Source organism: Stenotrophomonas sp. 86156_Sma, from assembly GCF_056481625.1.
Genome location: NZ_CM151157.1, coordinates 3,167,866 through 3,223,062, shown reverse-complemented (window position 1 = coordinate 3,223,062; position 55,197 = coordinate 3,167,866). Strand labels below are relative to the sequence as shown.

At 65.7% G+C, this 55,197-nt stretch carries 55 protein-coding genes and 1 tRNA gene (1 of these 56 only partly in view); 27 read left to right on the top strand and 29 right to left on the bottom strand.

Going from position 1 to position 55,197, the window contains the following annotated elements:
• Nucleotides 1-370, bottom strand: the 5' portion of a protein-coding gene (locus ACZK33_RS14995) for a hypothetical protein (protein WP_164161269.1). 281 nt of this gene lie to the left of the window's left edge; the window shows 370 of its 651 coding nt (coding positions 1-370); its start codon is at nucleotides 368-370; its stop codon lies off the left edge, out of view.
• 342 nt (nucleotides 371-712) lie between these two features.
• Between ACZK33_RS14995 and ACZK33_RS14990 the strand changes: the two genes are divergently transcribed.
• The 3 genes from ACZK33_RS14990 (at nucleotide 713) to ACZK33_RS14980 (ending at nucleotide 4,183) form a co-directional block, all read left to right on the top strand.
• The gene (locus ACZK33_RS14990) at nucleotides 713-1,042 is read left to right on the top strand and encodes a hypothetical protein (protein ID WP_164161270.1); all 330 of its coding nucleotides are present in this window, start codon (nucleotides 713-715) and stop codon (nucleotides 1,040-1,042) included.
• A 167-nt stretch (nucleotides 1,043-1,209) separates the two neighbouring features.
• Nucleotides 1,210-3,672 (top strand): S9 family peptidase, encoded by a 2,463-nt coding sequence (locus ACZK33_RS14985; protein ID WP_049463181.1) that lies wholly within the window; start codon nucleotides 1,210-1,212, stop codon nucleotides 3,670-3,672.
• Between the two features lie 190 nt (nucleotides 3,673-3,862).
• Complete coding sequence (locus ACZK33_RS14980) at nucleotides 3,863-4,183, top strand: hypothetical protein (RefSeq protein WP_005410210.1); 321 nt, start codon at nucleotides 3,863-3,865, stop codon at nucleotides 4,181-4,183.
• A 10-nt stretch (nucleotides 4,184-4,193) separates the two neighbouring features.
• Here the strand turns inward: ACZK33_RS14980 and ACZK33_RS14975 are convergent, their stop codons facing one another.
• A complete protein-coding gene (locus ACZK33_RS14975) occupies nucleotides 4,194-5,177 on the bottom strand; it encodes a hypothetical protein (protein ID WP_423174819.1) in 984 nt (327 codons plus the stop codon).
• A gap of 138 nt (nucleotides 5,178-5,315) precedes the next feature.
• Between ACZK33_RS14975 and ACZK33_RS14970 the strand changes: the two genes are divergently transcribed.
• Both ACZK33_RS14970 and ACZK33_RS14965 read left to right on the top strand, forming a co-directional pair.
• Nucleotides 5,316-6,281, top strand: coding sequence for a DUF2268 domain-containing putative Zn-dependent protease (locus tag ACZK33_RS14970; protein ID WP_423174820.1), 966 nt, complete (start codon nucleotides 5,316-5,318; stop codon nucleotides 6,279-6,281).
• Between the two features lie 49 nt (nucleotides 6,282-6,330).
• On the top strand, nucleotides 6,331-7,113 hold the full coding sequence (locus ACZK33_RS14965; RefSeq protein WP_423174821.1) for an SGNH/GDSL hydrolase family protein: 783 nt from the start codon (nucleotides 6,331-6,333) through the stop codon (nucleotides 7,111-7,113).
• Here ACZK33_RS14965 and ACZK33_RS14960 read toward each other — a convergent pair.
• Entirely contained in the window at nucleotides 7,088-7,972 is an 885-nt protein-coding gene (locus tag ACZK33_RS14960; RefSeq protein ID WP_423174822.1) for a LysR family transcriptional regulator, read from the bottom strand. The two genes, ACZK33_RS14965 and ACZK33_RS14960, sit on opposite strands and share 26 nt — an antisense overlap.
• A gap of 105 nt (nucleotides 7,973-8,077) precedes the next feature.
• On the opposite strand from ACZK33_RS14960, the gene ACZK33_RS14955 reads away from it, so the two are divergent.
• The gene (locus tag ACZK33_RS14955; protein WP_423174823.1) at nucleotides 8,078-9,208 is read left to right on the top strand and encodes an agmatine deiminase family protein; all 1,131 of its coding nucleotides are present in this window, start codon (nucleotides 8,078-8,080) and stop codon (nucleotides 9,206-9,208) included.
• Nucleotides 9,209-9,528: 320 nt separating this feature from the next.
• On the top strand, nucleotides 9,529-9,708 hold the full coding sequence (locus ACZK33_RS14950) for a hypothetical protein (protein ID WP_147427894.1): 180 nt from the start codon (nucleotides 9,529-9,531) through the stop codon (nucleotides 9,706-9,708).
• A 37-nt stretch (nucleotides 9,709-9,745) separates the two neighbouring features.
• On the opposite strand, the gene ACZK33_RS14945 is transcribed toward ACZK33_RS14950, so the two are convergent.
• A complete protein-coding gene (locus ACZK33_RS14945) occupies nucleotides 9,746-10,291 on the bottom strand; it encodes a thioesterase family protein (protein ID WP_049397600.1) in 546 nt (181 codons plus the stop codon).
• Nucleotides 10,292-10,360: 69 nt separating this feature from the next.
• On the opposite strand from ACZK33_RS14945, the gene ACZK33_RS14940 reads away from it, so the two are divergent.
• From ACZK33_RS14940 to ACZK33_RS14915, 6 genes are all read left to right on the top strand, one after another.
• Complete coding sequence (locus ACZK33_RS14940) at nucleotides 10,361-10,936, top strand: TetR/AcrR family transcriptional regulator (protein WP_049422101.1); 576 nt, start codon at nucleotides 10,361-10,363, stop codon at nucleotides 10,934-10,936.
• Nucleotides 10,937-10,988: 52 nt separating this feature from the next.
• A complete protein-coding gene (locus tag ACZK33_RS14935; protein WP_423174824.1) occupies nucleotides 10,989-11,372 on the top strand; it encodes a nuclear transport factor 2 family protein in 384 nt (127 codons plus the stop codon).
• Nucleotides 11,373-11,525: 153 nt separating this feature from the next.
• A complete protein-coding gene (locus ACZK33_RS14930) occupies nucleotides 11,526-12,305 on the top strand; it encodes a hypothetical protein (protein WP_423174825.1) in 780 nt (259 codons plus the stop codon).
• A gap of 52 nt (nucleotides 12,306-12,357) precedes the next feature.
• Nucleotides 12,358-13,203, top strand: a complete 846-nt coding sequence (locus tag ACZK33_RS14925; RefSeq protein ID WP_121505165.1) for an energy transducer TonB — start codon at nucleotides 12,358-12,360, stop codon at nucleotides 13,201-13,203.
• On the top strand, nucleotides 13,203-14,075 hold the full coding sequence (locus ACZK33_RS14920; RefSeq protein WP_329893679.1) for a hypothetical protein: 873 nt from the start codon (nucleotides 13,203-13,205) through the stop codon (nucleotides 14,073-14,075). Before ACZK33_RS14925 ends, ACZK33_RS14920 begins: the two co-directional genes overlap by 1 nt.
• Nucleotides 14,076-14,088: 13 nt before the next feature.
• A complete protein-coding gene (locus tag ACZK33_RS14915) occupies nucleotides 14,089-14,607 on the top strand; it encodes a hypothetical protein (protein WP_423174826.1) in 519 nt (172 codons plus the stop codon).
• Nucleotides 14,608-14,653: 46 nt separating this feature from the next.
• Here ACZK33_RS14915 and ACZK33_RS14910 read toward each other — a convergent pair whose 3' ends face one another.
• The 6 genes from ACZK33_RS14910 to hutI form a co-directional block, all read right to left on the bottom strand.
• Nucleotides 14,654-16,765: a TonB-dependent receptor family protein gene (locus ACZK33_RS14910; RefSeq protein WP_423174827.1), complete on the bottom strand. Its 2,112-nt coding sequence runs from the start codon at nucleotides 16,763-16,765 to the stop codon at nucleotides 14,654-14,656.
• Between the two features lie 187 nt (nucleotides 16,766-16,952).
• Nucleotides 16,953-18,389: a serine hydrolase domain-containing protein gene (locus ACZK33_RS14905; RefSeq protein ID WP_423174828.1), complete on the bottom strand. Its 1,437-nt coding sequence runs from the start codon at nucleotides 18,387-18,389 to the stop codon at nucleotides 16,953-16,955.
• 149 nt (nucleotides 18,390-18,538) lie between these two features.
• Nucleotides 18,539-20,206: a urocanate hydratase gene (hutU, locus tag ACZK33_RS14900; protein WP_049399643.1), complete on the bottom strand. Its 1,668-nt coding sequence runs from the start codon at nucleotides 20,204-20,206 to the stop codon at nucleotides 18,539-18,541.
• On the bottom strand, nucleotides 20,203-21,057 hold the full coding sequence (hutG, locus tag ACZK33_RS14895; RefSeq protein WP_423175095.1) for an N-formylglutamate deformylase: 855 nt from the start codon (nucleotides 21,055-21,057) through the stop codon (nucleotides 20,203-20,205). Before hutG ends, hutU begins: the two co-directional genes overlap by 4 nt.
• Nucleotides 21,054-22,595 (bottom strand): histidine ammonia-lyase, encoded by a 1,542-nt coding sequence (gene hutH, locus ACZK33_RS14890; protein WP_423175096.1) that lies wholly within the window; start codon nucleotides 22,593-22,595, stop codon nucleotides 21,054-21,056. The genes hutG and hutH overlap by 4 nt, the downstream gene beginning before the upstream one ends.
• Complete coding sequence (hutI, locus tag ACZK33_RS14885) at nucleotides 22,592-23,815, bottom strand: imidazolonepropionase (RefSeq protein WP_423175097.1); 1,224 nt, start codon at nucleotides 23,813-23,815, stop codon at nucleotides 22,592-22,594. The genes hutH and hutI overlap by 4 nt, the downstream gene beginning before the upstream one ends.
• 67 nt (nucleotides 23,816-23,882) lie before the next feature.
• On the opposite strand from hutI, the gene ACZK33_RS14880 reads away from it, so the two are divergent.
• From ACZK33_RS14880 to ACZK33_RS14865, 4 genes are all read left to right on the top strand, one after another.
• Entirely contained in the window at nucleotides 23,883-25,253 is a 1,371-nt protein-coding gene (locus ACZK33_RS14880) for a formimidoylglutamate deiminase (protein WP_423175098.1), read from the top strand.
• 28 nt (nucleotides 25,254-25,281) lie between these two features.
• Entirely contained in the window at nucleotides 25,282-26,010 is a 729-nt protein-coding gene (gene hutC / locus ACZK33_RS14875; protein WP_110712773.1) for a histidine utilization repressor, read from the top strand.
• 73 nt (nucleotides 26,011-26,083) lie between these two features.
• Complete coding sequence (locus tag ACZK33_RS14870; protein WP_107433137.1) at nucleotides 26,084-26,266, top strand: type II toxin-antitoxin system HicA family toxin; 183 nt, start codon at nucleotides 26,084-26,086, stop codon at nucleotides 26,264-26,266.
• Between the two features lie 8 nt (nucleotides 26,267-26,274).
• The gene (locus ACZK33_RS14865) at nucleotides 26,275-26,667 is read left to right on the top strand and encodes a type II toxin-antitoxin system HicB family antitoxin (RefSeq protein WP_049422111.1); all 393 of its coding nucleotides are present in this window, start codon (nucleotides 26,275-26,277) and stop codon (nucleotides 26,665-26,667) included.
• Between the two features lie 119 nt (nucleotides 26,668-26,786).
• On the opposite strand, the gene ACZK33_RS14860 is transcribed toward ACZK33_RS14865, so the two are convergent.
• The 3 genes from ACZK33_RS14860 to ACZK33_RS14850 form a co-directional block, all read right to left on the bottom strand.
• A complete protein-coding gene (locus ACZK33_RS14860; protein WP_423175099.1) occupies nucleotides 26,787-27,797 on the bottom strand; it encodes a restriction endonuclease in 1,011 nt (336 codons plus the stop codon).
• Between the two features lie 236 nt (nucleotides 27,798-28,033).
• Nucleotides 28,034-28,525, bottom strand: coding sequence for a phasin family protein (locus ACZK33_RS14855; RefSeq protein WP_032127716.1), 492 nt, complete (start codon nucleotides 28,523-28,525; stop codon nucleotides 28,034-28,036).
• 80 nt (nucleotides 28,526-28,605) lie between these two features.
• The gene (locus ACZK33_RS14850) at nucleotides 28,606-28,881 is read right to left on the bottom strand and encodes a polyhydroxyalkanoic acid system family protein (protein ID WP_005417302.1); all 276 of its coding nucleotides are present in this window, start codon (nucleotides 28,879-28,881) and stop codon (nucleotides 28,606-28,608) included.
• Between the two features lie 125 nt (nucleotides 28,882-29,006).
• On the opposite strand from ACZK33_RS14850, the gene ACZK33_RS14845 reads away from it, so the two are divergent.
• From ACZK33_RS14845 to aroA, 4 genes are all read left to right on the top strand, one after another.
• Complete coding sequence (locus ACZK33_RS14845; RefSeq protein ID WP_032127717.1) at nucleotides 29,007-29,813, top strand: FHA domain-containing protein; 807 nt, start codon at nucleotides 29,007-29,009, stop codon at nucleotides 29,811-29,813.
• A gap of 338 nt (nucleotides 29,814-30,151) precedes the next feature.
• Nucleotides 30,152-31,237, top strand: a complete 1,086-nt coding sequence (serC, locus tag ACZK33_RS14840; RefSeq protein ID WP_423175100.1) for a 3-phosphoserine/phosphohydroxythreonine transaminase — start codon at nucleotides 30,152-30,154, stop codon at nucleotides 31,235-31,237.
• Nucleotides 31,238-31,288: 51 nt separating this feature from the next.
• Nucleotides 31,289-32,488: a prephenate dehydratase gene (gene pheA, locus ACZK33_RS14835; protein WP_014037689.1), complete on the top strand. Its 1,200-nt coding sequence runs from the start codon at nucleotides 31,289-31,291 to the stop codon at nucleotides 32,486-32,488.
• A gap of 76 nt (nucleotides 32,489-32,564) precedes the next feature.
• Complete coding sequence (gene aroA / locus ACZK33_RS14830) at nucleotides 32,565-33,872, top strand: 3-phosphoshikimate 1-carboxyvinyltransferase (protein ID WP_317217443.1); 1,308 nt, start codon at nucleotides 32,565-32,567, stop codon at nucleotides 33,870-33,872.
• A 196-nt stretch (nucleotides 33,873-34,068) separates the two neighbouring features.
• On the opposite strand, the gene ACZK33_RS14825 is transcribed toward aroA, so the two are convergent.
• Complete coding sequence (locus ACZK33_RS14825; RefSeq protein WP_423175101.1) at nucleotides 34,069-34,641, bottom strand: energy transducer TonB; 573 nt, start codon at nucleotides 34,639-34,641, stop codon at nucleotides 34,069-34,071.
• 119 nt (nucleotides 34,642-34,760) lie between these two features.
• Nucleotides 34,761-35,399, bottom strand: coding sequence for an energy transducer TonB (locus ACZK33_RS14820; RefSeq protein WP_423175102.1), 639 nt, complete (start codon nucleotides 35,397-35,399; stop codon nucleotides 34,761-34,763).
• A 113-nt stretch (nucleotides 35,400-35,512) separates the two neighbouring features.
• Here ACZK33_RS14820 and serS point away from each other — a divergent pair, with 113 nt between their 5' ends.
• Complete coding sequence (gene serS, locus ACZK33_RS14815) at nucleotides 35,513-36,793, top strand: serine--tRNA ligase (RefSeq protein WP_423175103.1); 1,281 nt, start codon at nucleotides 35,513-35,515, stop codon at nucleotides 36,791-36,793.
• 179 nt (nucleotides 36,794-36,972) lie between these two features.
• On the opposite strand, the gene ACZK33_RS14810 is transcribed toward serS, so the two are convergent.
• Together ACZK33_RS14810 and ACZK33_RS14805 are read right to left on the bottom strand one after the other, a co-directional pair.
• Nucleotides 36,973-37,323 (bottom strand): SH3 domain-containing protein, encoded by a 351-nt coding sequence (locus ACZK33_RS14810; RefSeq protein ID WP_423175104.1) that lies wholly within the window; start codon nucleotides 37,321-37,323, stop codon nucleotides 36,973-36,975.
• Nucleotides 37,324-37,546: 223 nt separating this feature from the next.
• Nucleotides 37,547-38,134 (bottom strand): FMN-dependent NADH-azoreductase, encoded by a 588-nt coding sequence (locus ACZK33_RS14805; protein WP_423175105.1) that lies wholly within the window; start codon nucleotides 38,132-38,134, stop codon nucleotides 37,547-37,549.
• Nucleotides 38,135-38,256: 122 nt separating this feature from the next.
• Between ACZK33_RS14805 and ACZK33_RS14800 the strand changes: the two genes are divergently transcribed.
• Nucleotides 38,257-39,249 (top strand): LysR family transcriptional regulator, encoded by a 993-nt coding sequence (locus tag ACZK33_RS14800; RefSeq protein ID WP_005410175.1) that lies wholly within the window; start codon nucleotides 38,257-38,259, stop codon nucleotides 39,247-39,249.
• 81 nt (nucleotides 39,250-39,330) lie between these two features.
• Here ACZK33_RS14800 and ACZK33_RS14795 read toward each other — a convergent pair whose 3' ends face one another.
• Entirely contained in the window at nucleotides 39,331-40,401 is a 1,071-nt protein-coding gene (locus ACZK33_RS14795) for a DUF4241 domain-containing protein (protein ID WP_423175106.1), read from the bottom strand.
• A 124-nt stretch (nucleotides 40,402-40,525) separates the two neighbouring features.
• Here ACZK33_RS14795 and ACZK33_RS14790 point away from each other — a divergent pair.
• Both ACZK33_RS14790 and ACZK33_RS14785 read left to right on the top strand, forming a co-directional pair.
• Nucleotides 40,526-40,615 (top strand) — tRNA-Ser (locus tag ACZK33_RS14790).
• A 355-nt stretch (nucleotides 40,616-40,970) separates the two neighbouring features.
• Nucleotides 40,971-42,224, top strand: a complete 1,254-nt coding sequence (locus ACZK33_RS14785; protein WP_423174510.1) for a chymotrypsin family serine protease — start codon at nucleotides 40,971-40,973, stop codon at nucleotides 42,222-42,224.
• A gap of 249 nt (nucleotides 42,225-42,473) precedes the next feature.
• Here ACZK33_RS14785 and ACZK33_RS14780 read toward each other — a convergent pair whose 3' ends face one another.
• Nucleotides 42,474-45,227, bottom strand: coding sequence for a UvrD-helicase domain-containing protein (locus tag ACZK33_RS14780; RefSeq protein WP_423174539.1), 2,754 nt, complete (start codon nucleotides 45,225-45,227; stop codon nucleotides 42,474-42,476).
• A gap of 163 nt (nucleotides 45,228-45,390) precedes the next feature.
• Between ACZK33_RS14780 and ACZK33_RS14775 the strand changes: the two genes are divergently transcribed.
• Nucleotides 45,391-45,615 (top strand): hypothetical protein, encoded by a 225-nt coding sequence (locus ACZK33_RS14775; RefSeq protein ID WP_049463017.1) that lies wholly within the window; start codon nucleotides 45,391-45,393, stop codon nucleotides 45,613-45,615.
• A gap of 69 nt (nucleotides 45,616-45,684) precedes the next feature.
• Here ACZK33_RS14775 and ACZK33_RS14770 read toward each other — a convergent pair whose 3' ends face one another.
• The gene (locus ACZK33_RS14770; RefSeq protein ID WP_423174511.1) at nucleotides 45,685-46,017 is read right to left on the bottom strand and encodes a hypothetical protein; all 333 of its coding nucleotides are present in this window, start codon (nucleotides 46,015-46,017) and stop codon (nucleotides 45,685-45,687) included.
• A 116-nt stretch (nucleotides 46,018-46,133) separates the two neighbouring features.
• Nucleotides 46,134-47,123: an acrylyl-CoA reductase (NADPH) gene (gene acuI / locus ACZK33_RS14765; RefSeq protein WP_423174512.1), complete on the bottom strand. Its 990-nt coding sequence runs from the start codon at nucleotides 47,121-47,123 to the stop codon at nucleotides 46,134-46,136.
• A 101-nt stretch (nucleotides 47,124-47,224) separates the two neighbouring features.
• Between acuI and ACZK33_RS14760 the strand changes: the two genes are divergently transcribed.
• Nucleotides 47,225-47,572: a winged helix-turn-helix transcriptional regulator gene (locus ACZK33_RS14760; RefSeq protein ID WP_107431662.1), complete on the top strand. Its 348-nt coding sequence runs from the start codon at nucleotides 47,225-47,227 to the stop codon at nucleotides 47,570-47,572.
• A gap of 293 nt (nucleotides 47,573-47,865) precedes the next feature.
• Here ACZK33_RS14760 and ACZK33_RS14755 read toward each other — a convergent pair whose 3' ends face one another.
• The 8 genes from ACZK33_RS14755 to ACZK33_RS14720 form a co-directional block, all read right to left on the bottom strand.
• Complete coding sequence (locus tag ACZK33_RS14755; RefSeq protein ID WP_032128612.1) at nucleotides 47,866-48,063, bottom strand: hypothetical protein; 198 nt, start codon at nucleotides 48,061-48,063, stop codon at nucleotides 47,866-47,868.
• A 115-nt stretch (nucleotides 48,064-48,178) separates the two neighbouring features.
• Nucleotides 48,179-48,556, bottom strand: a complete 378-nt coding sequence (locus ACZK33_RS14750) for an EF-hand domain-containing protein (protein ID WP_423174513.1) — start codon at nucleotides 48,554-48,556, stop codon at nucleotides 48,179-48,181.
• 27 nt (nucleotides 48,557-48,583) lie between these two features.
• Nucleotides 48,584-48,979 carry a BA14K family protein gene (locus ACZK33_RS14745; RefSeq protein WP_423174514.1) on the bottom strand — a complete coding sequence of 132 codons (396 nt, stop codon included), beginning with the start codon at nucleotides 48,977-48,979 and terminating at the stop codon, nucleotides 48,584-48,586.
• A 90-nt stretch (nucleotides 48,980-49,069) separates the two neighbouring features.
• A complete protein-coding gene (locus ACZK33_RS14740; protein ID WP_423174515.1) occupies nucleotides 49,070-51,034 on the bottom strand; it encodes a MacB family efflux pump subunit in 1,965 nt (654 codons plus the stop codon).
• Nucleotides 51,031-52,221 (bottom strand): efflux RND transporter periplasmic adaptor subunit, encoded by a 1,191-nt coding sequence (locus ACZK33_RS14735; protein WP_423174516.1) that lies wholly within the window; start codon nucleotides 52,219-52,221, stop codon nucleotides 51,031-51,033. The genes ACZK33_RS14740 and ACZK33_RS14735 overlap by 4 nt, the downstream gene beginning before the upstream one ends.
• A gap of 135 nt (nucleotides 52,222-52,356) precedes the next feature.
• A complete protein-coding gene (locus ACZK33_RS14730) occupies nucleotides 52,357-52,755 on the bottom strand; it encodes a hypothetical protein (protein ID WP_423174517.1) in 399 nt (132 codons plus the stop codon).
• Nucleotides 52,756-53,096: 341 nt separating this feature from the next.
• Complete coding sequence (locus tag ACZK33_RS14725) at nucleotides 53,097-54,446, bottom strand: sensor histidine kinase (protein ID WP_423174518.1); 1,350 nt, start codon at nucleotides 54,444-54,446, stop codon at nucleotides 53,097-53,099.
• Complete coding sequence (locus ACZK33_RS14720) at nucleotides 54,446-55,120, bottom strand: response regulator transcription factor (RefSeq protein WP_423174519.1); 675 nt, start codon at nucleotides 55,118-55,120, stop codon at nucleotides 54,446-54,448. The genes ACZK33_RS14725 and ACZK33_RS14720 overlap by 1 nt, the downstream gene beginning before the upstream one ends.
• Between the last annotated feature and the right edge of the window lie 77 nt (nucleotides 55,121-55,197).

Genomic DNA, 55,197 nt, shown 5'->3' with positions numbered 1-55,197 from the left:
CCGATACCATATGTCTAATTCTTAGAGAAGTTGCTCCTACGCTATCGAATGTCTTGCCGACCTCGGTTTCAAGAAGGGTATGAATTCGCGCATCCATGTCTCGGATGACCAGAAGAATCTCCGCACTCTTTTTCTCAATCGATGCGTCTCTCAGCTGCTGATTCTGCATTCCGATCGACCAAAGGACGCCTAGAAAGGCGAGGAACGCGAATAGCGGATTGAGGATGCCCCCAAAGTAATCTCCGAAGGAGCCCCAGATAGAAGGGTCAGGGGATACAGAACCGGGAAAATGTAACCTGTAGGTCAGCGCGACCAAGGCGATTGAGGCAAGGGCCACAATTCCGATGGCGCCTAGATAAGTCCATTTCATGGATTAGCTCTCGTCAGATCAGGTTCTAGCCTACGGTGCGATTTGCTGTTGATGGAAGTCCAGCGACAAGCGGGCGACGCCTGTCTTTGAATTCCGATCCTTCACTCCGTCGTGCTATGGGTGATGGCAGCATCCAACTGCAATTCTGCTGGTTCTTGGCTACGGCCACTGGGTTCAGGCCTTGGTTGCCCATTCACCGCAGTCAGTCGCGCTTCCGCTCCGCGTTACGTTAGCCATCGATCACATTCATGCATTTGAGAGGCACAAGCGTTTGCCGTCTCGCATTGTTGAGCCGGGGCCCGTCTGGCCTTCGATGCCCTTGCAGGCTTTCGAGGTGAACCTATGAGCGACGAATTCAATCCCATGCTCCCTCCCCTAGACGATGCCAAGGTCGAGGAAATGATCGGAAAACTGGTGCTGGTCGGGGTGACCCGCTACGGCGGCGACGGCCAGGTGCAGGGACTGGAACAGTACGCGGGAACGGTGCTGCGCATCAGTGCCGATGAAGGCGTGGTGCTGGCCGACGAGAATGATGGCCACGAGCGTTACCTGCCGCCGATGCTCGACCAGTACCTGCCGGCCCAGCCGGGAGAGTACCGGATGAGCAACAGCGGCATGATCGTGGTCGACCCGGACTATCTCACCGCCTGGGACCTGCACGCCCAGCAGTAGTGCCAGGCCATGCCTGGCAGGTGCCGGCAGCTCCCCGGCACCTGCCGGAGCTGCACTTTGCCCCATCCGGCCACTAGCCCTTCCGGCCCATTCACGACAACTCCTGCGGTGCTAGATTCGGGGCCATGCCCGATTCCGGGTACCCATTCACACCCCAGGGGATAAGGATGCTGATCCGTCGAACCTCTCTGGCAGCGGCCGTTGCCGTTGCCACCGTCGGCCTGCTGGCCGCTGGCCCGGCGCTTGCCGATTACGCGAAGCCGCCGGAACACCTGCTCAAGGTGCTGAAGGCACCGCCGCCGCCGGCGCCGAACGTGGCCCCGGGCGGCCAGCGCCTGCTGCTGACCACCGCGCAGACCTATCCGTCGATCAGCCGCGTCGCCCAGCCGTACCTGAAGCTGGCCGGCGTGCGCCTGGAGCCGAAGAACCGCAGTCGGCATGACACCCCCGGCGGCTACGGTATTCCGGCCTGCGTGGCCGACTTCACCCTGGTCGATATCGGCAGCGGCAAGGAGACCAAGGTCAACCTGCCGCAGGGCTGCGCCACTGGCGCGCTGTGGTCGGCCGATGGCAGCCACTTCGCCTTCCAGAATGCGGTCGATACCAGCGTGCAGCTGTGGGTGGGCGATGCGGCCACCGGCCAGGTGAAGCAGGTGCCGAACGTGCAGCTGAACCCGATCTTCGGCTACACCGTGCAGTGGCTGGGCGGCAGCCAGAACCTGCTGGTGAAACTGGTGCCGGCCAATCAGGGTCCGGCGCCGTCCAACGGTGGCGTGCCGACCGGTCCGGATGCGCAGGAATCGCTGGGCAGCAGTGGCGAGAGCAGCACCTACGAAGCCCGCGACACGCTGACCAGCGTGCATGACGAAAAGCTGTTCGCCTACTACGGCGCTTCGCAGCTGGCCGTGGTCGATACCGCCGCGGGCAGCGTGCGCCCGGTGGGGCAGCCTGCGCTGTTCAACGAGGTCAGCGCCGCGCCCGACGGCGTGCACGTGCTGACCGAATCGATCAAGGCGCCGTACTCACATGCGGTGACCTACCAGCGCTTCGCCAACGACGTGGCCGTACTGGACGTGAGCAATGGCCGCAGCACGCCGATCGCCAGCCTGCCGCTGGCGGATCGCGTGCCGGTGCACGGCGTACCGGAAGGCCCGCGCGGTTTCGACTGGCGAGCCACCGATCCGGCGACCCTGGTCTATGCCGAAGCGCTGGACAAGGGCGACTGGAAGGTCAGCGTGCCGCACCGTGACCGCGTGCTGATGCTGAAGGCCCCGTTCAACGGCAAGCCGACCGAAATCACCCGTACCGCGCAGCGTTTTGAAGGGTTTGCGTGGACCGCCGATCCGGCCGTAGCCTTCCAGTACGAGAACGACGAGAACCGCCACTGGATGCAGACCCGCATCGTCGATGTGGACCAGCCGAAGAAGGAAGGCCGCCTGCTGTGGGACATGTCCAGCGATGAGCTGTACGGCAATCCCGGCAACCTGGTGTTCACCCGTCTGCCGAATGGTGCGCAGGTCGTGCGCCGTGAGGGCAACCACGTGTTCCTCAGCGGCCGTGGCGCCTCGCCGCAGGGCGATCGTCCGTTCCTGGACCGCCTGGACCTGGGCACGCTGAAGAGCGAGCGCCTGTTCCGTAGCAGTGCCGACGCCTACGAACAGTTCCTCGGCTTCAGCAACACGCCGGGGCGCTACCTGACCTGGCACCAGTCGGTGATCGATCCGCCGAACGCCTTCATCCGCCAGCAGGGGGAGGCAGTGGCCGATGCGAAGGCCGGCGAGGCGCAGTTCGCGTCCACCGCGACCGCGCTGACCAAACTGGTCGACCCGACCCCGGAAGTGCGCCAGATCAAGAAGCAGTTGGTGACCTACAAGCGTGCCGATGGCGTGGACCTGTCGTTCACTCTGTACACGCCGCCGGGCTACAAGGAGGGCCAGCGCGTGCCGGCGATCCTGTACGCCTACCCGGCCGACTTCGCCAATGCCGCGCAGGCCGGCCAGGTGTCCGGTTCGCAGCAGACCTTCACCCGCCTGCAGCCGTACCGCCTGATGCTGCTGGCCGGCTACGCGATCATCGACAATGCCTCGTTCCCGATCGTGGGTGACCCGAAGAACGCCTACGACACCTACCTGGAGCAGCTGGAAGCCGACGCCAAGGCAGCGGTGGACAAGGCCGTGGACATGGGCGTGGTCGACCGCAACCGCATCGGCGTGACCGGTCACAGCCATGGCGGCCTGATGACCGCCAACCTGATCGCGCACACCAACCTGTTCAAGGCCGGTGTGGCGACCAGCGGTTCTTACAACAAGACCTTTACCCCGTTCGGCTTCCAGAACGAGCGTCGCTCGGTATGGCAGGCGCAGGACGTGTACCTGAAGGCCTCGCCGTTCTTCTATGCCGACAAGATCAAGCTGCCGCTGCTGCTGGTGCACGGTGAGGACGATGCCAACCCGGGCACCGAACCGTTCCAGTCGCGCAAGCTGTACCAGGCCATTCGTGGCAATGGCGGTACCACCCGCCTGGTGATGCTGCCGAACGAACCGCACTGGTACACCGCGCTGGAGTCCAACGAGCAGCTGGTGTCGGAGATGCTGAACTGGTTCGACACCTACGTGAAGAACGCCAAGTGAAGGAACAGGAAGGCCACCTCTGGGTGGCCTTCCTGCATCCTGCTGTAGCGCCGAGCCCACGCTCGGCTGTAACCAGCCGCACGTGCTCTGCAATCAACTGTGGAGACTCGGTAACGACGTGTTACCGGCACATTCGCGTGCCACGCAGATGGGCTAGGCTGGCCCTGTGAGTTCGTCCCGAGTCGGTGCAATGAAAGCCATCGTTCTTGCTGCAACGTTGTCGTTGGTCCTGGTTTCAAACGCCCATGCCCAGTCGCTGCCCACCGAGCTGGCGCAGCTGGGGATCATCGCCGGCATGCCCTACGCCAAGGCCAAGCGCCTGCTGGATGCTGCGGGATGGCAGGTGAAGCCGGCGCAGGGCGCGCCGGAATCGCTGGAGGGCTTTCCGGAAGTGGGGTGCCAGAAGGGCGGGAAGCAGTGCGCGACGACCTTCGAGAAGGGTGAACAGCAGATTGCGGTGCGGCTGGGCACTACCCTGGCAGGGCAGCCGTTCGTGCAGAGCGCTGATTGAGCACCCGCCCTCACGCCAGCGGTAGGCGGTCCTGCGCGTGGGATAACCCGTCATGCAGGTCGCGCACGTGCTCGGCCTTGGCATGCACCCGGGTGGTATCGCCGAAACTGCGTAGATAAGCGCAGGCTGCGAAGCCGGCGCTCTTCTTTTCGTACTCGGCAATCCAGGCCAATCGATCCGGATTGTTGGCCTGTTCGGATGACCACGCGGCCACTGGCGGGCGGATGCGGTACTTCAGGCCGACGCGCCACGGCTTCGGTGTCAGTCGCGCACGGAAGCAATGCTGCAGCCGGCACATGCGCGCGTACAGGGTATCGGTGCCCAGTGCCTTGAAGAATGCCTGCAGCTGCTCGTCCTCCGGGGAGAACGTGGCATGCATCGCCAGTACACGCAGTCCCGCAGGCGTCCGGTAGGCGCGCAGATGCCAGTGGGGGTGTTGTTCGCTGAAGGCTTCCACGCGTCGCAGCGCCAACCCCTCGGCGCCCCCGGCGGCGGCCAGCCGCTGCCTGCGGCGCATCAGCAATGCCGCATTGACCAGAACCACCGCCGCCACGCCCAGCACCAGTCCCACCAGCCAATGCCACAGCAGCGTGCCGGTGACGGCGCCGGCAAGCAGCACGACCGCCGCAACGATGGCCGGCATCACGCAGCCGGCTGGCGGCTGCGCATGGTCGATGTCGGCGAACAGTACGTCCGGGCTGTTGAGGCACAGTGCGCCATAGCTGTTGCGGGTTATGACGACGTCGCCGTCGCGCTGCACGATCTGCTCGCGGATCGGCACGCCTTCCACGCCGTAGTTGCTGCGCACTTCGCGACGCGGCAGCACCTGTCCGGCGAGGATGGCATTGAGGGCTTCATTGGCGCGGCGGTCGGCGTGCACCTGCGCCTCGGCAGGGCCTTCGTCGGACCAGCCGAAGCGGCGCACCACCACCGGCCGGCCACGGAAACGGGCCGGCAGGCGGGCTTCGGCCCAGTAGGCGGGAACGATCATCATCGCGGGGTGCTCTATCTTCCGTGGCAGGTGCCAACGCGAGTCTGGCACAGCGCCGGGGTGCCCGCATCTGCTTGCTGCGGCGGCCGGGTCGGAGTGATAGATTGCGCGCTTCGCATGCACTCCACCAAGGACGGAGCGATGTCCATGATCCTGCGCGGCCTGTTGGCCCTGGCCTGTGCCGGGGTGGTTGGCATGGCCACGGCGGCGGCACCGGCCGGGCCGCAGATTGTCACTGACGATGTCAGCCGTTTCTACGCGCTGTACGACAACGCAGGTGGCAAACCCAGCGTTGCGCAGTTGCGTGGCTACATGGCCGAGGGTTCGGCGGGCCTGGCCGAGCTGGCCAAGGCGCGCCGGGTCACCCCCGAGCGCATTGCCGAGTCCATCGCCAGCCAGCCGGAGCTGTATGTGCAGGGGCGAAGCTGCCTGGCCGAACTGCCGGCGGTGAAACAACGTCTGACGCAGGTGTTTTCCAACCTGCAGGCCATCTATCCGCAGGCTGCGTTTCCGCCGGTGACCATCGCCGTCGGCCGTGGTCGTCCGGTAGGGTTGACCTCGAAAAGCGGCGTGATCATCGGCCTGGAAGCGCTGTGCGCAGCCGATTTCATGAATCCCAATGTGCAGGACCGCTTCGTGCATGTGATCGCGCACGAGTACGTGCACATCCAGCAGACCGGCCTGACCGACTTCGAGCCGGGCGACCCGCATGCGACGGTGCTGCGTGTTTCGTTGGGCGAGGGCATTGCTGAGTTCATCGCCGAACTGATTTCCGGCAACGTCGGCAACGGGCGACATGCGGCGTGGACGCGCGGCAGGGAAGTGCATATCGAGAGCGCATTCGCACTGGATCTGGACAGCACCGATCTGTCGCCGTGGCTGTACAACTACAAACCCGGTTCGCAGGAACCCTATGATCTGGGCTACTGGGTGGGCTACCGCATCGCCAAGGCCTATTACCTGCAGGCCAAGGACAAGCGTGACGCAGTGCGCGCGCTGATCCAGCAGGACAACCCGAAGACGATCCTGGCCGCCAGCGGCTGGACGCCGGGTATGTGGATGCCGGCCAAGGTGACCGGTGTGGCGGCGCGGTCGGCGGCACGCTGAGCGCGGGGCCGCGCGCTAGACTGGCCCGGACATTCAAGGGAGAGACCCGATGCGTTCCGTGTCCGGCGGCCTGGCCGCGGTTGTCCTCGGTATCGCGCTGAGCGCCCATGGGGTGGCGGCCGATGCGCCCGCCATCAATCCGTTGTTGGTGGAACCTGTCGATCGCCTGCGCCCGGATGAGGTGCGCTTCATGCAGCAGCGCCTGGCCGATTGGCCGGAACTGCAGCGTTACCGCGACGCCAACGCACGACTGCCTGCCGCCGTACCGGGGCAACCACGCGTGGTGCTTTTCGGTGACTCGATCACCGAAGGCTGGGGCAGGGAAGGCAGCGAAGCGTTTTTCCCCGGCAAGGGCTGGCTCAACCGCGGCATCAGCGGCCAGACCACGGCGCAGATGCTGGTGCGTTTCCCGCAGGACGTACTGGCACTGAAGCCACAGGTGGTGGTGATCCTGGCCGGCACCAACGACATTGCAGGCAACACTGGCCCATTCACGCAGGCGATGATCGAAGACAACCTGCACGCGATGGTGGACCTTGCCCGTGCACATGGCATCGCCGTAGTGCTGGCATCAGTGCTGCCGGTCAGCGATTACCCGTGGCTGCCGGGCACAGCACCTGCGCCCAAGGTGCGTGCATTGAACACGGCATTGAAGCGCTATGCCGATGCACAGCAGCTGGTCTATCTGGACTACTACACGCCGATGGCCAATGCGATCGGCGGACTGGACCCGCAGTTGGCGGAGGACGGCGTGCATCCTACGGCGAAGGGCTATGCGGTGATGGCGCCGTTGGCCGAGGCGGCGGTCAAGCGCGCGCTGCAGCAGAAGTAGCTCCGCCGGGCAGGCTTGCCAGCAGCCACTCGCAGAAACTGATCACCAGCGGATCGGTTGCACTCTCCTCATGTACCAGCCAACTCCAGCGGGGGCCGCGCACGCGTGCATCATCCAATGGTTGCAGCAGGCCTTGTTCGCAGGCTTGGGCTGCCAGCAGCTCGCTGACCAAGGCGATACCCAGCCCTTGGCAGGCTGCATCCAGCAACTGCCCGGGCTCGGAGAAATTCATTCCCTCGCGACGCTGGCCGACATCGGCGCCACCCTGTACCTGCCATTGGCTCCAGTCCATCTCGCGCTCGCCATGCAGGGTGAGGCGTTCGTGCGCCGGTGTGGCGAGCAGGGCCGGATGGCAGGCTGGATAGAGACGATCCTGCAGCAGCACGCGATGCTGGCACTGCGCCTGTGAGTCGAGGTCATCACGTACCGCTACGTCCAGCGTCTGCGTGGTCATGTCCGGCGCTTCCTCGCTGGTCAGCAGCCATAGGTCGGCGTCGGGATGCAGCCGGTGAAAGCTGGCCAGGCGTGGCACCAGCCAATGCCGAGCAAAGGCCGGGCTGGCGTTGACGATCAGTTGATTGGGCTTGCGGTACTGATCGAGCCGGCGGATGCCGCTGGCCAGCTGCCGCAGCAGCGCCTGCGTTGTTTCCAGCAGGTCGATGCCGGCATCGGTGAGGGTGACGCTGCGGCCCTGCCGGAAGAACAACGGCTGCTGCAGCGACGCTTCCAGACCCCGGATCTGCTGGCTGATGGCCGACTGGGTCAGGTGCAGTTCCTCCGCCGCACGGTGGAAACTGCCCAGCCGGGCCGCAGCCTCGAAACCCCGTAGCGCGTTCAGTGGTGGCCAGTGCTTGAGCATTTCAGATAAGTAAAACTGTTCAATTGATGGCTGAATCTATCGTTTGTTCTTATGTGTCGGCAAGCGCAGCATAGCGCCCATCCCGCACCGGCCATGGAGCCTGTCATGAGCAACCGTCGTCACTTCCTCACCCAGCTGGCGGGCGCCGCCGGTCTTGGCGGCCTGGCTGCTCTGGGCCTGGCCGGGCTGCCGGGTCGCGTGGCTGCAGCAGGGCCAGGTGCGGGGACTTGGCGCATGCCGGACGAGCACGGCCCACAGGAACGCGTGTTCCTTGCCTTCGCCGCGCAGCCGCGGGTGTGGGGCGCGCAGGCCGATGCGGTGAACTCCGCCGTGGCGCGGTTGGCCCGTACCATCGCCCGCCACCAGCCGATCAGCGTGCTGTGCCGTCCGGCGCAGTTGAAGCAGGCGCAGGATCGCTGTGGCCGTGACAACATCGAGTTCCTGGACGTGCCCTTGGATGACATCTGGGTGCGCGATTACGGTGGTTGCTTCGTCACCAATGACAAGGGCGGCCTGGGCCTGGTCGACTTCAACTTCAACGGCTGGGGTGGCAAGCAGAGCGCGCGCAACGATGGCGCGCTGGCGCCGTGGCTGGCGCAGGTGACCGGTGCGACGCTGCTGGAAAGCGATCTGGTGGGCGAGGGCGGTGGCATCGAAGTCGATGGCCATGGCACGGCCATCCTCACCGAAAGCTGCTGGGTCAACCGCAACCGCAATCCGGACTGGTCGCGCGCGGATATCGAGGCCGAGCTGAAGCTTCACCTGGGCCTGCGCAAGGTGATCTGGCTGCCCGGCATCGCCGGCAAGGACATCACCGATGCGCACGTGGACTTCTATGCGCGCTTCGTACGCCCGGGCGTGGTGATCGCCAATCTGGACAACGATCCGGAGTCCTACGATTACGACCTGACCCGCGAGCATCTGCGGATCCTGCGCGGGGCCACCGATGCCGATGGCCGTCGCCTGCAGGTGCATACGCTGCCGCCGCCGCAGGACGGGCGCGACAACGTGCATACGCGCGACAACGACGATCTGGCGATGGGCTACATCAACTACCTGCCGATCAACGGCGCAGTGGTCGCGCCGCAGTTCGGAGACGACGAAGCCGATGGATTCTGCCGCGAACTACTGGAAGACATGTATCCCGGCCGCGTGATCGAGCAGGTGGATATCGATGCCATCGCCGGTGGCGGTGGCGGCATCCATTGCGTGACCAAGAACATGCCGAAGGTGTAGTCCACTGTTGCGTTGACGCGCCGGAGGTCATGTCATGATGCTCCAGGTACACATGCTCGGGGGAGCAGATGGATCTGGATACGGGCATATGGAGTGGATTGGTGGGCGGCAGTATCGCCACGATGATTGCACGGCGAGCTGCCGGTCGACTTCCCAGTCACTACCGCGGCCGTAGTCTGGTCTACCTGCGACGCCGCCATCGCGCTTCCATCTGGAGTGCAAACGCGCTTTTCCTGCTCGGGTTGATCAGCGGCCTGTTGATCTGGCCGTTGGGTCACTACGCCAGTACAGATTCACTTCCATTGCTGCTGGCAGCCGGCATGAGTTGCGGTCTGCCGCTGTTGGCGCTGCTGCTGATTCCCTGGATGACCCGCCGTCCGATCCGTGAGGCATGGGTGATCTTCGGCTATTCGCAGGGTGGGCCGGTGTGGTTGATCTACTCGATCCTGCTGGCAGGCGTCGCCTGTGGTGTGGTCGGAGTTTTGCGGCTGCCGGACTGAGGCGGCAGCACCTGCATGGCGCGCACATCCAGCGCGCTCAGGCGTCGTCCTGTTTCAACGCCGCATCGGCAGCCAGCAGCGCCTCGGCGGCTGCACTGAGCGGCGGCGACGGCGGGGCGACCACGCCGATCGCTTCCATCATCTTCGGCATGCCCAGGAACTGCCGCGCGCGGCGGTCGTAGATGCCGGTGACCAGCAGCGCACGGGTGGCGATCTTCTGCTCGGGCCCGATCAGTACGCGTTGCTCCATGATCCCGCGCGAGCCGACCCAGCCGACCAGCCGCGTTTCCAGGGTGAAGCGCTGGAACGGCTTCAGCTCGCGGCGGAACTGGATGGTGCCGGCGCCGACGATCGGTGCCCACTTCTCGCGCAGCGCCACCCGTCCCAGGCCCATGCGCAGGATCAGGTCCAGCCGGCCCAGGTCGAAGATGTTCCAGTAGCGGCCGTTGGTCATGTGCAGGTTGCTGTCCAGGTCATTCGGCAGTACCCGGAACTGCAGCCGCGAGACCCCGAACGGGGCCTCCAGCTTGGGCCGGAACAGGCTGCACAGGAGCAGGTGGAGCAGGCGGAACCAGAGATTCATGGTTATGACGACTGTTATAGAATCGCCGGTACGCTAATCTATGACGACTGTCCTGGCAAGGAGCCTGCCGTGAGCCCGCGTCCCTCTGATGCGCCACAACGCGTGATTGATGCTGCGGCACAGATGCTGGCGCGCGTGGGTCTCAATGCCACCAGCATCCGTGAGGTCACCAAGCTGGCCGAGGCACCGCTGGGCTCCACCTATCACCACTTTCCCGGCGGCAAGCAGGAGCTGTTGGCGCGTGCCACCCATATGGCCGGCGACAAGGTCGAAGCGTTGTTGGTGGAGCTGCTGAAGGGCGGGGCGGTGCAGGGCCTGCAGCAGTTCCTGACGATGTGGCGCGAGCGCCTGCTGCGCACCGATTTCCGCGCCGGCTGCCCGGTGCTGGCCGCTGCGGTGGAGGAGCCGGTTGACGCGGTGCACAGCCAGCCGCGCGCGGCAGCTGCAGAGGTATTCGCGCGCTGGCAGGGCCATCTGGCCGCAGCGTTCGTCGCCGACGGACACGATCCGGCCGCCGCAGGTGGGCTGGCCAGTCTGGTGATTGCCAGCGTGGAAGGTGCGGTGGCGATGTGCCGCGCTCTGCAGGACATCGCCCCGTTCGACCAGGTGGCCGCGCAGTTGTTGAAAGCCGCCGCGCGGCCTTGATCCGGCGGCACGGTCGCGGGAGACTCGGCGCAGGCCCTGACTGGACGCCGCCATGGACGAATCGCACTGCCGCCACCTGATTGAGCACTACCTGCAGGCCTACAACCGCTTCGACATCGACGCCATGCTGGCGGTGCTGGCGCATAACGTGCGATTCGAGAACCACAGCGGCAGCCAGCTGACGATGGTCACCGAAGGCATCGATGCCTTCGGCGAACTGGCGCGGCAATCGGCCCAGATGTTCCACGAGCGCGAGCAGCGGTTGCTTGAGCTGACGTTCGAGGATGATGTGGCGCTGGCCAGCATCGGCTGGCGTGGCGTGTTCGCGCAGGACATTCCAGATGGTCCCGGCGCGGGCACGGAACTGGCCCTGCAGGGACGCAGCGAGTTCGCTTTTGAGGACGGTCGCATCGTGCGGATCATCGACCGCAGCTGAAGATCGATGGCACAGGTCCGCCGTCTGGACAGCGGACCTGCCCGCGGTAGAATCCGCCCACCACCGCTTACGCGTGCCCGGCAAGGATGTCCGCATGCAGTATCAGGTTTTCGAGCTTCCACGCTGCACGATCTGCGGCATCCAGCGGCGCCGATGAAACGCACCCGTTTCTTTACACGCAGCCCATTGAAGCTGCCGGCTAATCGCGGCAGTGAAGTCGTGCGCGCGCGGCAGCATCTGCAGCAGCTCGGCTGGCCGCGCCTGCAGATGGCGCTGATCGTGGCCCTGACCGGTGCGGCCGGTTTCCTCGCCTCGCACCTGCTGCGTCTGGCCGGTATCGACGCGATGCTGCTGCGCTACCCGATGGCCGTGCTGCTGGCCTATGGCGTATTCCTGCTGCTGATGTGGATCTGGATCCGCTGGCGCTGGGACAACGTGCTGGATGGCCTGTCGCCGGATGTGGGCAGTGGTAGCCCATCGCCTCGTGGAAGTGCCGTGGAATCACCGTGGAGCGGCGTCGGTGGCCGTTCTGGAGGTGGCGGCGCGTCAGCTTCGTGGAATGAGTCGGCGCGGGTCAGCGGCGACGATGCCGGTGAGCTGCCATTGACCGGCCTGGCCGAAGACGAAGCGGGCCTGCCGTTGCTCGCGATCCTCGGCCTCGTCGCGCTGCTGGCGACCGTTCTGCTGGCCAGCGTGTGGGTTGTGTGGTCGGCGCCAGTGCTGATGGCTGAGCTGCTGGTGGACGCGGCCATCGCCGGAGGCCTGTACCGGCGCATGCAGGGCATGCAGGAGCAGGGATGGTGGCGGGTATGCGTGACGCACACGATCTGGCCGCTGCTCGGCCTGCTGCTGTTCTTTGCTGTGCTGGGTTGGCTTGCGCAGACGCTGGCTCCAGGAGCGACCCACCTGCTGCAGGTTATTCAAGCAGTGTAGCGCCACGTTCCCGGCCGATATCCCAACCTGCTTCATTTCTTCGAGGAGCTTCATGCGACAGCGCATTGCACGGAAGCGCATCCTGACGACAGCGGTCGTCCTGTTCGTGGCTGCTGGCGCAGCGCTGATGGCCAGCGTGCGCCCGCAGTGGCGGCAGGATGTCAGCCCGCCTCCGATCAATCTGGGAACGGCACGGATGCAGGCCGAGGTGATGGCAGAGCTCATCGACCTGCGACCGACACCGCCAGGAAAGCCGCCAGTACCACCGATTCCAATGAAGGCAGTCTCCTCCCCGATGCTGACCGGCAACAGTGGGTTCGCGACCGCGGAGGTGCCACTGGCAGATGTCGCGCCAGCACACTTCGAGCCGCGCGGCTGGGAACCCGACATGCCATTTGCAGTGATGGAATGGACTGCGCCTTCCTGCGGTGAAGGAGACCCCGTCCCGGTCTGCCAGGTTCGTCACAGCGTCGTCGAGTGGCGCGATGATGACAGTGCGGCGTCCTTTCAACTTCAGCAGCATCTGGAGGCGGTGCTGCAGGTTGCGAACCGCCGGGCTGTACGCGTACCCGACCTCGCGTTTGAGCTTGCACATGTGCGAGCGCAACGGATGACGTGGGACGAGCTTCAGCAACGGCGCGCACGCGGCGTCGAGGGATGCACGGGTGGCCGGGGCAATCCGGATCTGGGCGTTGTCTATCTGCAGCGTCCTGTGTTCAGCCTGGACGGGAACTGGGCAATGGCATCGATCGCCTCGGATCTGTGCAGTGGAGGAACGGCGATGCGCGCCCTCTACCTTCTGCACCGCAGCAAGGGCGGATGGGAGCGTGTTCGAGTGGATCCTGTCCGCTATATGAGCTTTGGCTACGGCCTGTGGCCCGCGTTGCCGGAGTCGTGATGACAGATACCTCGTTCAAGCCGGACCGTGACTGCCAACAACGGATCGTCTGGCGACGCATTGCGTCGTTGGCGGCGGCGCTGTCGGCTTTGGCTCTCATGGCCGGAGTCTGCAGCCTGCGCCCGAGGTGGCAGCAGGCGATCGGTCCGCCATTGGTCAACCTGGGAACGGCGCAGATGCAGGCGGAGGCGATGGCGCTGGCGATCCGGCAGAGGCCGCCTTTCCCCCCTCCACCCCCGCCAGAGCCGCAGCCAACACCAGTTCTGCCATCGCCGCTGAGCGAGGTGCCCACCGCACCGCAGACGCCGTCCACGCGCGTCGATCGATGGCGCCCGCAGGAGCAGCCACAGTTGACCGACCCGGTGGGGGAGGACATCTACGTGATGGAGCAGACCTTGCCCTATTGCTGGCCAGGCAGCAGTGCCTCCACCTGCCAGGAGGTGGACGATCTGGTCCTGCCGCTGGACGATTGGTGGCCGCCGGACATCCATGCGCTGCGGTTGCAGCTGCAGGCGGACCTGGTTCCCGCCAATCGCCGTTCCACGCCAGTGCCTGCGGCCGCATTGGCCGGTGCGCAGCGGATGGACAGCGCGAGGCTTCGAGCGCTGCGGGAGCAGGGGTGCGGGACAACGGTGCATCGGCCGACTCGGACATACGACCACGTCGTCTATCTGACCCGGCCCGTTTTCAGCGTCGATGGGCAGTGGGCTATGATCGCGGTCGCCTGGGATTCGTGTTCCGACGATTTCGTCTACCGGGAGCTTGTCGTACTGCATCGGGAACAAGGACGCTGGATGGCCGAACCCCCGGAACGGGGTCTGGGCGGCGTATGGGACGGCCGCGTACTGCGGCCCTGGACGTACAACCACTGACGAGGAAGAGCGCATGGATGTCGCTGCACGCAGGAACAGGATGTTGTTTCGTTGGATCATGGTGACGCTGCTGGCTGTGTTGTTGCCGTTTGCAGCACTGGCACAGCCTGCAGCCGGGCAGGCCGATGGCGCCGAAGCCGCTACTGCCGCGGAAGAGGCGCAATGCCGCACCTGCACTTATGAGCGTATTGGGCCCAAGGTCGATATCGGCCTGGTGGCCCTGATTTCGCTGCTGGTGGTGGGCCTGCTGGTGGCGGTATCCCGCGAATGGGGCACCACCTCGCAACGATGGACCTGCCGCACGCTGGCCCTGTTGCTGGCGGGTGTCGGTGTGGCGTTGCTGTGGTGGGCTGGCAGCGTCGTCTACCTGGGCTACAACCCGTGGCAGGAAATGGCCGCCCCCGTCGATGGCTCGCTCACATCGACACTGCTCACTACCTCACCGAAGTGGCTGGCGGCGATGGTGCTGATCGGCTTCGCGCCTTCCATCTGGAAACGCAGCGAGCGCCTGCCGGCGTGGCGCATCAGCTGACATTGAAACGGCGGCGCTGGATCACACCCGGCGCCGCCTGCGGTCATCAGTCAAAGCGCAAACGCACACCAGCGTAGATGCCACGGCCTTCGCCCGGCGTCGAGCGGGCGACATCCTTGCCGGCATCGTTGTAGCCCGGCGTGACCGTGGCGGCGTGGTGGCGGTTGCCGATGTTGCGCATCTCCGCCCAGGCCTGCCAGCGGCCACCGGGTGCGTCGTAGCCGATGCGGCTGCCGAAGATCACATGGCTGTCGGCCCAGTAGCTGTTGGCGTAGTCGACGGCGATGCGCGAGGCGTATTCGGTATTGAGCGCAGCGTACAGGCCGGATGCGTGATCGAAGCGCAGCTCGGCCTGGTAAGCGTGGCGCGGCAGGCCGGGCAGGCGGTTGCTGCCGAAACGCGCATCGTGGCGATAGCGGAAGTCACTGAAGGTGTACGCCTGGCGCAGCGACAGGCGGCCCGGCGCTCCCTGCCACAGGGTGCTGTCCAATCCGGCTTCGATGCCGCGGTGTACGGTGGGGCTGGCGTTGTTCTCGGCGATGAACAGGTTCGGTACCGGCTGCAGTTCGACGCTCAGCAGTTCGTGGTTTACGTGCGCGTAGTAGCCGGTCAGTTCCCAGCGACCCAGCGCCGCGTCACCGCGCGCGCCCAGTTCCAGCGTGGTGGCGGTCTGGTTCTGCATCGGCACCGGCGCGCGCTGGCGGCCGGTGGACGGGCCATTGCCCGGCCCGAAGTACTGGTTCGAGCCCCAGATCATCGACCACGGGTGCGGCGCCTCCACCGAGCGGCTTAGGTTGCCGAACCACTGGGTCTGGGCGCTGTGCTGCCAGGTGAAGCCCAGTCGTGGCGCATAGTCCCAGTCGTGGTCGCGCAGGCGGCCGCCGCTGCTCGGCCAGGTCACCTGCACATCGCGACGGGTGTTGATCAGTGCCAGCCCGGTCTGCATGCGCAGGCGGTCATTGAAGGTGAGGATATTGCCGACGTGCAGCGTGCTGTCGGTGCCGTGGTGGCGGAAGTCACGCGTGCGCGTACCGGCGCCATAGCCGTTGCTGGCAAAACGCAGCGACTCGCGCACATCGGCGTCCAGATCGTGGGTGACGCGCAGGCCGACCGTGGTTTCGCTGTCCAGGCCGAACAGCCGGTGGCGGTGGCGGTAGTCCAACGTGGCGTTGACGTTGGCGTAGTCCAGCTGCTGGCGGTACAGGCTCTCGTTCAAGTCCATCGGATACTTGTGATAGACCAGTCCCGCCTGCAGCGAGGAATCCTCATCGATCTGCAGCGTGGTGACGTTGCCCACCCACGTGCTGCCGGGCTGCGGGCGACGTGCATCGATGGCCAGGTTGGCTGGGTTCGCCGCGTGCGGGTCATTGCGGATCTGGTCGCGGGTCAGGCGACCGGGTGTTTCGTGATTGGTTTCGCGGTAGCGCACGAAGAAGCGCGTCTGCAGGTCGGGCGTGATCTGCCAGCCGATGTTGGCCATCGCGCCTTTGCCATCGCCGCGTGCATGGCGCTGGTAGCCGTCGAATTCGGTATCGGTGTAGGCCAGGAAATAATCGACGTCACCACTGACGCCACCCCAGCTGACACCACGCTTCTGGTAACCGCGGCTGCCGGCTTCGTAGTGCAGCTGCACGCCCGCCGAATCGCGGCCGCTGCGGCTGATGTAGTCGATGGCACCGCCCAGTGCCAAGGCGCCACGCTCGAAACCATTGGCGCCGCGCAGGACTTCCACGCGCGACAACCACAGCGGTTCCAGCAGCTCGTAGGGCGTGCCGCCTGGGCCGGTCAGTGGCAGACCGTCGATCGACACCGCAATGCCCGAGGCGTGCGCGCCCGGGCCCCGGTTGATGCCCGAGCCACGGATTGAGATCTTGGTGCCCTCGTTACCCGGCGACTGCGCACTGATGCCCGGTTGGTAGGCCAGCACATCGGCACTGCTGGACAAGCGGCTGTCCCCCTTGGCTACGTCAATCACGTTGCCGGCGCCGGGTACGCGCTTCAGCGCCTCGCGCGCCTGCGCGCTGGCATCGGCGGCAGCGGTGACCTGCACCGCATCCAGCGTGGTGGCCTGCGGGGCCGCAGCGGCGGTGGAGGAGAGGCCAAGAGAAACGGCCAGGAACAACAGCGACGGGGCGGGGCGGTACGACGAGAGCGACATGTGGGAATGCTGTAAACCACGAAAGTGGCGCGCAAGTTAACAGGTCGGCGGCGTCACGTCACCCATCGGCGGCGTATGGCCGCCCGCGCTCCTTGTAGAGTCGAGCTTGCTCGACTGTCTTTCGCTTTCTGTAGAGTCGAGCCTTGCTCGACTGCCTCTGTGTCCCGGAGTCGAGCACGGCTCGACTCTACAGAGCCGGCTTCGCCAGCGCCTTGGCCTTTGCATACAGCCGATCGGCCGCTTCCTTCTCACCCAGCGCCGCATGGCATTCCGCCAGGCTGTCCCACGCATTTGCCGAATCCGGATACAGCTCGGTGTTGAGAGCAAATACCTTTACTGCCTTGCGTGCCCCGAGGCTCTCGCGGATCGCGTAACCATCGGCATTGATCGCGCGTTCCAGTTCACTGGCAGCAACCTTGTTGCTGTCGCGCAGCCAGCGATGCACAGCTTCGGCCGCGCCAGCGCTGTCATCCAGCGCATACGCGATCAGTCGCTCGGACAACACCGTATGTGGGAACTCCTCCGGCGCGGCCACCGCCATCGTGCTCTCGACCAGCGTGCTCGACCAGACATTGCGGGCGCTGCCGTTGGTCAGGTACACGAACACCCAGTAGCCGTTGGCCAGCGTGCCCTTGTAGGCCAGCCGCGCACGTACACGGGTGCCGCCATCGTGGCCGACCTGGGTGTAGCCGTCGCTGCGGGTGGTATCCCAACCGGTGGAGAAGAAATTGCTGCCACCGCCGGCCAGTTTCTGCGGCTGCCAGAGTTTTTCCAGGGTCGCAGTGCGCAGCAGCTTGCCGGTCGCCAGCGCCTGCAGGAATCGGTTCATGTCGCCCACGGTGGTCTGCAGGTCGGCGTGTCCCCAACCGTAGTTCGGCCAGGGGTCTTCATTGGCCGGCTGCAATGCGCCGTCCTTGCCGATGTAAGGCACCGCCGCGCGCGTGGCTGGCACGCTGGTGACGCCCCATGAGGTGCTGGTCATATTCAGCGGTTGCAGGATGCGTTCGCGCGCGATGGCCGGGTAGGGCTTGCCGTAATGCGCTTCCAGCAAGGCGGTCAGCACCAGGTAGTTGGCCTGGGTGTACTGCACGCGGCTGCCGGTGACGAACTGCATCGGTGTCGCGCCGGCCACCTTCAGCGCTGCTGCAAGGTCCGGCGCCACTCCGGTGTAGCCCTTGCTCACCCAGCGGTTGTCCACCCGGTCGTAATACTCGCCGATACCCGAGCTGTGGTTGAGGAAATCGCGTACGTGAATGGTCTGCCATGCTGATGGCAGGTCCGGCACATAGCGGCTGGCTGGTGCATCCAGATCCACCTTGCCCTGGTCCACCAGCTGCATCACCAGCGTGCTGGTCAGCAGCTTGGCCATCGATTGCGCGGCGAAGATGGTATCGACAGTGGCAGGCACATGGGCAGCGGGATCGCGTTCGCCGCTGGCGCCCTGGTACAGCACCTGGCCGTTGTGGGCGACCAGTACCGCCTGGCCGGCGATGCCGTAGCGCTCGCGGTTGCTCTGCAGTTGGGCGTCGAGCTGATTGGAAAGATCGCCAGGGGACTCACGCGCCGAAGCGATCGGAGCAGCGAACAGGGCGCAGAGCAATGCAGCAGCAAAGGTGCGGTACATCGCGGTGATCCGTCAGCGGTGATGGCGCATGTTGGTCACGGCGGGAGAGCGGGTCAAGGGCACTGATTCCCGCATCAGGGAGAACCGGCCAGCGGCCGGCACTACCCTACGCTTCCGGTAGTGCCGGCCGCTGGCCGGCACCCCTGCGATCAGCCGAGGATGCCCGGCAGATCCAGTCCCTTTTCCTTCGCGCAGTCGATTGCGATCTCATAGCCCGCATCGGCATGGCGCATCACGCCGGTCGCGGGGTCGTTCCACAGCACGCGGCCAATCCGTTTGGCCGCCGCTTCAGTGCCGTCGCAGACGATCACCATGCCGGCGTGCTGCGAGAAGCCCATGCCGACGCCGCCGCCATGGTGCAGCGACACCCAGGTGGCGCCGCTGGCGGTGTTGAGCAGGGCGTTCAGCAGCGGCCAGTCGGACACGGCATCGGAACCGTCGGCCATCGCTTCGGTTTCGCGGTTCGGCGAGGCAACGCTGCCGCTGTCCAGGTGGTCGCGGCCGATCACCACCGGCGCCTTCAGCTCGCCGTTGGCCACCATCTCGTTGAAGGCCAGGCCGAGGCGATCGCGGTCACCCAGACCCACCCAGCAGATGCGCGCGGGCAGGCCCTGGAACTTGATCTTCTCGGCAGCCATGTCCAGCCAGCGGTGCAGGTGCGGGTTGTCCGGAATCAGTTCCTTCACCTTGGCATCGGTCTTGGCGATGTCTTCCGGATCGCCGCTCAGTGCGGCCCAGCGGAACGGGCCGATGCCGCGGCAGAACAGCGGGCGGATGTAGGCCGGCACGAAACCGGGGAAGTCGAAGGCATTGGCCACGCCTTCCTCCAGTGCCATCTGCCGCAGGTTGTTGCCGTAGTCCACGGTCGGCACGCCCAGCGCGTGGAAGCCAAGCATGGCGCGGATGTGGTTGGCCATCGACGCGCGCGCGGCTTTCTCCACTTCCTTGGGCGCGGAGACACGTTTCTCATCCCACTGCTCGACCGTCCAGCCCTGCGGCAGGTAGCCGTTCACCGGGTCGTGCGCGGAGGTCTGATCGGTCAGCAGGTCCGGCTTCACGCCGCGCTTGAGCAGTTCAGCCAGTACGTCGGCGACGTTGCCGAGCAGGCCCACCGACTTCGGCGTACCGGCCTTGCACGATTCATCGATCAGCCGCAGCGCTTCGTCCAGGTTGTCGGTCCAGGTATCCAAGTAGCCGGTGCGCAGGCGCATGTCGATGCTGCTCTTGCGGCACTCGACGGCCAGGCAGGACGCGCCGGCCATTACGGCAGCCAGCGGCTGCGCGCCACCCATGCCGCCCAGGCCGCCGGTGAACAGCCACTTCCCGGTCAGGTCGCCACCGAAGTGCTGGCGTCCCATTTCCACGAAGGTCTCGTAGGTTCCCTGCACGATGCCTTGCGCGCCGATGTAGATCCAGCTGCCGGCAGTCATCTGGCCGTACATGGCCAGGCCCTTCTTATCCAGCTCGTTGAAGTGATCCCAGTTGGCCCAGCGCGGCACCAGATTGGAATTGGCGATCAGCACGCGCGGCGCATCGGCATGGGTGCGGAACACGCCCACCGGCTTGCCCGACTGCACCAGCAGGGTCTGGTCGTCGTCCAGGCGCTTGAGCGTTTCGACGATGGCATCGAAGCTCTCCCAGTCGCGCGCGGCACGGCCGATGCCGCCGTACACCACCAGTTCCTGCGGCCGTTCGGCCACGTCCGGGTGCAGGTTGTTCATCAGCATGCGCAGCGGCGCTTCGGTCAGCCAGCTCTTGGCGTTGAGCGTGGTGCCGGTGGGCGCGGCAATGGTGCGGGTCGGGTCGTTGCGGGTCATGCGGCGCTCCGGTTCGTAGCGAATTCAAGACAGGCGTTGAGCACCTGCGCCAGGGTGTGGCGCAGCGGTGCGGCGTGGTCGGGGTCGAGCGGGGTGGGCCAGCTGTGCTCGTCCACCTGGTCCGGCAGGGGTTCGTGCATGTAGCCGCGGCAGGCCAGTTCCATCTGCAGGCTGTGCACGCCGCCGGCGACGTTGCTGTAGTGGCGGGTGATCCAACCGCCCTTGAAGCGGCCGTTGCGCACCTGGCTCATGCCACTGATCTTCAGCAGGTTCTCCACCACATCGCTCAAGGCGTTGTCGCAGGACGTGTCCGGTGCGCCGGACGGGCCGGCGGTGCCGAGGTTGAACTGCGGCAGCTCGCCTTCGAACAGGTGCGGGATATGTGAGCGGATCGAGTGTGCGTCATACACCACCACGGTGCCGTGGCGTGCACGCAGGCGCGTGATCTGTGCGGCCAGCGCATCGTGGTAAGGCAGGAAATACGTGTCGCGGCGACGGGCGATTTCCGCGTCATCCGGTTCGCGCCCGGCGTGGTACAGCGGCTGGTTGTCGAAGGTGGTCAGCGGGCACAGGCCGGTGGTGTTCTGGCCTGGGTACAGCGACACACCGCTGGGATCACGATTGAGATCGATCACCGAACGTGAGATCGCCGAGCGCACCGTGGTCGCGCCCATGCCGCGCACGAAGTCGTACAGTTCGTGCACCCACCAGTCGGCATCGCGGCGGGCCAGCCACGGTGAGTGGTAGTCGCCGATCAGGTCGTGCGGCAGTTCGCTGCCCGTATGCGGGAAGCTGACGATCAACGGGGCATCGCCTTCGTGCACCGTCAGCCATTCGGGATGGGCACTCATGCCTGCGGTTCCACGGTTGGCAGAAGCCCGGCCAAGCCCTGCGCCAGCGCGCCACTGCGCACCAGGTTGGTGGCGGTCACCATGTCCGGGTGGAAGTAGCGGTCTTCTTCCAGCGTCGGCACCTGCGCACGCAGGGTGGCGCGCACGGATTCGAGCGCGGCACTGGAGCGCAGCGGCGCGTGGAAGTCGCAGCCCTGCGCGGCGGCCAGCAGCTCGATGCCGATCACGTTGGCGGCGTTCTCGGCCATCTGCATCAGGCGGCGCGCACCGTGTGCGGCCATCGACACATGGTCTTCCTGATTGGCCGAGGTCGGGATCGAATCGACGCTGGCCGGGTAGGCGCGCTGCTTGTTTTCCGAGACCAGCGCGGCGGCGGTCACCTGCGGAATCATGAAGCCGGAATTCAGGCCCGGGCGTGGGGTCAGGAACGCCGGCAGGCCGGACAGCGCCGGGTCGACCAGCATCGCCAGGCGGCGCTCGCTGATCGAACCGATCTCGCACACCGCCATCGCCAGCATGTCGGCGGCGAAGGCGACCGGCTCGGCGTGGAAGTTGCCGCCGGACAGTGCTTCGCCGGTGTCGGTGAACACCAGCGGATTGTCGGACACGCCGTTGGCTTCGATTTCCAGCGTGGTTGCGGCCTGGCGCAGGATGTCCAGCGCTGCGCCCATCACCTGCGGCTGGCAGCGCAGGCAGTACGGGTCCTGCACGCGCACGTCGTTGTCGCGGTGCGATTCGCGGATGTCCGAGCCCTGCATCAGCGTGCGCAGCGTGGCCGCAGTGGCGATCTGTCCGCGCTGGCCGCGGATGGCATGGATGCGCGGGTCGAACGGCGTGTCGGAACCCTTGGCCGCTTCCACCGACAGCGCGCCGGTGACCAGCGCGGCCTGGAACACGGTCTCGATCTCGAACAGGCCGGCCAACGCATAGGCGGTGGAGAACTGGGTGCCGTTGAGCAGGGCCAGGCCTTCCTTCGCGCCCAGTTCGATCGGTTGCAGGCCGGCACGTGCCAGCGCATCGACCGCCGGCAGGCGCTCGTCACCGATGAAGGCTTCACCCACGCCCAGCATCACGCTGGCCAGGTGCGAGAGCGGTGCCAGGTCACCCGAGGCACCCACCGAGCCCTGTGCGGGCACCACCGGCAGCACGCCCTTGACCAGCATCGCTTCGAGCAGCAGCAGGGTCTCCTCGCGGATGCCCGAAGCACCCTGCGCCAGGCTGACCAGCTTCAGCGCCATCATCAGGCGCACCACGCTGGCAGGCATCGGCTCGCCAACACCGGCAGCGTGCGAGAGCACGATGTTCCGCTGCAGGGTGGCCAAGTCCTCGCGCTCGATGCGCACGCTGGCCAGCTTGCCGAAGCCGGTGTTGATGCCATAGACCGGCGCGCCCTTGGCGACGATGGCGGCCACGGTCGCGGCACTGGCACGCACCACCGGCAGCGCGGCCGGGTCCAGTGCAAGCGGCGCACCGCGATAGGCCTGCCGCCACTGGGCGAGGGTGACATGGCCGGGGCGAAGAACCAGGGTGTTGCTCATGTGTTGCTCCAGGAGGCAGGCAGGTCGGGCTGTCCGCGCACCACGCGCGCGTGCAGCGGGTTGAATCCAATGCGATAGACCAGGTCGGCGGGGGCGTCGATGTCCCAGATCGCCAGATCGCAGTCCATGCCCACGGCCAGGCGGCCGATGCGGTCGCCATGGCCCAGAGCGCGCGCTGCTTCACGGGTGAAGCCGGCGATGCATTCGTCCACGGTCAGGCGGAACAGGGTCGCGCCCATGTTCATCGCCAGCAGCGGGCTGGTCAGTGGCGAGGTCCCGGGGTTGCTGTCGGTGGCCAGCGCCAACGGCACGCCGGCCGCACGCAGCGCCGCGATCGGTGGCAGGGTGGTATCGCGGGTGAAATAGAAGGCGCCGGGCAGCAGCACCGCCACGGTACCCGCCGCGGCCATCGCGGCGATGCCGGCATCGTCCAGGTGTTCGATATGGTCGGCCGAGAGTGCACCGAAGCTGGCGGCCAGTTCGGCGCCATGCTGGTTGCTCAGCTGCTCGGCGTGGATCTTCACCGCCAGCCCGTTGGCGCGCGCCGCTTCGAAGACCTGCCGCGCCTGCGCCGGCGAGAACGCGATGTTCTCGCAGAACACATCCACCGCTTCGGCCAGGCCTTCGGCGGCGATGGCCGGAATCATCACGTTGCACACCTCGTCGGTGTACTCCTGTGCTTCGCGGCCTGGCGGAATCGCATGTGCGCCGAGGAAGGTGGTCACCACGTTGACCCTGCATTCCTCGCCCAGCGCACGCGCCACCTGCAGCTGCTTGCGTTCGTCGGGCAGGGTCAGGCCGTAGCCGGACTTGATCTCGAGGGTGGTCACGCCCTCGGCGCGCATTGCCAGCAGGCGCGGCCGGCTTTCGCTGGCCAGCTGTTCCGGTGTGGCGGCGCGGGTGGCGCGCACGGTGGAGACGATGCCGCCGCCGGCACGGGCGATGTCGGCATAGCTGACGCCCTGCAGGCGCTGCTCGAATTCGTTGGCGCGGTTGCCGGCGTAGACCAGGTGGGTGTGGCAGTCGATCAGGCCGGGCGAAATCCAGCGGCCTTCGCCGTCGATGCGGGTGGTCGGCTGCAGGTGGGCATCGCTGCCGGCCGCGCCGACATGGACGATGCGGCCGTTGGCGCAGGCCAGTACGCCATCGCGGATGACACCCAGCCCCTCGCCATCGAGGGTGATCAGGTGAACGTTGGACCAGAGGGTATCGACGTGCATGGCATCCACAACGCGGCTGTGCTTATATGTCTATACAATATAGGCGTCCATTTCGGGTTGTCCAGCCATGTCCGATTCGCGTTCCCCGCACAGTTTCCATGCCGCCCACGCCCTGCTGGTCGAGGGTTGGGCCCGCGATGTCCGCCTGCAGGTGCAGGACGGTCGCTTCACGGCGATCAGTACGGGGCAGGGCGCGCAGGCGGGCGACACCCGCGCCGGCATCCTGGTGCCGGGCCTTCCCAATCTGCACAGCCACGCCTTCCAGCGCGGCATGGCCGGGCTGACCGAGATCGGCGGCGGCGACGGTGACAGCTTCTGGAGCTGGCGCGAGCTGATGTATCGCTTCCTGGCCCATCTGCGCCCGGACGCGGTGCAGGCCATCGCCGCCCAGGCCTACATGGAAATGCTGGAAAGCGGCTTCACCCGCGTCGGTGAATTCCACTACCTGCACCACGATGCTGACGGCCGGCCGTATGCCAACCGTGCCGAGATGAGCGCGCGGATTGCGGCGGCGGCCGACCAGACCGGCATCGGGCTGACCCTGCTGCCGGTGTTCTATGCGCATGCCGATTTCGGCGGGGCGGCACCGAACCCCGCGCAGCGACGCCTGATCCACAACGTGGACGGCTTCGCGCAGCTGCTGGACGCCGCCAAGTCGTCTTTGGCCGCGCTGCCCGATGCGGTGCTCGGCATTGCCCCGCACAGCCTGCGTGCAGTCACCGGCGAGGAATTGAGTGCTTTGCTGCCGCTTACCGACGGCCCGGTGCACATCCACATCGCCGAACAGGTGCGCGAAGTGGAGGCCTGCCTGGCCTGGAGCGGCCAGCGCCCGGTGCAGTGGCTCTACGACCATGCACCGGTGGATGCGCGCTGGTGCCTGGTGCACGCCACCCACATCACCGACGATGAGCGCGCCGCCATCGTGGCCAGCCAGGCCGTGGCCGGCCTGTGCCCGATCACCGAGGCCAATCTGGGCGACGGCCTGTTCCCGATGCAGGCGTTCGCGGGCGAGGGCGGTCGCTTCGGTGTCGGCTCCGATTCCAATGTGCTGATCGACGCGGCTGAAGAACTGCGCCTGCTTGAATACGGCCAACGCCTGACCCTGCGCGGGCGCAATGTGCTGGCACCGGATGCCACCCGCAGCACGGGCCGCTTCCTGTTCGAGGGCGCACTGCACGGCGGTGCACAGGCCCTGGGTGTGGCCGCCGGCCTGCAGGTCGGCGCCAGTGCCGACCTGGTCGAGCTGGATGCTTCGCACCCCGCGTTGCAGGCGCGACAGGACGACGCATGGCTTGACAGCTGGGTGTTCGCCGCACGTAATGGCGCGCTGCGATCGGTCTGGCGCCATGGCCGCCAGTGCGTGGCCGACGGCCGCCACCTGCAGCGCGAGGCGATCACCAGCGCCTTCGCTGCCGCCCTGCGCGGCGTGCTGGGCTGATCGCCTTCCACCACCGAGACCCCATCACGTGAAGGCCAGCAAGTCCGCCACGCTCAACCAGCGTATCCGCAGCGATCTGGAAAGCCGCATCCTCAGCGGAGAGTGGGCGCCGGGCTTCCGTATTCCGTACGAGCACGAGCTGATGGAGCAGTACGGCTGCTCGCGGATGACGGTGAACAAGGTGCTGACCGCGCTGGCCGAGAGCGGCATGATCGAGCGGCGCCGCCGCGCCGGTTCGTTCGTGGCGCGGCAGCCCCCGCACCTGGAGCAGGTGGCGCTGGAGATTCCCGATATCGCGATGGAGGTCGGCTCGCGCGGCCATCAGTACGCCTATCGTCTGCTGCAGCGCGACCTGCGCCTGGCCGATGCCGGCAATGCCGGCGAAGTGGAGCTGGCCGGCAGCGAAATGCTGCTGGCGATGCGCTGCCTGCACCTGGCTGACGGCCGCCCGCTGGCACTGGAGCATCGCCTGATCAGCCCGGTGGGCGTGCCCGAGGTACTGGAGGTCGATTTCAGCACCACTGCACCGGGCAGCTGGCTGCTGCAGAACGTGTCGTGGACCCGTGCCCAGCATCGCATCAGTGCCTGGGGCGCGGACACCGCCACCGCCAAGCTGCTGGACGTGAAGTCCGGCACCGCGTGCTTGGTGATCGAGCGCCTCACCTGGCGCGGCGAACAGCCGATCACCCGTGTGCGTCAGGTGTTCCTCGGCGACGCCTGGGACCTGGTGGCGCGCTTCGCGCCTGGGGCAAGGTAGGGTCGACCCCGCTCGGGACACGCTGTCGCCTTGAACTCTGTCGGGGCGTGTGTACGATGTGTATCGTCCCCGCATGAAGAGCAGGGATCTCATCCGGGATCTGGAGGCGGCAGGTTGGACCTGTCGCCGGATTCGCGGATCCCATCATGTATTCGTGCACCCGCAGCACCCTCACATCATCACCGTGCCTCACCCTAGGAAGGATCTGGGGAAAGGGCTGGTGCAGGCGTTGCGGAAGCTCGCAGGACTGACGTAGGAGGGCCCATGCGATATCCAGTCTTGATCGAGGCAGGCGACGAGCGCACCGCGTGGGGTGTGGTCGTTCCGGATCTGCCGGGGTGCTTCTCGGCGGCCGACACGCTTGAGGAGGCGCTCAGCGCTGCCGAGGAGGCTGCGCTCGCCTGGATTGATGCGGCCCTGGATGACGGGCGCTCGATTCCGACACCTTCCGCGCCACAGAAAATCGCCGCCGAGGCATGCAAGGACATTCGTTGGATTCTTGCGTACATCTGCATTGATCCGGCCCTGCTGGACGACACCATCGAGCGGGTCAATATCAGCCTGCCACGCCGGATCCTGGCGAGGCTGGATGCGCAGGCCAGAGCAGCGGGTGAATCGCGCTCCAGTTACATCGCCCATCTCGCAGCATTGGGCTGAGCAGGCGCCATGTAGAGCCGAGCCATGCTCGGCTGCTGTTGGCGCGATGCGCGATGAGTCGAGCGTGGCTCGACTCTACAAGGGCGTCCACGCATGGCGTTGATCTACGGACACCCCAATCAATACGTGGCGCACTGCCGCCAGCGCACCGGCTCATCCACGCCGGGGCGGGCGTTGAGCTGGATGCGCACGTTGCGCAGGGCGGGGTAGTGCAGGACTTCCTCGCAGACCCGCGGCCACACCGCGTCCAGCTCGCCGGTGCGGTTGATCGCCAGCGTCTGCCGGGTCAGCCAGACACCGCTGGCGATGCCGGGCTTGCCGGCCAAGGCACGGGACAGATCGGCCTGGAAGCGCTCCAGCGTGGCGGCATCCGGGTTGGGATTGCTACGCGCATCGGTTGAGGGCGTGGCCGGCGCAGGCAGCGTGGTCGGCGGCGTGGTGGCGGGGGCCGGCGCCGGTTCGGGCGCCGCTTCAACCGCAGGCGCGACCGGCGCGGGGGCGACCGCCACCTCGGCAACGGGCTGGGCGTCCTGCACATGCAGCCCTTGCAGGCTCAATCCCACCAGCAGGCCCAGCGTCACTGCGGCGAGCGCGGCTATAGCAATGCGGCGCAGGGCTTCATGGCGGGCGCTGGCGCGCACACGGGTTTCGATTTCCGCCGGTAGATAGGGCTGCAGCAACGGCCACAGGCGCGGGCCGTCCAGCACCTCGACCGCCTGCTTTTCGGCGGCGCTGCGGCCGTCGCGTTCCATCCGGCCTTCGGTCAGCAGCACGCCGCCGCGGGCGCCGGCCAGGCGCGCGGCCGCGCCCAGTTCGTTCACCGCGGCGGTGCCGATGCGATAGGCCAAGCCGTGCTTGCACGAGACCAGCCAGCTGTTGGGGCCGTCGCTGAGCAGGAAATCGCTGCTGGGCTCACGGGATTCCTCGCCCGGGTCATCCAGTTCGCGCAGGCCGCGCTGCTCGCGCAGCATGCGCTTGACCAGTACCGAGAACTCGCGCCAGTGCATGCCCGCCAGGGCCTGCAGGCCGAGTTGCATCTCCTTTTGCCGCCGCTTGATCCACCACAGATAGACAACAGCCAGGGAACAGGTAAGCAGGGCCGACAGCAGGGCCAGGATCCAAGGGAGCATGCAGGAGGTGCGCGGAAGGGGCGAATGCGAAGGCGACAGTGTAAAGGTCGCGCCGTGCCGCTGAGTCAGGAGGTTCCTGACAGGAAGCGTGATGGAGCACGCAATTCGGAATACCGCGGGCACGAAAAACCCGCCAATCCTGAAGCCGTGAGGGGAGGGAACAAACGGCAGCCGAAGCGATTGGCGGGTTGCTCGCGATTGTCAATCAAAATTTATTGCATTGCAACAATAGCCGGTCAGGGCACGCTGCCTGGCGACTGATGGCTGCCCGGTGCAGGTGCATCAGTGCCCGAGGCGTCGCGATTTTCCAGCTTGGCCAGGCGTGCCTGCAGTGCGTCGATGCGCGCCTCCAGCGCAGTCACCTCGTCGGCGGTGGGCACGTGCAGGCGCTTGAGTACGCCCTGCACCTGGTCGTCGAACGCTTTTTCAACCTTGTTCCAGGTGCCGGAAGCCTTCTCGCGGGCCTCGTCCAGCGACGTTTCAACGTTGTCGCGCCAGCCCGGGCCCTGTTCGCCGTTGCGTTCACGGCGGCGGGCTTCCCAGGCTTCGCCTTCCTTCACCAGGCCGTCGAAGAAGCGGCTGCCTTCGGCCTGTGCACGGCCAAGAGCGCCCAGGCCGGCCAGCCAGACCTGCTGCGCCGAGTCACTCAGCTTGCGCGAGAAGCGCTCGGCCTGGTCACCGAAAGAGGCGTCGTCGTTGCGGCGGTCGTCGTTCTCGTAGTGGTTCATCGCACTTCCCGTGGGAGTTGGGCCTGCCCCGAGAGTAGCGCGCGTTGGCGTTGCACGGCCGTGATGGCCGCCGCCGGGGTTCAGCCCAGCTTTTCCTTCAGAACGCGCTGGATCTCGCCTTCGACCATGCCCTTCATCGCCGACAGCAGGAAGCCCAGCTTGGCCGTGACGCGCACGGCGCCCGGCTGCAGTTCGATCGCACCGTCCACGCCGCTGCCGGAGAAATTCAGTACGTCGGCAGTCCAGGACGACTTCAGGCCGAAGCGCTCGGACAGCTTGGCGGCGACCTGTTCGATCGCGGCGCGCGCCTGTGCATCGGGCAGGGCGTGGGCGTGGCGGACATCGATGGTGGACATGCAGGCTCCTGGCGCAAAGCGGGGATGATCAATGAGGGCGAGCATTGTGCGCATCGAGGGCCTTCGCGCCAAGCACTCATCGTGGGTTCTTCTTCGTTGGCGACCAACCTGCTAGGCTGCGCCGCGTGCAGAACCTGCTTGTTCACTTCAGCCAACAACAACAGCCCGACCAGCCGCTGCGGCCCGGGGTGCAACGCATCGTGCGCCAGGCCAATGGCAGTGTGAGGCTCGGCGACGCCGGCCACGGTGCCCTGCTGCTGGCGCAGTTCTGCGTGGATGATCGCGGCCTCTGGCTGCAGGTCGGCAACGGTATCCGCGGCATTCATGTGAACGGTCGCCCGGTGCGGCGCATGGCGCTGCTGCGTGCGGGCGATGCGGTGTATGTGGACGGCGTGGAAATGGTCCTGCAGGGCGAGGTGGAGAGCCTGCTGCAGGCCCCCGCACCGAACAGCGGTGACGGCACCAATGAGCAGCAGCGCCTGCTGCGCGGTGTCGGTGGCCTGCACCATGGCCGCAGCTTCACGCTGTCGCGGTCCCGCCTGATCGGCCGCGGTGGCGACGCTGACATCGAGATCAATGAACCGGCCTTCGCCGAACAGCACGCCCGCGTGGAAGTGCATGGCGAACGCGTGCTGCTGCGTGACCTGGGCAGTGCCGATGGCACACGGGTCAACGGCGTGGCCGTGCGCCACTGCTGGCTGCAGGCCGGCGACCAGGTGGTGTTCGATGGCCAGCACCGGTTCGTGCTGGAAGTGCCGCATGACCCGCGCCGTCGCCCGCTGCCGGATGAAGACGAGTCCAGCCAGGACGCCGAGCAGGCGCCGGTGCTGCCGGCCGCGCCGCGCAAGGTCCGGCGCTGGCCGTGGCTGCTGGTGAGTGCGCTGCTGCTGGCCGCACTGCTCAGCCTGCTGCTCTGGTTCGGCGCGCGCTGATCTGAACCGGCCGTATCCGCTCTGGTAGGTGCCGACCTTGGTCGGCACGCTCCTTCGGCGGGGATGACGCCTGACGGCGTACGCCGACCAAGGTCGGCGACTACCGGGGCATTGCTCCTGGCCTGAGTCCGCTGGATCCGCTCTGGTAGGTGCCGACCTTGGTCGGCACGCTTCTCCGGTGGGCTTGACGCCTGACGGCGTGCGCCGAGCAAGGTCGGCGACTACCGGCGCCTTGCTGGCGGTCAATGGATTCCAATGAAACCAAATTTCCCTTGCGCCACAAGGCCGCAAGGCTGGTGCACTGCGGCATACTAGGGGTCTTGCCCCACAGGTGTGACATGACGCGCGCGTTCAACTTCAGTGCCGGCCCTGCAACCTTGCCGGAATCGGTCCTGCGCCAGGCGCAGGCGGAAATGCTGGACTGGCACGGTACCGGTGCCTCGATCGTGGAAATGAGCCATCGCGGTGCGGAGTTCATGTCCGTGGCCGCCGAGGCCGAGGCCGACCTGCGTCGCCTGCTCGATATCCCCGAAGACTATGCGGTGCTGTTCCTGTCCGGTGGTGCCACCACCCAGCAGGCGCTGATTCCGCTCAACTTCGCCGCCCCCGGCCAGCGCGCCGACTACGTGGTCAGTGGCCACTGGGGCAAGACCGCGGTCAAGCAGGCCGGTGTCTACGTCGACGTCAACATTGCCGCCAGCAGCGAGGCCGATGGCTACCGCACGCTGCCGCCGCGTGCCGACTGGCAGCTGTCACCCGATGCCGCCTACGTGCACATCACCGCCAACGAGACCATCCACGGTGTCGAGTTCCGTGATGTACCCGATACCGGAAACGTCCCGCTGATCGCCGACTTCAGTTCGTCCATCGCCAGCGAACCGCTGGACGTACGCCGCTATGGCGTGATCTACGCCGGCGCGCAGAAGAACCTCGGTCCGGTCGGCATCGCGGTGATGATCATCCGCCGCGATCTGCTGGAGCGCAGCGGCCAGCCGCGGGCGGACATCTTCGATTACCGCTCGCACGTCGCTCGCGACTCGATGCTCAACACGCCGCCCACCTGGAACTGGTATCTGGCCGGCCTGGTGTTCAAGTGGATGCTGGCCGAAGGTGGCGTGGCCGAGTTCGCCAAGCGCAATGCCGCCAAGGCCGCGCTGGTATACGGCGCCATCGATGGTTCCGGGGGCTTCTACCGCAACGAGGTCGCACACCCGGCACGCTCGCGGATGAACATCCCGTTCTTCCTGCCCAATGCCGAACTTGATGCCCGTTTCGTCGCCGAAGCCAAGGCCGCCGGCCTGCTGGCGCTGAAGGGGCACAAGGTGGTCGGGGGCATCCGCGCCTCGCTGTACAACGCCATGCCGCTGGCCGGGGCCGAGGCGCTGGTCGCCTTCATGGCCGATTTCCAGCAGCGTCACGGTTGAGCAATGAACGGCGCGCACCGTCGGGTGCGTGCCCCGCAACAAGGAACTCCGATGGCAAGCAGCAAATCCAGCAAGAAGGCGCCGAAGAAGGCTGAACCGGCCAAGGACAGCGCGCCCACCAAGGCGAAGGGCAAGGCCAAGGCCGCGTCGAACCCGGCACCCACCCTGGCGCCGCTGGCGCTGGCCGATGTGCGCTCGAAGATCGACCAGATCGATCGCGACATCCAGAGCCTGATCGCCGAGCGCGCGCGCTTCGCCCACCAGGTCGGCAAGGCCAAGGGCAAGCTCGCCGCCGCCGTCGACTACTACCGCCCTGAGCGCGAAGCGCAGGTGCTGCGCATGGTGGTGGACCGTAACGAAGGCCCGCTCAGCGATGAGCTGCTGGTGCACGTCTACCGCGAGATCATGTCGGCCTGCCTGGCCCAGCAGGAGCCGCTGAAGATCGGCTACCTCGGCCCGGAAGGCACCTTCAGCCAGCAGGCCGTGCTCAAGCACTTCGGCCGCTCGGCGCTGGGCCTGCCGATGGCCAGCATCGAAGAAGTGTTCCAGGAAGTGGAAGCGGGCAACGCCGATTTCGGTGTGGTGCCAGTGGAGAATTCCGGGCAGGGCACCATCCAGATCACCCTGGACATGTTCCTGACCTCCAACCTGAAGATCTGTGGCGAAGTGGAACTGCGCGTGCAGCAGTACCTGATGTCGCGCAGCGGCCGCATCGAGGACATCGAGCGCATCTATGCGCACCCGCAGTCGTTCATGCAGACCTCGGCCTGGCTGCGCGCCAACCTGCCGAAGGCCGAGAAGATTCCGGTGTCGAGCAATGCCGAAGGTGCGCGCCGTGCGCGCAACGCCGATGACGCGGCGGCCATCGGTGGCGAGAGTGCCGGCCACGTGTACGGCCTGAAGAAGGTGGTCACCAAGCCGATCCAGAACGACGCCGACAACACCACCCGCTTCCTGGTGGTGGGTCGCAACATCTTCCCGACCTCCGGCCACGACCGCACGTCGGTGCTGGTGTTCATCCATGACAAGCCCGGTGCGCTGTTCGACGTGCTCAGCCCGTTCGCCCGCCACGGCATCAGCATGAACCGCATCGAGTCGCGTCCGTCGCACCACGGCAAGTGGGAATACGGCTTCTTCATCGACCTGGCCGGCCACATCGACGACGCGCCGATGCAGGCCGCGCTGGCCGAACTGGAAGCGCACTCGGCGCAGATCAAGGTGCTCGGCTCCTATCCGGTGGCCGTGCCCTGAGTGCTGCCGCGGCGGCCACGGCCGCCGCTCCCTGATGCATCGCCGGTGCTGCCGGCGTTTACGGAATGATCGAACGATGAGCAACGCGCAACACTGGATTGCCCGCAAGGGCCAGCCGCTGCAGGGCAGCCTGACCATTCCCGGCGACAAGTCGGTCTCTCACCGCTCGGTGATGTTCGCCGCGCTGGCCGATGGCACCTCGCATATCGAGGGTTTCCTGGAAGGCGAGGACACCCGCGCCACTGCGCGCATCTTCGGCCAGCTGGGCGTGCGCATCGAAACCCCCAGCCCGTCGCAGCGCATCGTGCACGGCGTCGGTATCGACGGCCTGAAGGCGCCGGATGCGCCGCTGGACTGCGGCAACGCCGGTACCGGCATGCGCCTGTTGGCCGGTCTGCTGGCGGGCCAGGCATTCGACTGCACGCTGATCGGCGATGAGTCGCTGTCCGGCCGCCCGATGCGCCGCGTGACCGGCCCGCTGTCGCAGATGGGCGCGAAGATCGACACTGAAAGCGATGGCACGCCGCCGTTGCACGTGCATGGCGGCCAGACGCTGCACGGCATCGACTTCGCCTCGCCGGTGGCCAGCGCGCAGATCAAGTCGGCGGTGCTGTTGGCCGGCCTGTACGCGCAGGGCGAAACCCAGGTGACCGAACCGCACCCGACCCGTGACTACACCGAGCGCATGCTGTCCGCGTTCGGCGTGGACATCGAATTCTCGCCCGGCAAGGCACGCCTGCGTGGTGGCCAGCGCCTGCGCGCGACTGACATCGTGGTGCCGGCGGACTTCTCTTCGGCCGCGTTCTATCTGGTTGCGGCGAGTATCATTCCCGGCTCCGAGCTGCGCCTGAAACAGGTCGGCCTGAACCCGCGCCGCACCGGCCTGCTGCACGCGCTGCGCCTGATGGGGGCGGACATCACCGAAGAAAATCCGGCCGAGCAGGGCGGTGAACCGGTGGCGGATCTGGTGGTGCGCTACGCCCCGCTGAAGGGCGCACGCATTCCGGAAGCACTGGTGCCGGACATGATCGACGAGTTCCCGGCGCTGTTCGTGGCCGCTGCGGCCGCCGAAGGCCAGACCGTGGTCAGCGGGGCCGCCGAACTGCGGGTAAAGGAATCTGATCGTCTCGCCGCGATGGCCACCGGCCTGCGCGCGCTGGGCATGCAGGTGGATGAAACCGAAGACGGCGCCACCCTGCACGGCGGCGTGCGCCTGGGCAGTGGCACCATCGAAAGCCACGGTGACCATCGCATCGCCATGGCCTTCGCCATTGCTGGCCAGATCAGTGACGGCGAAGTGCGCATCAACGACATCGCCAACGTCGCCACCTCCTTCCCGGATTTCGATGGCCTGGCGCGCAGCGCCGGGTTCAATCTGGCCTGAAAGGCCACGCCCGGCAGATGACGTAACCCGGTAGGTGCCAACCTTGGTTGGCACGCTCACATCGCCCGGTAGGTGCCGACCTTGGTCGGCACGCTCACATCACCCGGTAGGTGCCGACCTTGGTCGGCACGCCTTTCCGCATAAAAAGACGGAGGCCGAAGCCTCCGTCGAAACATCACGAACCCCTCGTCCGCGATCAACGCTGCTCGGTACGGAAATCCACCGGGACCCGCACCACGCTTGCTACTGCTCGGCCTTCCTGCACCGCCGGCTGGAACTTCCAGTTCTGCACGGTGTTCAGCACCGCACGATCCAGGTCGCGGCTGCGCTCGCCGCTGCGCGAAACAATCGCAGCGTTGGCGACATTGCCACGGGTATCAACATTCAGGCTGGCGATCACGCTGCCCTGCACGCCACTGCGCAGTGCGGCAGCGGGGTAGGTGGGCATGCGGTTGCTCGCCAACGGGCGCGCTTCGCGATTACGCGCGACCGGCGCAGTCTTGTGCTGGCTGGGGGCCGGGGCAGCCTGGCGCGTTGCAGGTGCTGCTGCATCGGTCACCGCAGCCTGCTCAGGGGCGGGCAACATGCGCTCACCGACCGGTGCCGGCGCCACATCCTCCTGGTTGGAATGGCGCAGCCACAGCAGGGCGGCCGCAAACATCGCCACAATCAGCGCGATCCACATCCAGGGCGACGTGGGCTTGTGCTGCACGCTCGAATCCTGCTGCAGCTGCGGCGAATGAAGGTCTTCGTGGGTGGTGGCAGTCATCGCAAACTCCTTCCGTCAACTGACGACGTGGGAAGTGTTGCCCGAGCCATGGACGGGAAGTGTCAGCGCTGCGTCAACGCCACCGGCAGGGTTCAGTTTGCCTGCCGGTAAGCGTTCAGTTACTGCGTCTTGAAGTCGAACGGTACTTCAATGCTGCCGGGCACGGCCTGGCCATTGCTCTGCGCCGGGGTGAATCGCCAGCGTCGCACCGCGTCGGTGGCGGCACGGTCGAGGTCGCGTGAACCACTGCGCTGGATCACTGTGGCGTTGTTGGGATAGCCGGTGGCATCCACATCCACGCGTACCACCACGGTGCCGGTTTCGCCGGCGCGCAGGGCGGCGGCGGGGTACGACGGCGGCGGCGACTGGCCGGCAATCGGCATCGGCTGGCTGTTGCTGGTCGCAGCCGACGCAGCGCCCGGGGCGGCCGGGGCCGGCTCGGCGATCGGGGCGGGTGGCGGCGGAGCGGTTTCGACCAGCTTCGGCGCTTCTTCCTCCACCGGTGCCGGCTTGGCGTCAGGCATGTCGCTGGAACCGGCCGCAGCGGCCAAGGGTTCCGGCAGGGGCTCGACCTGGGCGGTTTCCTGCGGGGTCTGTGCGGCCGGGTCGGCGCGGAAGAACTCCTTGTCACGGCCGGTCAGCCAGACCAGCACGAACAGCAGCACGCCCACGCCGAAGGCGATGCCGGCGATCTTCAGGGCGTTGCGCGGGATATGCACAGTGAACGACTTGGCGGACGACGAGCGGGGTGCAGACATGGACCGGACCAGTACGGAATAGCCCGATTCTGCCACGCCGGGAATGAACCGGGCGGCAGAAATCCGTATAACAAGCGATAATCCCATCCCTGATACCCACCACGACACCTGCCATGCTTGATCCAGCCCTGCTCCGCCACCAGCCCGCCGACCTCGCCGAACGCCTGCGCACCAGCCGCGGCTTCGAGCTCGACGTGTCTGCCCTGGAGTCCCTGGAGGCTGATCGCAAGCGCATCCAGGTGCGGACCCAGGAGCTGCAGAGCCTGCGCAACAGCCGTTCCAAGGCCATCGGCCAGGCCAAGGCCAAGGGCGAGGACGTCTCGGCCATCATGGCCGAGGTCGCTGCCTTCGCCGATGAGCTGAAGGCCTCGGAAGTGGCGCTGGACGAGCTGCGCGAGAAGATCGACGCCATCTCGATGGGCATTCCGAACCTGCCGGCCGATGACGTGCCGGCCGGTGCCGACGAGAACGACAACGTCGAGCAGGCGCGCTGGGGAACCCCGCGCCAGTTCGACTTCAAGGTGCTCGATCACGTCGAACTGGGCGCCCGCAACGGTTGGCTGGACGGCGAAACCGCCGCCAAGCTGTCCGGTTCGCGCTTCACCGTGCTGCGCGGCCCGATTGCGCGCCTGCACCGTGCGCTGGCGCAGTTCATGGTCGACCTGCACACCGGTGAGCACGGCTACGAGGAAACCAACGTGCCGCTGCTGGTCAACGCCGACTCGCTGCGCGGTACCAGCCAGCTGCCGAAGTTCGAGGACGACCTGTTCAAGACCGCCGTGGGCGATTCCACGCGCTACCTGATCCCGACCTCGGAAGTACCGCTGACCAACATCGTGCGCGACGAGATCGTCGACGCCGAGCGCCTGCCGCTGCGCATGACCGCCCACTCGATGTGCTTCCGCGCCGAGGCCGGCAGCGGTGGCCGCGACGTGCGCGGCATGATCCGCCAGCACCAGTTCGAGAAGGTCGAGCTGGTCTCGATCAGCCGCCCGGAAGACAGCGACGCCGAACACCAGCGCATGACCCGTTGCGCCGAAGTGGTGCTGGAAAAGCTGGGCCTGCCGTACCGCAAGGTGCTGCTGTGCACCGGCGACATGGGCTTCTCGGCGGTGAAGACCTACGACCTGGAAGTCTGGCTGCCGTCGCAGCAGACCTACCGCGAGATCTCCTCGTGCTCGAACTGTGGTGACTTCCAGGCCCGCCGCATGCAGGCCCGCTGGCGCAACCCGGCCACCGGCAAGCCGGAGCTGGCGCACACGCTGAACGGCTCGGGCGTGGCGGTGGGCCGCGCGATGATCGCGGTGATGGAGAACTACCAGAACGCCGACGGCAGCATCACCGTGCCGGAGGCGCTGCGCCCGTACATGGGTGGCCTGGAAACCATCGGCTGATAGCCTGATGGGGTGGGTGCCATGCTTGCATGGCACTGCTCTGGCTCTGGTGGGTGCCATGCTTGCATGGCACTGCTGCGGCTCTGGTGGGTGCCATGCTTGCATGGCACCGTATCCACGCATGGCGTGGATCTACAATGCGGGCTACATCCACGCCATGCGTGGATGAACCACGGTGATCACTCCACAACCCGCACCTTCTCCAACGGCACCCAGCCCGGTTCGCCCGTCTCCGGCACGCACCACGCCCAGCCATTGAGCGTGCGCTCGCCACGCAGCAGCTGCCCGGGATCCACATCCAGTTCGCGCGCACAGTAGTCTTCCGTGGCAAATGCGCCACCCTGCGCGTCGCGGCCGATCACCGGCGCCGGCACGAATCCCGGCTGCTGGCCCTCTGCCTTGCACAGGAACCAGTCTTCCCAGCCTTCAGGCCCTTCATAACGTTCGCCCACCACCAGCGGCTGGCCACGGCGCAGGGTGATCGGGTGCGGAAATTCGCTGCGGTGTGCAGTGGTCACGATGTAATTCATGGCCCCAGCCTAACGTTCTGGTGAGCGTCGCGCATGGCAGCGTATCCACGCGCACGTGCGGTAGAGCCACGCCATGCGTGGATGACATAGCGCTCAGTCCATACGCCATAAAAAAACGGCCCCGCAAAGCGGGGCCGCCAGGGTGGGCCGGGATGGGGGAGGGGATCCCGGCCCGCGTTCAGCGCCCAGACGAGGAGAGAGCGGCGCCGAACGCTGGAACGCGTTACGCCGCGGCGGCCTCGGCCGCTTCGTGCGACGGCAGCGCAGCCAGTGCGCCGGCAATGGCGCTTTCGCGGTGCTGCGGCGAGTAGGCGATGCCTTCGGCGCGTACGAACTCGACATCGTTGATGCCCCAGAAGGCAAACGTCTGGCGCAGGAAGGGCTCCTGGAAGTCCGCGGGCGAATCGGTGTAGATGCCGCCACGGCTGCTGGCGATGATCACCCGCTTGCCACCGGCCAGGCCGACCGGGCCGTTCTCGGTGTACTTGAAGGTGCGCCCGGCCACGGCCACGCGGTCGATCCAGGCCTTCAGGGTGGACGGAATGCTGAAGTTGTACATCGGCGCGCCGATCACCACGATATCGGCCGCCAGGAACTGCTCGAGTACCTGTTCAGCATCGGCGGCTTCGGCAGCGTCGGCCTTGGCAAGCGATCCGCTGCGCAGGTGCGGTACCGGATTGGCGTCAAGATCGCGATAATCAACCTGCAGGCCGTCGATCTGCTGCGTGAACTGGGCCACCACGGCGGCGGTCAGGTGGCGGGAGACGGAGTTGTCGCCAAGCACGCTGGCGTCGATGTGCAGAAGCTTCATGGCAGTACCTATGTTCGGGAGAGGTGGCGGACTTGCCGCCGACAGAGAGAACGATAGGTTGTTGCAAAGGCGGAATAAAGGTGGTTGAATGCCACGTATTGTTCTAGATATGGAACTCGGGCATGCATGACCTGAATGATCTGTACTACTTCGCGATGGTGGTCGACCATGGCGGATTCGCCGCCGCCGAGCGCGCACTGGGTATCCCCAAGTCGCGCCTGAGCCGCCGCATCAGCCAGCTGGAAACCGACCTGGGCGTGCGCCTGCTGCAGCGCTCCACGCGTCGTTTCGCCGTCACCGATGTCGGCACCAGCGTTCACCGCCACGCGCAGACGATGCTGGCCGAGGCGCAGGCCGCACGCGAAGTGGTGGACCGCCTCAGCGCGGAACCGCGCGGCGTGGTGCGCGCCAGCGTGCCGGTATCGCTGGCGCAGATGCAGCTGCCCAAGCTGCTGCCCAAGTTCCTTGAGCAGTACCCGAAGGTGCGCCTGCAGTTGAACATCAGCAACCGCCGCGTGGACATCATCAATGAAGGCTACGACGTGGCCCTGCGCGTGCGCTCGCGCCTGGACGACGATGGCAGCCTGGTGATGCGCAGCTTCGGACAGGTGCAGGAACTCCTGGTGGCCAGCCCGAAGTACCTGGATCGCGCCGGCCGGCCGAAGGATCCTGAAGAGCTGACCCAGCACGTCACCCTCAGCATCAGCGAAGACGAAGCACGCCAGCGCTGGGAGCTGCATGGCCCGGAAGGCGAAGTGCGCCGGGTCGACCTGCAGCCGCGCGTGGCCGGCTTCGACTTCCCGCTGCTGCAGAGCATGGTGAAGGACGGCTTCGGCATCACCATGCTGCCGGAAACCGTGTGCGCCGATGCGGTGCGCAACGGCGAACTGGAAGTGGTGCTGCCGGACTGGTCGCTGCCGCAGGGCGTGTGCCATGCCGTGTTCGCCTCGCGCCGCGGCTTGCTGCCGGCGGTGCGCGTGTTCATCGACTTCCTGGCCGAGCACCTGCCGCCGCAGCTGGAGGCCTCGCGCCTGGATTGCGGTGGCGCCTGTGAAAAGGCCAAGGAGCGGATCAAGGCCAGTGCGCTGGGCGCGTTGGCAGTGGATGCGGGCTGAGGCACCTGGCCGCAACTGCACCGCCGATCTGTGAAACGGTAGCGCCGGGCCATGCCCGGCGTTGCTGCTTTCCGGCCCCGGTCACTTCCGGCCGAACAGCCGATCCCAGAAGCTGCGCCGCGGCGGTGTGGCTGGCCTGGGCTCGGCAATGACCGGTGCTTCCAGTACCGCCATCAGTTCCGCGCTGCGTGGCTTCTTCAGGAAGCGGGCGTAGTCCATGTAGCTGGTCACCTTGCTCATGTGCAGGCGCTCCGGCATTGCCGGCAACGCGCCGCCCTGCAGCAGCACCCGCAGTGCCTGTGGACGGTCCAGGCGGATCGCCTCGAACAGGGCGGTGCCGCCGCAACCGGGCTCGATCTGGTTGGCGCGCTGTGGCGCATCCTTCAACAGCTCTCGCAGCGCATCCGGGTCGTCGCGGTCCACGGCGGCAACCAGCCGTGCCAGCGCTTCAGCTTCTTCGGGTGGGAGACTGTCGCGATAGGCCTGGTCGGCGATCTCGCGCTCGTCGCGCCCGTCACCGCCCTGGATGCACAGGAAGTCGGTGACCAGGGCGACCGGAATGCCGGAGGTATCCAGCGCCCAGTAGCTGGGATAGACGCCGTCGCCCCAGCCGCTGGTGAATACGACCAGGCCGTGTGGAGAGTCCTCGCCCCAGGGGCGGTACTCGGCGCCTTCATCCAGGCCGTCATGGTCGATCAGCGCATCCGACCATTCGCTGTCTTCGTCGCCATCGGCCTGTTCGATCAGGGCCAGCAGTGCCTGCTGGGTGTTGGTATCCATGAAGCAGCCGATGCCGGCGTCGACCGGATAGCCAATGAAGCTGTCCTCATCCAGTCCAGTGAGGTCCTGCGTGGTCCAGCGTGCCATCTGCCAGTGCAGGGCAGACGCAGTGAGGGCATCGCGGGGCTTGAACCAGACCACGGCCAGCGCCGGGCGGCCGCTGTGCACGATGATCTCGACCGGATGCCGGCCCAGCGGGGCGGTGTAGTCGGCCAGCGCGGGCGCCTCGGCCTGGACCAGCGGATCGCAGACCACCAGATGCCCACTGCTGACCGGCAGGTGCCCGGCGAACGTGCGGTGCAGGGCCACTGCGGCCAGCTGGGTGTCGTCCAGCAGGGTGGTGCGCAGGTTGGCCAGATCGAGGTGGGCCATGGGGGCTCCGATTGCAGTGAAGGCCCCACCGTGCCGGATGCGAAGGGCGGGGGCAAGGGTGGTCTTGGGCAAATGCTCTTCACGTGCGAGAATACGCCGCTGCCCGGGCGACCGGGACCCGATTGGAGAGATGGCCGAGCGGTTTAAGGCACCGGTCTTGAAAACCGGCGAAGGGTTAAACCTTCCGTGGGTTCGAATCCCACTCTCTCCGCCAGCTGTTTCAAAGAGCCCCTGGAAACAGGGGCTTTTTTGTTTTTCCCGCCTTGCTGCCCGTCAGTTCATCAATTCAGCTACTTGGTTCCAGGGAGGGGCGGCAGTCGCGCAGAGCACGCATGCTGCCAAGCGCGCTGGCTGACAGGCGACAGAGAAAGTGCGCAGGACGTGAGATTAGGGCCACGATCCCGCGTGGTTTCCATCGAGCGTATCACGGGCTGCCGGCTCTCTGACAACACACTGACGGTTGGAAATGGAACACTCTACGCAATAGCAATCGTAATCACGTCGTACACTCATGCTCAGTCTGCAGCAGGCTGCGCAGGATTCCTACAGCATTCATTGGAGGAGGCTAGGTGAAAACTGGCGCTATTTACGTGATTGTGTTCGGGCTCCTCTTGGGGAGTGTTGTGTCCACCACTGCACTTGCTCAGAAGGATGTTTCTGAAAGTGAGAAACTGAAGGGACTGGATGAGGAGACTGCGGTTGCAGTCAGCTCCCTCCTTTCCAGAGTCAAGTCTCTATCGGTTGATGAGGCAATCAGACGGATTCAGCTGGAGGCGGCAGTGGCGCCCAGCATCCAGGACATTCGTCGAGAGTATGCCGGGCGCTTGACGGAAATCAGCATTGAGCAGTCGCCTGACTTTCATGTTTCAGTGAAGCTCAAGGGAGATGGTGCTGTTGCAGGGCGGCAATGGACGACGGCGGCTGGTACAGCGCGTGTCGAGTTCTCCTCTGGGCACCTCTTCACGGAGGAGGAGTTCACCAAGCAACTGAAGGAAATTCGGCTGGCAGCACAGTCAGCTATCCCGGGTTTCGTTGGATTGACCGGATATGCGGGAGATAACGAGGCTGAGGTCAGAATACGTGGGGATGAACAGGACGCCCAGAAATATATGGGAATCCTGTCCAAGCTCGAACGTGCCTATCGCGTAAAGCTCCGTTTCAAGACATCGGACGTTCCTGAAAGCAATTCCATATATGCAATCGGCGGAGCCGTGCTGCAGTCAAACAATTCATACTGCACCACCGGATTTACGGTGAAGCACACGGCTACAGGTCTAAAGGGGATCATAACGGCGGCGCATTGCCCCGACGACGTCATTTATGGCAACTATGGGAGTAGCCAGAACGGGACCTTGGTTACGTTCCCCTTGATGTTCCAGGATCAAAGGAACGATGCGCAAACCGATGTGCAGTGGCATCGAATTCCATCTCCGCACATTCCTTTGCTGGAGACGTACGCGTCGTCAACCGTGTCCACGCGATTTATTGCGAACGTTTACAATGTGCCAGCGAAAGACGGTACCATCTGCTTCCGCGGTTCGCGTAGCGGATACAGCTGTGGAATAGTCACGTCGGTTAAGCATAGTCCTGGAAACATTTGTGGGCCCACCGAGTCTATGCAATGCGATGAGGTCTGGTTCAAGGTAGAGGGAAGTTCGCTCGCCTGTGGTGGTGGCGACAGCGGTGCTGCAATGTTCTTCCAGGACACCGGTTATGGCATTGTCAAATCTGCGCGCTCGGACACGCCGCTACCGGGCGAGTGCAAGTCGCTCACCGGAATGCCGTTCAGTCGCGTCAGGGCTTGGGGGTTCCAGCCCAGCTAGAGACTGACCTCAACAAGCTTCTCTGAATGGTTGAGCCGTGTGTTGAGCTCCATACGGTATGTGCAGCTGGCGACGTTGCTGGTATCAGCGACGTCGGCTACATGGCCAGCGTTCTCTCCGCCAGAATCATGAAATGGCCCCTGGGAACAGGGGCCTTTTTTCTGCCTCCGCAGCTGCTGTGCAGCCATCGAACCATCAGGCCAGCTTGCACGGCTTGGTATGGGCGCATATGGGTTCAGCTGAACGCGCTTACCCGCGACGCCCACCCTTCGGCTTGTTGTGGCACAACGGGTAACTGGAGCACGACCGGAACGCCCCATGCGGCCCATTGCGGTCCACAAACACGCCCACCTTGCACACTGGGCAGCGTTCTTCATTGATGGCCGCGCCTGAAATTGCGGTCACTTTCACTGCCCCGTCCTTCACCAGCTCGTCCAGGAACGGCGAGCGCTTCCCCTGCAGGGTGAACATGGCCACCGACCGTCGCGCCCGCGTCAGCGCGACATAGAACAACCGCCGTTCTTCGCTCAGTGGGTAGGTATCCCCATCCGGCATTGCCAGCGAAAGCACCGGGTCATCCGCGCGCAGGCTCGGGAAGCTGCGGTTGATCATGCCCGGCAGGATCACGTAGTCCGCTTCGCGCCCCTTCGATCGATGTGCGGTCAGGAATTCGACCTCCATCGTGCTGCCGAAGGCTGTCTTCCAATCCAAAGGCATCGCGCTGCGATCGGCGCGATAGCGCCCCAGGATGAAGACCGTCACGCGTCCGTTGCGCCCTTGCGGCACCGCCCCGGACAACAACTGCTGATGCAGCTTGGCGAGGTACTGGCGAACGCCATCCTGCACCTCCTCACGCCGATTCATCTGGAACGCCTGCAGCACCGGGCCCATGGCCGTTGCAGCTGAGCGAACTGCTTTGGCGATCTGCGCGGGGTTGCGGCTGATGAAGCGGCTGGACACATCGCAGAGCGCCTGTGGGCAGCGGAACATCTGTTCCAGTTTCAGCACCTGGCCATGGCCCATCCACTCGCGGAATCCGGTCATCACCGAAACGTCGGCCCCGGCGAAGCGGTTGATCGATTGCCAGTCATCGCCCACCGCAAACAGATGGCGGCCCGGTTGGCTGACCAGCGCACGGCAGAGGCGTGCGCGGGCGCGCGAAGCGTCCTGGAATTCATCGGCCATCACCAGATCGTAAGGCGATTCGTAGCGGCCCTGTTCCAGCAGTCCAGCGGCCATATTGAGCATGTCCTCGAAGTCGATGCCACGCTCGTCAGCCAGCGCGTTGTCCCAGGCCTGGAAGACCGGCCCGGCGATTTCCAGGAAGCGACGGTGCCGCTCCTTGAACTGGTCTTCGGGCATCTGCCGCAGGCGTGCGGCCATATCGTCCAGCGTCAGGCAGTTGCTCTTGGCGTGGGCAATGAAGGTGCGCATCAAGCCGATCAGGTCCGCATCGGGCATCGGCTTGGCGCCCTGATCGGGCAGCTCGCGGTCCGGGTTCGGGTCGAGCTCGATGTCGCACTCGCCAAGCTTCTCTGCGAGATCCAGCAGGGCATGCCCGCTGCGCAGGCCAAAGGATGTCGTCTCGACAAGGGCCGTGCCGCGCGCCACATGCTGCTGGCGCTTCCAGTGCATCCCTTCGCTGTAGTTGGCAAAGTGCTTCGGCGGCTGGCCATCGGTATCCAGCGCAAAGTGCTCGTGATACAGCCCGGCGTCCGGATAGTAGAAGTCCGGGCGATACTGGCGATGGGTGTCTGTCGCGGTATCGAACTCGTAGCGCCGCTCGTAGTCGTACGTCACGCCGTTGTAGAAGAGCCAGTCGGCGATCACGCACTCTTCCAGGCTCTTCACCCGTTCCCCCTGCAGGGTGCGGATGTAGGGCGTGCCATCGCGGTCGTAGCCGTCGGCCTCCATTTCCGCGCCGAATGGCGGCAGGTCACGCCCGAACACCAGGCGGAACATATCCCACTGGGTGCGGAAGTGGGTCGAGCGATCCTTCAGATCGTCTACCAGTTCGGCCAGCTTGTTGAAGCCCAGAGTGGCGTCAGTGGTCCATTCGGGGATGTCGGGCTTGCGTCCGGTGGCCTTGGCGACGATGGCCAGGCCGAGGGCGTGGAAGGTCCGGGCTTCAACCACGGTGTCGCCCATGCCGAGCCGGTCGAAGCATCGCTGCGCGCGCTCTTCAAGCTCCCTGGCGGCGTCCTTGTTGAAGGCGAGCATCACGATCCGTTCGGGTTCGACAAAGCCGCGATCAATGGCATAAGCGGCCTTGGCGACCATGGTGGAGGTCTTGCCAGAGCCAGCGGAGGCGACGACCTGCACGCGGTTGTCGAAACAGATGACGGCGCGGACCTGTTCGTCGGTCAGCGGCTTGCTCTCGACCCGGTCCAGGAAATCCTTGGCCAGTACCCGTTCGCGCGCTGCCATGGTTGCGTTGGCGTCGGCCCACGCCTCGGGCCAGTCCAGCTGCCAGTCGCCCAGGGCGTCCAGTGCTGCACGGTGGCTGGGCGAATGCAGGTCCTCGTGCACATCCTCATCCAGGAACAATTGTTCCAGCTCGCGCGGCGGGAGCGGCAGGGCGGGGCGACCGGCCAGCAGTGCCTGCTGTTGTTCGTGCGTGATCCAGCGGCGGCCGGTGCTGCCCCGGTCGATGAGGGCATCTGCTTCGGCCAGCCACGACTGGATCTGCTCCACAATCGTGTCGAACAGTGCCTTGCGCCCGCGCGTGGTACCCGCAAAGCGCACCTGCTGCAGCGCTGCCGCAAGCCGGGAAGCCTGGCTGTTGGACAGTCCATCCATGGTCAGCACGCCGTCGCCCTGGGTCTGCAGGACGACCTTGGCCCAGAAGAGTCCAGGGATGACCTGCACGCGCTCGTCGTCAGCCACGTGTTGCCGGTACTGGCGACCTTCAATCAAAAGCTCAACATGTTCGCCGTCAAGTCGCAGCCACCAGTTCGGCGAGCGGGTCACACGTAGGCCCCAGCCCGAGGGGCGCCATTCCATAGACATCCAGATACTGCCTTGCGTACGTCAACTGGGCTTGCAGAGCCCTTACCCCTCCATGATAAGGGGCCTTGACCACGCGCGTGGCCTTTCGCTTCATGGTCGGCCGTGCGACCGGTTTCATTGACGTGGGCGAAGGCCGTTGCCAGCATGAAGCCTGTGGATGTGGACGCCGATCATGGAAATCGACTGGAACAGTGTGGGTACCTTGAAGCACACCGTCGGCGGCTACGATATCCGCACGGATGCACTGAAGATTCTGGTGACCGCTGCAATGCAGGGGCACGAAGGTGATGCCTCGCAGATGCGCATCGAAATGGAGGACGGCGTCGTGTTTCTGCCAGACGAGATCAGGCGCCTGGCACTGGCGCGGAGTCGCATCCGCTAGCCTCGCCGATTGGCACTGGACCTGGTTGCCCTGCGGCAGCTCCAGGTGCCAGCACCTGCCGGCACGGAATCACTCGTAGACGCGGTCCTGCCTTGTTGGAGGCACCTCAACCAGGTCTCTCCGCCGGATCAGCTCATCCAGATCCACTGCCGATGCCGCCAATGACTCCTGCGCATCGAAATCCCATTTGTTCCTGTACTCACGCGCCAGGAGATCGCAGACCGCCTTGGCGCGTTGGTAGGCATCGCTCTTCGCGTCATCCTGCATCAGCTCATCGCGATGGATCTGGCAGAGCATCAGCTGATGTGCGTCTTCGCCGCGCTCGCGCTCCCAGGCAATGTCGGGCAGGCCGGAAAGAGCGGTCGCAAGTGCGAGTGCAGTCATTGACATGGCGGTGTCCACAGTCGGCGGAAACCTGAGCGTATGCGAGCAGCAGTGGCAAACGGCCACTGCCGCACGCATGGTTTCACGGCGTGTTCACCATTCGTTGCCGGATGGAATCCGCTGGGGAGGCTTCCTCAGGCATTCACATCCACCACTATCCGCCCACGCACCTTGCCCGGAATGATCTGCTCGTAAACCTCAAGCACGTCGGCAAGCCCAATCAGCTGCACCGTGCTTTCAAGCTTCTGCGGATCCAGGTCGGTGGCAAGCCGGTCCCACGCACGCTGGCGAACGTCCTGCGGCGCATTCACCGAATCCACGCCTGCGAGGGTTACGTTGCGCAGGATGAAAGGCAGCACCGAGCCGTGCAGCGCATCGCTCTGCGCCAGGCCGCAGGCGGCGATGGCGCCACGGTATTTCGTTTCGGCAATGGCGTTGACGAGGGTAGGACCGCCGGCCACATCCACCACGCCGGCCCAGCGTTCGGCGCTCACCGGCCGGTCACGTGGTTCCGAAAGCTGCGCGCGGTCGATGATTTCGCTCGCACCCAGGTTGTGCAGATACTCAGCATGCTCCGGGCGCCCGGTGGCGGCCACCACGCGATAGCCCAGCTTTGAAAGGATCGCCACCGCAATCGAGCCGACACCGCCGTTGGCGCCGGTCACCAGCACATCGCCCTTGTCGGGCGTCACGCCGGCATGTTCCAGGGCCAGCACGCACAGCATGGCGGTATAGCCCGCGGTGCCGATGGCCATGGCGTCGCGGGTGCTCAGGTTGCCGGGAATCCGGTTGAGCCATTCGCCGCGCACACGGGCGCGCTGTGCCAGGCCGCCGTGGTGACTCATGCTCAGGCCCCAGCCATTGAGCACAACGCGGTCGCCTGGCTTGAAGTCGGCCCTGCTGGATTCCAGCACCACGCCTGCCAGATCGATGCCGGGAATGAGCGGGAACGTCCGGATGACCGGGCTCTTGCCGGTGAGGGCAAGCGCATCCTTGTAGTTGAGCGTGGAGTACTCGACCTGCACCAGGACGTCACCGTCCATCAGGTCGGCCTCATCGAAATCGATCAGTTCGGTCGAAACCTGGTTGTTCGTCTTGCGGGCGAGCAGTGCTTTGAACGTCATGGAGGGGCTCACATTCAAGGAATGGGGCCATGCTAGGCTCGCACCGCTATTGCAACAAGAACGATGATTTTCCGTAGGTACTATGGTTTTCCGGAGTATGCATGCGTAGCAAGCGTTGGGATGGCAAGAGCGGTTGCGCCGTGGAGGTCACGCTGTCGGTCATGGGTGGCGTGTGGAAGCCTGTCATCCTCTTTCACCTGATGACCGGCAAGCGTCGCTTCATGGAGCTGACGCGGCGGGTGCCCAATGCCACCCAGTCCATGCTGACCAGCCAGCTGCGGGAGCTGGAAGCTGATGGGGTGGTGATCCGCCATGTCTATGCAGAGGTCCCACCGAAGGTCGAGTACGAGCTGTCCGAATTCGGGCGCACGCTGGTGCCGGTGCTGCTGGCCATGCGCGAGTGGGGCGAAACCTATCGCGGCCATAGAAGCACGGATAGCGATAGCTGAGGTCTGAAGCGTAGCGCCGAGTGTGGTCGACATGGCCCGCGCACCCCGCAGCGTTTCGGAGGCCATAGCAATCGCGGTAGTGCAGGAGGCAGCGCATGTGGGGCGCAGCCTCGCTTCGTGAAGGGCGGCGAGCAGGATATCGAAATGCAGGCGCGCGAAAATAACGCGATGCGGATGGGATGAAATCAATCCGCCCATCGCGTATGGAACCTTTTCAGTAGTAAGGGGCAGCGCCTGGCAGCCAATGCCAGCCCCCGAAATGGGGGCCAGCACACATCACGGCAGTGCGTGACTTACGGGATGGTGCAGCCGCTGTTCCGCAGGCAGCGGGCAAAAGCCGGGTAGCACACCTTCTCGCCATTGCCCGCTGCGAGGCAGGCCTCGTAGGCGGTGTAGCACGGGGTACAGCGGGACTGCGCGGAGGCACTGCCGATTCCCAGGGTCAGTGCAGCAGCCGCAATAGCAACAGACAGCTTGAATCCAATCTTCATGCTTCACTCCGTTGATAGCCCTCCTTGGGCACCTCGGAGGCTAACGTGGGAAGAGGGTGTATTCAACCCGCACCGAGCCCGGATGGGTATCCATCTTCAGCGCCCCGCCCTGGATTTACTTTGATGGTGCGTCTGCAGTCTGAGCGGCAACCATGGCCTGTTGCATTTCCTTCAGCGACAGATAGCCATCACCATCGGTGTCCAGGCCCGCGAAGTACTTCGCGATCTCCGGCACCACGTTGGCTTCCTCCTTGCTGATCCTGCCGTCTTTGTTCCTGTCCATCGCGGAAAACGCGGCGTCGATGGAATCGGCCTGCTTGCTGAAACGTTCCTGCTGAAATGTCGCGTACTCTGTCTTGTCGACGCGTCCGTCGTTGTTGGCATCCATGGCGGTGAATGTGGCGTCGATGTAGGCCTGCTTCGGGTCGGCCGGTGAGGCCTGGGCCAGCAACGGAGCAGCGCACAGCGCGATCAATAGAGTGATCCTGGTCATGGGTGGTTTTTCCTTGAGAGATACAAGTCAGCGGCAGGGATAGGTGTAGCCGTCGGCGCCGCGATAGGTGTCGTTGCGGCGGTCGTAGTTGCCGTAGCGGTTCATGCAGTAGTCGGCGCGCTCGCGGGTCTCACGCTCACGTTTGGCGGCAGCGGCAATCACGCCGGCCACCACCGCTGCACCTACCACGCCCACCACGACACCGGCGGTCTTGGCATCGTGCCGGCGCTCGCGTTCGCGCTCATGATTCCGCTCACGTTCGCGCCGTTCCCATGCGTCGCGCTCCCGATCGCGGTAGTCCTGGTTCCACTGCGGGTTGTGGCGGTCGCCACGCTGCGCATGGGCGTCGCCGGCGTACGGCATCAACACCAGCTGCGCAGCGACCGCCAGAATCAACGCGGTTCTTCCTGTCTTCAGAAACATCGTCCAGCTCCTGTGCGGACATCGTTGGTAGCCGTAGTACACCCTGCAGACATTGCGCGAACCTGCCGTCAGGGCGAGCAATTGCAGCGGCTATCGAACCAGCGCCTCCACAGGATCCAGCTGTGCGGCACGGCGTGCCGGCAGGAAGCCGAAACCAACGCCGATCAGGCTGGAACACACGAATGCAGCCAGAATCGAATTGACGGAGAACACCAGGCTGAAGCCCGCATCGGCCAGCTCCATCACCGCGCCCAGCGCCAGCGCCACGCCGATGCCGAGCACGCCACCGAGCAGGCAGACCAGCACCGATTCGATCAGGAACTGCTGCAGGATGTCGCTGCGTCGCGCGCCCACCGCCATGCGCACGCCGATCTCGCGGGTTCGCTCGGTCACCGAGACCAGCATGATGTTCATCACCCCGATCCCGCCCACCACCAGTGCGATGGCAGCGATGGAGCTGATCATCATGGTCAGGATGCCAGTGGTCTGTTCAATGGATCTACGGATCTGCGCGTTGTTGCTCATGTAGAAATCGGTGCTGCCGTGGCGGCGAGTCAGCAGTCGCGCGATGGCCTGCTCGGCCGCTTCCATGCTGATCGCATCCGAGACGCGCACGGTGATGCTGGAGACGTGGCTCTGCCCCAGTACGCGCGCCATCGCGGTGGTGTAGGGCAGCCATACCCGCAGCAGCGATGCATCACCGGCCGCACCGGCGTCCTTCTTCACCACACCCACCACGCGCACCGGGACATTGCCCAGCAGCAGGGTCTGCCCGATCGGGTTGTCGGTCGCGGCGAAGAAGCGTGCGCGGGTATTGGCGTCGATCACCACCACCTGCTGGTAGCCGGCCACGCCGGGGGGACCGAAGAAGGCGCCCTCGCCGAGCTTCAGGCCATGCACGCGAAAGTACTGCTCGCTGACGCCCTGCACCTGCACACTGGCAGAGCGATTGCCGCGCAGGGCGGTGCCGCTGGTGGCAACACCCGGGGTGGCGCTGTCCACGAATGGCTGCCGGGCCAGGGCCACGCTGTCGCCGGGGGTGAGTGTTTCCACCCGCGCCGAGTGCAGGTCGCCAAAACCGGAACCGGGATAGATCTCGATGGTGTTGGTACCCAACGAGGAGATGTTGGACAGGATGGCCTGCCGTGCACCGGTGCCCAGTGCTACCACCGCCACGACCGAAGCAATGCCGATGATGATTCCGAGCATGGTCAGGAAGGTGCGCATGCGGTGGGCGTTCATCGCGCGCAGTGCCATGCGGAAGGCTTCAGCGAACCGGTCTCGCCAGACCTGCCAGCCGCTGCTACCCACGGATTGGGGCGCGGCTGGCGTCGCCACGCCCGCTGCCAGAGCTGTACCGGTTGCACGATCATCCACGATCCGCCCATCGCGGATTTCGATGATGCGCTGCGCATGCTCGGCCACGGCCATGTCATGCGTGACCAACACCACAGTATGGCCCTCGGCGTGCAGCTCGCCGAGGATCTTCATCACCTCTTTTCCGGAATGCGTATCCAGCGCACCCGTGGGTTCGTCGGCGAAGATCACCGCGCCACCATTCATCAGCGCACGCGCAATCGAAACGCGTTGCTGCTGGCCGCCCGAGAGCTCGCCAGGGAGATGCTGCATGCGCTCGCCCAGACCCAGCCGCGACAGCAGGGTGGCTGCCCGTGCATGGCGTGCTTCGGCAGGCATGCCGGCGTAGATCGCAGGCACCTCCACATTGCTCAGTGCAGTCAGATCGGTCAGCAGGTGATAGCGCTGGAAGATGAAGCCGAAGTGCTCGCGGCGTAGTTCGGCCAGTTCATCAGGCGACATCTGCGCGGTCTCGCGCCCGGCGATCTGATAGACGCCGGCGGAAGGGCGATCCAGGCAACCCAGGATGTTCATCAGCGTGGACTTGCCTGAACCGGATTGGCCTACGATGGCCACCAGTTCACCTGCGTGAATATCCAGGTCGATGCCGTCGAGTACCACCAGTGTCTGCTCGCCTGCGGCAAATTCACGGCGTACGCCGCGAACGCGCAGCAGTGGCTCGGTCATGGTCGTACTCATTTGGGTTGCGCGGATGCGCTGGTGGCTTCGTCGTTGGTCTGCGCAAGCACGACCTGTTCGCCTTCATTCAGCCCGTCGCGTACTTCCACCTGGATCTGGTCATCCAGCCCGGTGGTGATGCGCCGCGTGCTGGCGCGGCCGTCGGCACCACGGACCTGCACGCTGTAGCTGCCATCGACGGCGCGCGCACCCAATGCGGCCGAGGGAATGGTCAGTACATCGTTGGCGCGGCCCAGCACGATGCGAACCAGCGCGGTCATGTAGCTGCGCAGGCGGCCATCGGCGTTGTCCACGTCGAACTGGCCGTTGTAGTACATGGCCGTGCGGCTGCCACCCGACACCGCCGGTGCGGCGAGGCTGGAACTGTCTTCGTTGGTGATCGATTCCGGTGCTGGTGCTATGTCCCGAAGCCTGCTGCTGTAGCGGCGGCCGGCATCACCAAGGATGGTGAAGAACGCCTCCTGCCCAACAGCGGTGTGTACGACGTCAGCCTCGGAGATCTCGGCGTACACCGTCATCACGTCCTGATTGCCCAGCATCACGATGGTCGGTGCGCTCTGCACCGCATTCACGGTCTGCCCCTGGCGCGCGACCACGGCCAGTACGGTGCCGTCGGTGGGGGCGGTGATGCGGGTGTACTCGAGATTGGTCTGCGCGACATCGACGTCGGTCTGTCGGCGCGCAACTTCACCGTCCAACGCGGCGATCTGTTCACGGGTGGCGTCGACCTTGGCCTTGGCTGTATCGAAGTCGGCGCGGGCAACCAGTTGCACGGCAGCCAGTTGCTGCTGCCGATGCAGTGTCAACTCGAACTGGCGCAGGTCGGTGGCCAGTGCATCGCGGTTGGCGCGCGCGGTGCGCTGTGCGGCCTGCGCGCTCAGCAATGCATTGCGCTGCGTGCGCGAATCGATATCGGCGATGGGATCGCCGGCTTTCACTTTGTCGCCCAGTTTCACATGCAGGGTGTCGATGCGGCCGGAGACCTGCGCACCCACGCTGACCAGCCGCGAGGGCTTCAGCGTGCCAGTGGCTTCCACCACCTGTTCGATGTTGCCGCGAACGACCGGCGCAACCTGCAGGTTCGGAGGTGGTGCGGGCCGCAACCATGCAAACAGAATCAGCGCGCTGCACAGCAGGGCGGCAGCAATCATGAGCGCCCGGCGGCGCTTGCGTGGTGCGGCGCTCATCGTCGCAGCATCCAGTAGAGACAGGTCATCGCGGGTCCTCGCGGCAGAAGAGACACACGTCTGGCGTGGCAGACGGGGTTGGCCGTCGAGTCTCGATGCGCTGGGTTGCGTGAACCTTGCGGGGCTATCGCTGTGTCAGCGTGCGGCAAGAAGGGCGAGCAATGCTACGGCGATGAACTGCAGGGCGCTACCGAGAACCAGCAGTGCATTGCGCAGCCGGTGACCTGACAATCGCGCACCGAAGAGTTGACTCACCGCGCCGGCCAACAACCAGAAGAATGCTGGAACAGGCAGCTTCGTCATTCCTGCACCGATGGCGATCAGCAGCGCGCTGGCAATCATTATCCCAGCGGCATGACCATCCAGAGCGCGCAGCAGTGGTGACATCGGGCGCGAGGTTGCCGCGCGCCATGCCGCCAACCCATGCAGCGCGGCATGCACGGCAACGAACAGGAGCACGGCAGCGGCCGCCGCTGCACTCGCGTGCCTATACGTTGAAGCCACCAGTGCAATGCCGGGCAGCAGCAGGAACAAGGCGCCGAACAACCGCATCAATACACCTGCGCGCTCGGTTTCGGGAACTGCCCGCAGCCAATGCGGCCAATGTTCCAGGCCGAGTGCGCGGCCAGTGCGTGGGCGGCGATTCCATGCGGCAGCGGTAAGGCCCGGCGAATTCCGCGGTGGCACAGTGCGCGTGGAAGAGGACGGTGGAGGAGCTCCTTGGGTCACATGCAGGCTTCCTGTCAGATCGGAACGCGGTGGCACGGCAGGTGCCACACCCCGATGCTCTGCAGCGAACATTGCCGCAACCTTGCCTGTCCTCGCTACCGGCTTCGCATGGACAGGTGCCAGTTACACAGGTGCATGCGGTGTGTTCAGTGCTCCAGCGGTGGCGCGCTGGTCACGCCCGGGTGCAGTGGAAACTCAACACGGATCAATGCACCACCGCCAGGCGCATCCAGAATCGTGACGTGGCCGCCGTGGCGGTCGATCACCTGGCGCACCAGGTTCAACCCCAGGCCTGCGCCTGTCTGCCGCGGCCGCAGCCGCTGGAAGGGTTCGAAAACCCGTTCGCGCTGGTCGACCGGTATGCCGGGGCCGTCGTCCTCGACCTCCAGGCAGCTGCCCTGAACGCGCACGATGATCTGGCGTCCGCCATGTTCGGCAGCATTCAGCACCAGGTTGGAGATTACCCGCTCCACTGCGCCGGTCTCGCCGAACACCGGGAAGTGCGATTCCACCGCCACGGCTAAGGTCTTGTCCGACTGGATCAACAGCGGCGCCAGATCGGCGGCCACCCGTTTGGCCACCCGCGCCAGGTTGATGGTTTCCTTCGGCCCGTCTTCGTCCATGCGGTGCAGATCCAGCAACTGCTCTGCCAGCGTCGCCAACCGTGCCACTTCCACGGCCAGGTTGCGCGAGGTGGCGTCGTCGGCCGCATCGACCTTCACCCTCAGAATCGCAATGGGGGTACGCAGCTCATGCGCGGCGGCGGCGATGAAGCGGCGTTGCCGCTCGTGCCCCTCGTCCAGCCGCTCCAGTGCTTCATTCACCGCCGTCACCAACGGAGCGATCTCCACCGGCACCGCGGTTTCTGTCAGGCGGACACCGCGGCGACTGGCGGAGATGTCGCGGGCTTCCTGGGCGATGCGCTCCACCCCGGCCAAAGCTCGTCTTACGATGATCGGTGTCAGGACGATGGTGGCCAGGCCCAGCAGCAGGAAGATCGGCAGGGTGATGATGTGTGCCGCCAACGCCATCTGCCAGGTCAGCGTATCGGTTTCGCCATGGGCCATGATGGTCAGCTTGCCGGCCGGCCCGCTGTGCTGGCGGACCACGACGGCCAGGCCATCGCTGCGGTCGCGCCCGCGCAGGTCGCCAAAGGGGATGCCATCCAGTGCGCCAACCAGCGAGGCATAGGCCGGCGGCACAGGCCCGAACGTAACGTGGTGGCCGTGCTCATCCTCGGCGATGAACCATGCACCGGGAACGACCTTCAGCAGTTCGGCCAGTTCCGGCGTGTTCTGCACGTAGAGTTCGCCGTTGCGGTCGCGGTGCACCGCGTCGGCCGCCACCGGCGCGAAGGTCTGGATGGTGTAGTAGCCACCGCTGTCGGCACGTATCAGCACCATCAGCAGCGCGAAGAACGCCACCAGCAACGCCAGCAGCTGATAGATCAGCGTCTTGACGATCAACGGGCGCTTCAGCGAGGGACGACGCGCCATTACTTGGCTTCCCGCATCAGATAGCCGACGCCGCGGATGGCGTGTATCTCTACTCCTGCATCGGCATCGGCCAGCTTGCGGCGAAGGCGCGAGACGTGCGAGTCGAGCGTGTTGGAATGGATGCCGTCATCGAATCCATACACCGCCATTTCAATCGACTCGCGCAGCACGGTGCGCCCCAGCCGCCGGGCCAACGCGGTCAGCACACGGATCTCGCGGCGCGGCAGCTCAAGCCGTTGCCCGCCCACACTGGCTTCACCCGATGCCGGGTCGAACACCAACCGGCCGATGCTGACCAGTTCCACCTGCATGCCGCTCGGCCGGCGCCCTGCAGCGCGGATGCGGGCGAACAGTTCCTCAAGTGCGAAGGGCTTGGTCAGATAGTCGTCCGCGCCCTCATCCAGGCCGGCGATGCGGTCCGGCAGCTGCCCCAGCGCGCTCAGCACGATGATCGGCACCCCTGGGTTGCGCTCACGCAGCAGGGAAATCAATCCCAGCCCGTCACCGTCGGGCAGGGTGCGGTCCAGCAGCACCAGATCGTGCGATCCGCACAGGGCCGATTCGCGGGCCAGTGCCAGCGTGTTGGCCAGGTCCACCACGTAGCGCTCGCGCTGCAGGGCGGATTTCAGGGTGGCGGCCAGTTCGGCTTCGTCTTCGATCAGCAGGATGTGCATCGGCAGGGCTTGGGCAGGAAGGGCGTGGCAGGGCGGTTCGGCACGCGCCGGCACCGTATTACAGGAACATTGCGTGA

Coding starts and splice junctions, on each gene's coding strand:
- ACZK33_RS14720 (WP_423174519.1), bottom strand. CDS start 55,120: ATGCACATCCTGCTGATCGAAGACGAAGCCGAACTGGCCGCCACCCTG.
- ACZK33_RS14755 (WP_032128612.1), bottom strand. CDS start 48,063: ATGAAGATTGGATTCAAGCTGTCTGTTGCTATTGCGGCTGCTGCACTG.
- ACZK33_RS14810 (WP_423175104.1), bottom strand. CDS start 37,323: ATGAATTACATCGTGACCACTGCACACCGCAGCGAATTTCCGCACCCG.
- ACZK33_RS14930 (WP_423174825.1), top strand. CDS start 11,526: ATGAAACGCACCCGTTTCTTTACACGCAGCCCATTGAAGCTGCCGGCT.
- ACZK33_RS14725 (WP_423174518.1), bottom strand. CDS start 54,446: ATGGCGCGTCGTCCCTCGCTGAAGCGCCCGTTGATCGTCAAGACGCTG.
- ACZK33_RS14990 (WP_164161270.1), top strand. CDS start 713: ATGAGCGACGAATTCAATCCCATGCTCCCTCCCCTAGACGATGCCAAG.
- ACZK33_RS14920 (WP_329893679.1), top strand. CDS start 13,203: ATGACAGATACCTCGTTCAAGCCGGACCGTGACTGCCAACAACGGATC.
- ACZK33_RS14970 (WP_423174820.1), top strand. CDS start 5,316: ATGTCCATGATCCTGCGCGGCCTGTTGGCCCTGGCCTGTGCCGGGGTG.
- ACZK33_RS14975 (WP_423174819.1), bottom strand. CDS start 5,177: ATGATGATCGTTCCCGCCTACTGGGCCGAAGCCCGCCTGCCGGCCCGT.
- hutU (WP_049399643.1), bottom strand. CDS start 20,206: ATGACCCGCAACGACCCGACCCGCACCATTGCCGCGCCCACCGGCACC.
- serS (WP_423175103.1), top strand. CDS start 35,513: ATGCTTGATCCAGCCCTGCTCCGCCACCAGCCCGCCGACCTCGCCGAA.
- ACZK33_RS14850 (WP_005417302.1), bottom strand. CDS start 28,881: ATGTCCACCATCGATGTCCGCCACGCCCACGCCCTGCCCGATGCACAG.
- ACZK33_RS14955 (WP_423174823.1), top strand. CDS start 8,078: ATGAGCAACCGTCGTCACTTCCTCACCCAGCTGGCGGGCGCCGCCGGT.
- ACZK33_RS14750 (WP_423174513.1), bottom strand. CDS start 48,556: ATGACCAGGATCACTCTATTGATCGCGCTGTGCGCTGCTCCGTTGCTG.
- ACZK33_RS14760 (WP_107431662.1), top strand. CDS start 47,225: ATGCGTAGCAAGCGTTGGGATGGCAAGAGCGGTTGCGCCGTGGAGGTC.
- ACZK33_RS14740 (WP_423174515.1), bottom strand. CDS start 51,034: ATGAGTACGACCATGACCGAGCCACTGCTGCGCGTTCGCGGCGTACGC.
- ACZK33_RS14805 (WP_423175105.1), bottom strand. CDS start 38,134: ATGAAGCTTCTGCACATCGACGCCAGCGTGCTTGGCGACAACTCCGTC.
- ACZK33_RS14795 (WP_423175106.1), bottom strand. CDS start 40,401: ATGGCCCACCTCGATCTGGCCAACCTGCGCACCACCCTGCTGGACGAC.
- ACZK33_RS14825 (WP_423175101.1), bottom strand. CDS start 34,641: ATGACTGCCACCACCCACGAAGACCTTCATTCGCCGCAGCTGCAGCAG.
- ACZK33_RS14985 (WP_049463181.1), top strand. CDS start 1,210: ATGCTGATCCGTCGAACCTCTCTGGCAGCGGCCGTTGCCGTTGCCACC.
- ACZK33_RS14950 (WP_147427894.1), top strand. CDS start 9,529: ATGAGTTGCGGTCTGCCGCTGTTGGCGCTGCTGCTGATTCCCTGGATG.
- ACZK33_RS14905 (WP_423174828.1), bottom strand. CDS start 18,389: ATGTACCGCACCTTTGCTGCTGCATTGCTCTGCGCCCTGTTCGCTGCT.
- ACZK33_RS14980 (WP_005410210.1), top strand. CDS start 3,863: ATGAAAGCCATCGTTCTTGCTGCAACGTTGTCGTTGGTCCTGGTTTCA.
- ACZK33_RS14925 (WP_121505165.1), top strand. CDS start 12,358: ATGCGACAGCGCATTGCACGGAAGCGCATCCTGACGACAGCGGTCGTC.
- ACZK33_RS14775 (WP_049463017.1), top strand. CDS start 45,391: ATGTGGACGCCGATCATGGAAATCGACTGGAACAGTGTGGGTACCTTG.
- ACZK33_RS14855 (WP_032127716.1), bottom strand. CDS start 28,525: ATGAACCACTACGAGAACGACGACCGCCGCAACGACGACGCCTCTTTC.
- hutI (WP_423175097.1), bottom strand. CDS start 23,815: ATGCACGTCGATACCCTCTGGTCCAACGTTCACCTGATCACCCTCGAT.
- ACZK33_RS14820 (WP_423175102.1), bottom strand. CDS start 35,399: ATGTCTGCACCCCGCTCGTCGTCCGCCAAGTCGTTCACTGTGCATATC.
- pheA (WP_014037689.1), top strand. CDS start 31,289: ATGGCAAGCAGCAAATCCAGCAAGAAGGCGCCGAAGAAGGCTGAACCG.
- ACZK33_RS14745 (WP_423174514.1), bottom strand. CDS start 48,979: ATGTTTCTGAAGACAGGAAGAACCGCGTTGATTCTGGCGGTCGCTGCG.
- acuI (WP_423174512.1), bottom strand. CDS start 47,123: ATGACGTTCAAAGCACTGCTCGCCCGCAAGACGAACAACCAGGTTTCG.
- ACZK33_RS14915 (WP_423174826.1), top strand. CDS start 14,089: ATGGATGTCGCTGCACGCAGGAACAGGATGTTGTTTCGTTGGATCATG.
- serC (WP_423175100.1), top strand. CDS start 30,152: ATGACGCGCGCGTTCAACTTCAGTGCCGGCCCTGCAACCTTGCCGGAA.
- ACZK33_RS14800 (WP_005410175.1), top strand. CDS start 38,257: ATGCATGACCTGAATGATCTGTACTACTTCGCGATGGTGGTCGACCAT.
- ACZK33_RS14865 (WP_049422111.1), top strand. CDS start 26,275: ATGCGATATCCAGTCTTGATCGAGGCAGGCGACGAGCGCACCGCGTGG.
- aroA (WP_317217443.1), top strand. CDS start 32,565: ATGAGCAACGCGCAACACTGGATTGCCCGCAAGGGCCAGCCGCTGCAG.
- ACZK33_RS14870 (WP_107433137.1), top strand. CDS start 26,084: ATGAAGAGCAGGGATCTCATCCGGGATCTGGAGGCGGCAGGTTGGACC.
- ACZK33_RS14860 (WP_423175099.1), bottom strand. CDS start 27,797: ATGCTCCCTTGGATCCTGGCCCTGCTGTCGGCCCTGCTTACCTGTTCC.
- ACZK33_RS14935 (WP_423174824.1), top strand. CDS start 10,989: ATGGACGAATCGCACTGCCGCCACCTGATTGAGCACTACCTGCAGGCC.
- ACZK33_RS14910 (WP_423174827.1), bottom strand. CDS start 16,765: ATGTCGCTCTCGTCGTACCGCCCCGCCCCGTCGCTGTTGTTCCTGGCC.
- ACZK33_RS14735 (WP_423174516.1), bottom strand. CDS start 52,221: ATGAGCGCCGCACCACGCAAGCGCCGCCGGGCGCTCATGATTGCTGCC.
- ACZK33_RS14945 (WP_049397600.1), bottom strand. CDS start 10,291: ATGAATCTCTGGTTCCGCCTGCTCCACCTGCTCCTGTGCAGCCTGTTC.
- ACZK33_RS14780 (WP_423174539.1), bottom strand. CDS start 45,227: ATGGAATGGCGCCCCTCGGGCTGGGGCCTACGTGTGACCCGCTCGCCG.
- ACZK33_RS14880 (WP_423175098.1), top strand. CDS start 23,883: ATGTCCGATTCGCGTTCCCCGCACAGTTTCCATGCCGCCCACGCCCTG.
- ACZK33_RS14965 (WP_423174821.1), top strand. CDS start 6,331: ATGCGTTCCGTGTCCGGCGGCCTGGCCGCGGTTGTCCTCGGTATCGCG.
- hutH (WP_423175096.1), bottom strand. CDS start 22,595: ATGAGCAACACCCTGGTTCTTCGCCCCGGCCATGTCACCCTCGCCCAG.
- hutG (WP_423175095.1), bottom strand. CDS start 21,057: ATGAGTGCCCATCCCGAATGGCTGACGGTGCACGAAGGCGATGCCCCG.
- ACZK33_RS14960 (WP_423174822.1), bottom strand. CDS start 7,972: ATGCTCAAGCACTGGCCACCACTGAACGCGCTACGGGGTTTCGAGGCT.